Below are 55914 nucleotides of genomic sequence, written 5' to 3'. Positions count from 1 at the left end.
CACGCACATCATCGTCATGCCTTCCTGGGCCAGTTGCACCATCACGTCGAGCACTTCGTTGACCATTTCCGGGTCGAGCGCGGAGGTCGGTTCGTCGAACAGCATCACCACCGGGTCCATCGCCAGGGCGCGGGCAATCGCCACGCGCTGTTGCTGGCCGCCGGAGAGTTGACCCGGGTGCTTGTGGGCATGGGCCGACAGACCGACGCGATCAAGCAGTTGCAGGCCTTTTTTGGTCGCTTCTTCCTTGCTGCGGCCCAGTACCTTGATCTGTGCGATGGTCAGGTTTTCGGTAATGGTCAGGTGCGGGAACAGTTCGAAATGCTGGAACACCATGCCCACTCGCGAACGCAGCTTCGGCAGGTTGGTCTTCGGGTCGGCGATGGAGGTGCCGTCGACCACGATGTCGCCTTCCTGGAAGGGTTCCAGGGCGTTCACGCATTTGATCAGGGTGGACTTGCCCGAGCCCGAAGGACCGCAGACCACCACCACTTCACCCTTGCTGACCTCGGTGCTGCAATCGGTCAGCACCTGGAAGTCGCCATACCACTTGTTGATGTTCTTGATAGAGATCATACGGCAAACCTTTTTTGCAGACGCTTGACCAGCAGCGAGGCGGCAAAGCTGATTGTGAAGTAGACCAGACCGGCGAAGATCAGGAATTCGTTGGCGCGGCCGATGATGTCGCCGCTGGAGCGCGAGGCGTTGAGGAAGTCCACCAGGCCCACGGTGTAGACCAGCGAAGTGTCCTGGAACAGGATGATGCTCTGCTGCAATAGCAGCGGGGTCATCTTGCGGAACGCCTGGGGCAGGATGATCAGGCGCATGGTCTGGCCGTAGCCCATGCCCAGGGCCTGGGCGGCGCCCATCTGGCCTTTGGGGATCGACTGTACGCCGGCCCGGACGATTTCGCAGAAGTACGCCGCTTCGAACATCATGAAGGCCACGATGCAGGAGGTGAACGCACCGATCGGCGTGTCCTCGCCGGTGATCCAGCGCAGGACGAAGGGGACCGCCAGGTAGAACCAGGTGATCACCAGCAGCAGCGGGATCGAGCGGAAGTAGTTGACGTAGGCGCCGGCGATGTTGGACAGCAGCTTGTTCGAAGACAGGCGCATCAATGCCAGGAGGGTACCGATGACCAGGCCGCCGATAACGCCCAGCACCATCAGCTTCAAGGTCATCAGCATGCCATTCCACAGGCCGGGAATGGCCGGGACGATACCACTGAAATCGAATTCCATTATTTACCCCCCACGGAGATCAGGCCGGGCACCGAGACTTTCTTCTCTACCAGGCGCATCAGCAGCATCAGGCTCATGTTCAGGGTGAAGTAGATCAGCGTCGCCAGGGTGAAGGCTTCGAACAGGTTGGCGGAGAACTCGGCGGTCTGCTTGGTCTGCGCGAGCAGCTCCATCAGGCCGATCAGCGAGGCCACCGAGGAGTTCTTGAAGACGTTGAGGAATTCCGAGGTGAGCGGCGGAATGATGATCCGGTAGGCTTGCGGCAGCAGCACGTTCCAGTAGATCTGCGGCAGCTTGAAGCCCATGGCGCGGGCGGCCGACTCCTGGCCGCGCGGCAGCGCCTGGATACCGGTGCGCACCTGTTCGCAGACACGGGCGGCGGTGAACAGGCCCAGGCACACCACGACGCTCAGGTAGGCCGAGGTGGTCGGGTGCAGGTCCTGCTTGTACCAGTCCTGCAGGTTTTGCGGCAGCAGGTCGGGTACCAGGAAGTACCAGATGAACAGTTGCACCAGCAGCGGTACGTTGCGGAAGATCTCCACGTAGACGGTGGCAATGCCCGCGACCACACGGTTCGGTACGGTGCGCATCACGCCCAGTAGCGAGCCGAGGATCAGCGCCACGATCCAGGCCACGATGGCAATGGCGATGGTCCAGCCCAGCCCGGAGATGAACCAGTCGAGATAAGTCTCGCTGCCCACGCCGGTGGACTTGAAGAACACGCCCCAGTCCCAGTTGTAATTCATTCGGGTCTCCCCTCGGATCAATCAATGGTCACGCACGTGCTTCCCGGGACTCCGCCCCGCCTGACGCGTTCAGTCAGGCACACGCGTACCGCTCGCGGTCCGAGTGTCTTTCCCGTTTCAGTAGAGGAAGCCAGTACAGCAGGTCTCAACGGACTCCCGGGGTCGCATTCGCGCCACCGGGAGCCGGGTCAGCCGTGAATCAGATCTTTTTTTCCGGAGCCGGCTTGTCGTTCGGATTGGCCAGCAGCGCCTTGAGCTCGTCGCTCATCGGGAAGTTCAGGTTCAGGCCCTTGGGCGGGATCGGCTGGGTGAACCACTTGGCGTAGATCTTGTTGATCTCGCCGGACTGGTAGATCCCGACGATGGCGTCATCCACGGCTTTCTTGAACGCCGGGTCGTCCTTGCGGACCATGCAGCCATAGATTTCGTAGGATTGTGGCGTGCCGGTCACGGCCCAGTCATCGGGCTTCTTGGCCTTGGCCATTTCCCCGGCGAGCAGCGCGTCGTCCATCATGAAGGCCACGGCGCGACCGCTTTCGAGCATGTTGAAGGCTTCGCCATGGTCCTTGGCGGAGATGACGTTCATGCCCATCTGCTTGTCGGCGTTCATCGCCTTGATGATGCGCTCGGACGTGGTGCCGGCGGTGGTCACGACGTTCTTGCCCTTGAGGTCGGCAAAGTCCTTGTAGGTGGAGTCCTTCTTCGACAGCAGGCGCGTACCGATCTCGAAGATCCCCATCGAGAAGTCCACTTGCTGGGCGCGTTCGGTGTTGTTGGTGGTGGAACCGCACTCGACGTCGACGGTGCCGTTCTGGACCAGCGGGATACGGGTCTGGGAGGTGACCAGGTTGTACTTGACCTTGAGGTCCGGCAGGCCGAGGTCTTTCTTGATGCCGTCGACGATGGCCAGCTGGATGTCGTGGGAGTAGCCCACTGGCTTGCCGGATGCATCCGCGATGTAGGAGAACGGGATGGAGCTGTCGCGATGCCCGAGGGTGATGGTGCCGGACTCCTTGATCTTCTTCAGGGTGCCGGTCAGTTCAGCGGCGAAAACTGGAGTACTGATCAGAGCAACAGCGATAGCTGCGCCCAGAAGCTGGGGAACGATGCGCATCAGATGATTTCCTCGAGATTGTTTTTCTTATGGAGCCGGTCAGCCGACTCTCGGGTACTTCAAACCGCTCATACGACCCAGGGGACGGCCTGGGCATTCGGTACGGATGTGTAGAGCACGACTCGTGCCAGGCTTGGTGTCGCTGATTTAGTGATTGATTTTAAAGGGGTTTTTATTTCTTTCGAGACGTTTCGAGGTGTCTGGCGTCCGGTTCACCGAATGGTGGCCAAATGAGTGTTCGGAAAACCGAATGAGAGAGGGGCTGCGGGAAGAGGATTGCGTGCGAGGCTTTTGGTGATCTTGAACGTACGACAAAACCTGTAGGAGCCGGCTTGTTGGCGATAGCGTCCGAATGGGCGCCGCAAGGCTCAAGGGCCTCATCGCCGGCAAGCCGGCTCCTACAGGGGGAAAGCGTTCCAACCGTGAGAGGGGCCTGGAATCAGGCCGCTTCGATCTTGCCGCGGTGCTGCTCGACCTTGTCCAGGTAGTGCTGCAACTGCTGCTGTTCGGTCGCCGTGGTGAACAGGCCCAGCTTGCTGCGCCGCCACAGGATGTCCGCCGCCGCGCAGGCCCATTCCTCACTGCACAGGTAATCCACTTCACGGCTGTAGAGGCCGCCACCGAGGTGTTCGCCCAGGTCGCTCAGGCTCTGCACACCCTCCAGCAGGCGCCAGGTACGGCTGCCATAGGTGCTCGCCCAGCGCCGGGCAATCTCTTTGGGAATCCAGTCGAAACGGGTGCGGATCTCGTGGCTCAGGGCCTGCGGCGTGGTCATGTCTTCGCCACCGGGCAAGGTCGAGTGCGCGGTCCAGCTCGGCTTCAGGTTCTTGAAGAACGGCGCCAGTTGGGCCAGCGCCGACTCGGCGAGCTTGCGGTAGGTGGTCAGCTTGCCGCCGAACACCGACAGCAGCGGGGCTTCGCCATTTGCGCCAGACAGCGCCAGGGTGTAGTCGCGAGTGACGGCCGAGGGGTTGTCGGATTCGTCGTTGCACAGCGGGCGAACGCCGGAATAGCTGTGCAGGATATCGCTGCGGGCGAGCTGCTTCTTGAAGTGCGCATTGACTACCTTGAGCAGATAGTCGGTCTCGGCTTCGGTGATGCTGACCTTGGCCGGGTCGCCCTGGTATTCGCGGTCGGTGGTGCCGATCAGGGTGAAGCGGTCCAGGTACGGAATGGTGAAGACGATACGCTGGTCCTCGTTCTGCAGGATGTGCGCATGTTCGCCTTCGTACAGCTTGGGCACGATCAGGTGGCTGCCCTGGATCAGGCGGATGCCGTAGGGCGATTCCAGCTTCAGGTCATCCTTGATGAACTGGGCGACCCAGGGGCCGGCGGCATTGACCAGGGCCTTGGCCTGGATCGAGAACCGGGTACCGTTGCCGCGTTCCATCTCCAGGAGCCACAGGCCTTTGCCGCGGCGGGCGCTGACGCAGCGGGTACGGGTGTGCACGTGGGCACCGTTCTCCCGCGCCGCCATGGCATTGAGCACCACCAGGCGCGCGTCGTCGACCCAGCAATCGGAGTATTCGAAACCCTTGGTGATTTCAGCCTTGAGCGCACTGTCGGCGCCGAATTTCAGGCTCTTGGAACCGGCGAGCTTCTCCCGCTTGCCCAGGTGGTCATAGAGGAACAGGCCGGCGCGGATCATCCAGGCCGGACGCAGGTGCGGACGGTGGGGCAGGACGAAACGCATGGGCTTGACGATATGCGGGGCCTTGGCGAGCAGGACTTCACGTTCGGCCAGGGCTTCGCGCACCAGACGGAATTCGTAGTGCTCCAGGTAGCGCAGGCCGCCGTGGATCAGCTTGCTGCTTGCCGAAGAAGTGTGGCTGGCGAGGTCGTCCTTTTCGCAAAGGAACACCGAGAGGCCGCGACCGGCTGCGTCCGCGGCAATCCCGACACCATTGATACCACCGCCAATCACGGCGATGTCATAGAGCTCGGCAAGGGGTGGGGCAGGCAAGGTGCTGGGGTTCATCGGTGAGCCTCGCAGGGTCTTCTCTATATTTGAATTCGAACATTGATGTTCGCTTTCGAAAAGAATAACGGATAAGCGCGCCCACGACCAGTCAAGCCTGATTGAAAAAATCCATCAGAACGGCTGGAAAGGAAAATTATCGAACATTGTAGGGCGAGCGCTACGCGCGCCCTTGTAGGAGCGAGCTTGCTCGCGATGAACGTAAAGGCACCGCGATTATTCAGACACCCCGCGTCAGCGTTGACGACCATCGCGAGCAAGCTCGCTCCTACAAGGGAGGTGGGTCAGACCACTTCCAGGCGGATCTTGTGTTGGTGCAGCAGCTGGGCCAGTGCCGGCACGGGCGCCTGGTCGGTCACCAGGCAGTCGATCAGGGTGATCGGCCCGAGGCGCACCATGGCGTTGCGGCCGAACTTGCTGGAGTCCGCCGCCAATATCACCTGTCGGGCATTGGCGATGATCGCCTGGGAAACCCGCACTTCCTGGTAGTCGAAGTCCAGCAGGCTGCCGTCCTCATCGATGCCGCTGATGCCCACCAGGGCAAAGTCCACCTTGAACTGGTTGATGAAGTCGACGCTGGCCTGGCCGACCACACCGCCGTCGCGGCGCACGTTGCCGCCGGCCAACTGGACTTCGAAGTCGTCCTTGGCACTGAGGATCGAGGCGACATGCAGGTTGTTGGTGATGATCTTCAGGTGGTTGTGATTGAGCAGTGCCCGGGCGATGGACTCGGTGGTGGTGCCTATATTGATGAACAGCGAGGCGTGATCGGGAATCTGCGCGGCGATGGCCTCGGCGATGCGCTGCTTTTCATCGCGCATCTGGTCGGCCCGCATGGCGTAGGCGGTGTTCTCCACGCTGGAGTCGTAGGCCGCGCCGCCGTGGTAGCGACGTAGCAGATTGGAGTCCGCCAACTGGTTGATATCGCGGCGGATGGTTTGCGGGGTCACGACAAAAAGCTGGGCCATTTCCTCGATGCTGACATAACCGCGTTCGCGGACCAGTTCGAGGATTTGTTGCTGGCGGGGAGGCAGATTCATTGGGCGTCCTTTGGGCTGCCGTACAAATTTCTCCATCATGCCGCAGGAAGGACCTGTCTGCCACTTGCGGCGCCAATCAATCGTGGATGTGCGGTTGTCGCGTCGTAAACCGGGCGGGTGCTTGTCGGTTCGAGGGAATGGGGCAGTGGGCGTACCGGCCACCCTGTGGGAGCCGGCTTGCTGGCGATGGCGCCCGGATGGACGCCGCAAGGCTCAAGGACCTCATCGCCAGCAAGCTGGCTCCACATTAGAAGGGCGCGTTCGGCTTAGTTGCTGCCTTCGTGCGGTTCCCAGTCGCGGGTGCGGCTGACGGCTTTCTTCCAGCCGTCATAGAGTTTTTCCTTCTCGGCCTCGGCACGCAGCGGCGCGAACTCGCGTTCGATGACCGCCTTGCCCCGCAGCTCTTCCAGGCTGCCCCAGAAACCGCAGGCCAGGCCGGCCAGGTAGGCCGCGCCGAGTGCCGTGGTTTCGCGCATTTGCGGGCGCTCGACCTGGGTCCCCAGAATGTCGGCCTGGAACTGCATCAGGAAGTTGTTGGCGACCGCGCCACCGTCCACGCGCAGGGCCTTGAGGCGCTCACCCGAGTCCTGCTGCATGGCGTCCAGCACGTCGCGGGTCTGGTAGGCGATCGACTCCAGCGCGGCACGGATGATGTGATCGACTTTCACGCCGCGAGTCAGGCCGAACAGCGCGCCACGGGCATAGGGGTCCCAGTAGGGTGCGCCCAGGCCGGTGAAGGCCGGTACCAGGTACACGCCGTTGCTGTCCTTGACCTTGCCGGCGAAGTATTCGGTGTCGAAGGCGTCGTTGATGATCTTCAGTTCGTCACGCAGCCACTGGATGGTGGAGCCGCCGTTGAACACTGCGCCTTCCAGGGCATAGGCCACTTCGCCGCGCGGGCCACAGGCGATGGTGGTGAGCATGCCGTGCTTGGAACGTACCGCCTTGGTGCCGGTGTTCATCAGCAGGAAGCAGCCGGTGCCGTAGGTGTTCTTCGCCTGGCCCGGCTCCACGCACATCTGGCCGAACAGGGCGGCCTGCTGGTCGCCGGCGATACCGCCGATGGCGATGCCGCTCTTGGTGTGGCCGTAGATTTCGGAGGAAGACTTCACCTCCGGGAGCATTTCCCGGGGAATGTCGAGGATCTCCAGCATCTTCGAGTCCCACTCCAGGGTGTGGATGTTGAAGAGCAAGGTGCGCGAGGCGTTGGTGTAGTCGGTGACGTGGGTCTTGCCGCCGGTGAATTTCCAGATCAGCCAGCTGTCGATGGTGCCGAACAGCAACTCGCCGTTGCGCGCGCGTTCGCGGCTGCCTTCGACGTTGTCGAGGATCCATTTCAGCTTGGTGCCGGAGAAGTACGGGTCGGTGACCAGGCCGGTGGTCTCGCGGATGTACTCTTCGTGGCCGTCGCGCTTGAGCTGCTGGCAGATCTCGGTGCTGCGGCGGCATTGCCAGACGATGGCGTTGTAGATCGGACGGCCGCTGACCTTGTCCCAGACCACGGTGGTTTCACGCTGGTTGGTGATGCCCAGGGCCGCGACCTGGTCGTGGTGCAGGCCGGCTTGCGCCAGGGCTTCGACCATGACCGCGCTCTGGGTGGCGAAGATTTCCATCGGGTCGTGTTCGACCCAGCCGGCTTGTGGATAGTGTTGCTGGAATTCGCGCTGGGCGGTGCCGACCACGTTGGCGTCGCGGTCGAAGATGATCGCCCGGGAGCTGGTCGTACCCTGATCGAGGGCAATGATGTAGTTCTTATTCTGAGTGTCGGTCATTTTCGATTGCCTTGGTGAAATAGGGAAAAGTGCCGGGATGAGTGCCCTCAGGGAGAAGGGCGCTCACCAGGGGTGGTGCAGGGCAGGTGTTTCAGGAAGCCTGGACCTTTTTGGCAGCGGTCGCGAGTTCTTCCTGTGTAGCGGGTTCGGCGCTGGGCAGGTGACGGGCAATCATCCCGCGGTACAGCACGGCGCCGAGGCTGGCACCGACAATCGGTGCAAAGATCGGAACCAGGACATACGGAATCTCGCGTCCGCCGGTGAAGGCGATCTCGCCCCAGCCGAAGAGGAAGGTCATCAGCTTGGGGCCGAAATCCCGCGCGGGGTTCATGGCGAAGCCGGTCAGCGGACCCATCGCGCTGCCGATCACGGCGATCAGCAGGCCGATCAGCAGTGGCGCCAGCGGGCCGTTGGGCAGGCCGTTGTTGTCGTCGGTCAGGGACATGATCACGCCCATCAGGATCGCGGTGATCACCACTTCCACCAGGAATGCCTGGGCGGTGCTCAGGGCCGGGTTGGCGTAGGTGGAAAACACCGATGCCAGCTCCAGGCTGGCCTGGGAGCCGCGGACCATGTGGTGGGTTTGTTCGAAATCGAAGAACAGGTTGCTGTAAAGCGTGTAAACCAACGCGGAGGCACAGAAGGCCCCGGCGACCTGCGCGAGGATATAGAACGGCAGTTTGCGTTTTTCGAAGTCGGCGAACAGGCACAGCGCGATGCTGACGGCCGGGTTCAGGTGAGCACCGGAAACGCCGGCGGTCAGGTAGATCGCCATGCTCACGCCCATGCCCCAAATGATGCTGATTTCCCACAAGCCAAAGCTGGCGCCCGCGACCTTGAGCGCGGCAACGCAGCCAGTGCCGAAGAAGATCAACAGCGCGGTGCCGAGGAATTCGGCGATGCATTGGCCCGAGAGCGACGGTTGTTTCAAAGCGGTACTCATTGGACACCTCGATTTTTGTTGTTGTTAGACGCCCATCGGGATGATGGACGTGGACTTTCACCGATGCTCAGCAATCCCCCTCTCTGATTTCGGCTTACCGCTCGTTACGCCTGAGTGTAGGACTGTAATCTTCAGTTTCGAAAAAATATAGACAAGAAACACTGCTGTCAAAGGTCGAAAGTGAACGATAGTCCACTTTTTGACTATTGCCTGCGTGAATGGGGATGATTTGTATGTAGGATACGAGTGGTTTTTACGCGTTTATCGGCTGCCTTGAGGCTAGGAAAAACTTGAGGCTTGGCCTGTCATAGAGCCTTTTCGTTGCCAATAGCCTAAAATCCACGCTTGTCTTCCGAGCCGCCTGGAGCTGCCATGACCCCTGCATTGGACCTGCTGAAAAAAGTTCGTGCCGAACATCGCGTGCACAGTTACGAACATGATCCGAAGGCGGCTTCCTACGGCCTGGAGGCTGCGGAGAAATTGGGATTGGCGCCGGCGCAGGTGTTCAAGACGCTGCTGGCCAGCACGGAAAAGGCCGAGCTGCTGGTGGCGGTGGTGCCGGTGGTCGGAAGTCTGGACCTGAAGGCGTTGGCCCAGGCGGCGGGGGTCAAGAAGGTCGAGATGGCGGATCCCGCGGCGGCCCAGCGGGCCACCGGTTATCTGTTGGGGGGGATTAGCCCGCTCGGGCAGAAGAAGCGTCTGCGAACCTTTATCGACCAGAGCGCGCAGCCCTTCGCGAGTATTTTTGTCAGTGCCGGGCGTCGGGGCCTGGAGGTGGAGTTGGCGCCGGCGGTGTTGGCCGAGCATACCCAGGCGAAGTTTGCCGATATCGGCCGCGCCTGATCCCGCTCATGATTTACGTAGCCGGCTGAAGCAGCACCAGGATCGCACTGGTGCCGCGCTGCTTGAGGATATCCAGGTCATGCAGGTTCAGCCGCCGCGCATGACTCATGCAGGGCGATAGGCCGGCGCGACCAGGAATTCGAGCAAGGCCTTTTGTGCATGCAGGCGGTTTTCAGCCTGGTCCCAGGCGACCGAACGCGGGTCGTCCAGCAGGTCGAGGCTGATTTCTTCTCCGCGGTGGGCGGGCAGGCAGTGCATGAACAGCACGTCCGGCGCGGCCAGGTCGAGCAGTTCGCGGGTGACCTGCAGGGGGGCGAACAGGGCGAGGCGCTTGGCGGTTTCTTCTTCCTGGCCCATGGAGGTCCAGACATCGGTGCTCACCAGGTGCGCGCCGCGTACCGCTTCACGTGGATCGCGGACCAGTTGTACCTGTCCGCCGGCCCGGGCCAGCAGCGCCGGGTCCGGGTCATAGCCTTCGGGGCAACTGACGCGCAATTGGAAGTCGAACTGGATGGCGGCTTCGATATAGCTGTTGCACATGTTGTTGCCGTCGCCGATCCAGGTCACGGTCTTGCCCTGGATCGAGCCGCGATGTTCGAGGAACGTCTGCATGTCGGCGAGCAACTGGCAGGGGTGCAGGTCATCGGACAGGCCATTGATCACCGGTACGCGGGAGTTGGCGGCGAACTCGGTCAGGGTGCTGTGCTTGAACGTGCGGAGCATGACCACGTCGAGCATGCTCGACAGGACGATGGCGCTGTCGCCGATAGGCTCGCCCCGGCCCAACTGGGTGTCGCGCGGCGAGAGGAAGATCGCCTGGCCGCCCAGTTGGATCATGCCGGCTTCGAACGACACGCGGGTGCGTGTCGAGGACTTCTCGAAAATCATGCCGAGAATCCGACCCTTGAGTGGCTCGAACAGTACGCCGCGGTCACGCAGGTCCTTCAGCTCGATGCCTCGACGAATCACGCTGACCAGCTCTTCGGGCGTGCAATCCATCATGGAGAGAAAGTGCCTTGCGCTCATCATTGACTACCTTTTTGCAACAGACCGCAGATACTCAAAGCCGGGTTTTACGGAAAAACGGGCGAGACCTGCGGCGTAAGCCGCACGGGGCGACGAAATAGGGGGAGACGCGATCGTATAAGAAAATGTCGCGTGTTACCAATAGGAGGCTTGGTTTTCAGGCTGTTGGCGTTCGACAGGCTTGACGGCCATGACACTTTTCAAGCCGGCACCGACCTGTTTCAGGGTGGCGACAGGTCTTTGTACACCGTGCCCCGAAGCCTTGGCAATCGAGGGCGGCGGGCGTGGGCAGGGCCTGGTCGTGTTCCGACTGGCTGGACCGGGCAATGACCTGCCGAAGTGGAAACATTTCCTAAACTAATCTGCTAGGTTATAAAATGTGTCATTGCGGACACATGAGAGGCTTTGGAATGGAATCGAAAGAGCAACAGTTGATGGAGCTGCTGAAGCTGACGGCACAGGCACTGACCCATATGACTGCCTCCGTCACCTCGATGTCGTTTGAATTGTTGCGCAGCGAGGATGAAGTGACCCGCTCGGCTGGCCGCCGGATGATCGATCGCATGGCGACCATCAGTTCCGGTCTCGACGAGCATTGGCGTCTGATTGGCGAGCTGACCGGGGTCCACATGGGCCAGGAGCAGCTCGAAACCATTGAGGAAATCCAGTTGCAACCCGCCCCCAGGCTGCCCATGGCCTGATTTCCGTGCCCCATCGGCAGGCCTGATGTTCCCCGATTCACAAGACGAACGTCGCTGGCGTGCCATTCGGCCCGGGGCCATAGTTTTGTTCCCGCAACCGATTCGGGTTGCCTTGGACAAAACAGAGACTGGCCATGACCAAGACTCTCCATCACCGTGCCTGCCACCTGTGCGAAGCCATCTGCGGCCTGACCATCGAAACCACCACCACCGAGGCTACCGTGCAGATCACCTCGATCAAGGGCGATCCGCTGGATACCTTCAGCCGCGGGCATATCTGCCCCAAGGCGGTGGCGTTGCAGGATATCCAGAACGACCCGGATCGCCTGCGCCAGCCGATGCGCCGTGTCGGCGCTGAATGGCTGCCGATCGAGTGGGATGAGGCCTTTGCCCTGGTGGCCGAACGCCTGGCGGCGATCCAGGCCCGGCATGGCCAGAATGCCGTGGCGATCTACCAGGGCAATCCCAGCGTGCACAACTATGGGTTGATGACCCACAGCAACTACTTCCTGGGCCTGCTGAAAACCCGCAACCGCTTTTCCGCGACCTCGGTCGATCAATTGCCGCAGCACCTGAGCAGCCACCTGATGTATGGCCATGGCCTGCTGCTGCCGATCCCGGACATCGATCACACCGACTTCATGCTGATCCTGGGTGGCAATCCACTGGCTTCCAACGGCAGCATCATGACCGTGCCGGACGTTGAAAAGCGCCTGAAGGCGATCCAGGCCCGGGGCGGCAAGGTCGTGGTGGTCGATCCCCGGCGTAGCGAGACGGCGGCCATGGCCGACCTGCACCTGTTCGTGCGCCCGGGTGGCGATGCGGCCTTGTTGTTCGGCCTGCTCAACACTTTGTTCACGGAAGGGCTCACGCGCGACAGTCATTTGCCGGTCGACGGGCTTGATGAGGTGCGCCAGGCCGTGGCCGGCTTCAGTGCCGAAGCCATGAGCCCGCTCTGTGCGGTGCCCGCGTCGCAGATCCGCCAACTGGCACGGGACTTCGCCGCCGCCGACAAGGCGGTCTGCTATGGGCGGATGGGCGTCTCGACCCAGTCGTTCGGCACCTTGTGCCACTGGCTGGTGCAGCTGATCAACCTGGTGACCGGCAATCTGGACCGGGTCGGCGGTGCCTTGTGCACCGAACCGGCGGTGGACCTGGTGGCCTCGACGTCCGGCGGGCATTTCAATCGCTGGCAGAGTCGGGTGTCCGGGTTGCCGGAATATGGCGGTGAACTGCCGGTGTCGGCGCTGGCGGAGGAAATGCTCAGCGAAGGGGAAGGGCAGGTGCGGGCCCTGGTGACGATCGCCGGCAACCCGGTGCTGTCCACGCCCAATGGCCGGCAGCTGGAGCAGGCGCTGGACGGCCTGGAGTTCATGGTCAGTATCGACCTGTACATCAACGAGACCACCCGTTATGCCGACCTGATCCTGCCGTCGACCTCGGCCCTGGAAAACGATCACTACGACACCACGTTCAATATGTTCGCGGTACGCAACGTGAGCCGTTTCAATCGGGCGATCCTGGCCAAACCGGCGGGAGCGTTGCACGACTGGGAGATCTTTGTCGGCCTGGCCAAGGCGTTTTCCAGTTTGACCGGCCAGGCGCTCAAGTCGACCATGCCCCCGGCGCAGATGATCGACATGGGGCTGCGGATGGGGCCTTATGGCGATGCATCGCCGCAGCGGTTGTCGGTGAAGGCCCTGGAAGACTATCCCCATGGTGTCGATCTCGGCGCGCTCAAGCCCAATCTGGCGCCACGCCTCAAGACGCCCGGGCAGCGGGTCCAGGCGGCGCCGGCGGCGATTCTGGCCGATCTCGCCCGCTTCGCCACGCAGCAGGCGCCGCAAGTGGGGGAGTTGTTGATGATCGGCCGCCGTCATGTGCGCAGCAATAATTCGTGGATGCATAACTATCATCGGCTGGTGAAGGGTAAGCCGCGTCATCAGTTGCTGATGCACCCCGATGACCTGGCCAGTCGCAACCTCGAGGATGGGCAGCGGGTGCGGGTCAGCTCGCGGGTCGGCATGATCGAGGTGGAAGTGCTTGCCAGCCTGGAGATGATGCCGGGCGTGGTGAGCCTGCCCCATGGTTGGGGGCATGCGCGGCCCGGAGTGAAAATGGGCATCGCCAGCGGGCAGCCGGGTTCCAGCGCCAATGACCTGACCGATGAACGTTATCTGGATGTGCTGTCGGGCAACGCGGCGTTGAACGGCGTGCCTGTCACCGTGGCGGCAGCCTGACACGTACTGATGTGGGAGCCGGCTTGCTGCGGGCGGCGTTCCGGCGATGAGGCCCGTAAGGTTTGCATCGAGCTTGCGGACGCCATCGCCGGCAAGCCGGCTCCCACAGTTGCGTCAGCAGCGGCCATGGGGACGGATATCGGGCAGACCGAGCACCACGCCTGGCTTTCCGTTACAATGCCTCACCGTGCCGACAACTGCGTCGGAAAGTTCAGAAGAGGTGCCTTGTGGATATCATCGAAACGATTAAAGAGCAGATTGCCAACAACACCATTCTGCTTTACATGAAAGGCTCGCCGAATGCCCCGCAGTGCGGTTTTTCCGCCAAGGCTGCGCAGGCCGTGATGGGCTGCGGCGAGAAGTTCGCTTACGTGGACATCCTGCAGAACCCGGAAATCCGTGCCAACCTGCCGAAATACGCCAACTGGCCGACGTTCCCACAACTGTGGGTAGCTGGCGAACTGGTCGGCGGCAGCGACATCATGGCGGAAATGTTCGCCAACGGTGAGTTACAGACCCTGATCAAGGATGCGGCGACCAAGGCGGCAGCGGCCAAGACCGAAGCCTGATGGTCGAAGCCGGGTGCCTGCCAGGCACCCATAAAAAAGCCCCGCACTCTGAACAAGAGTGCGGGGCTTTTTAGTGGGCGCTGTTTATTCGCCCATCTGCGATTGCAGGTAGTTCTCCAGGCCTACTTTGTCGATCAGGCCCAGTTGGGTTTCCAGCCAGTCGATATGTTCTTCCTCGGACTCGAGGATATCTTCCAGCAGTTCGCGGCTGCCAAAGTCGCCAACAGCTTCACAGTGGGCAATGGCCGTCTTCAGGTCGGCATGGCCGGTGCGTTCGATGCGCAGGTCGCACTCGAGCATTTCCTTGGTGTGTTCACCGATGTGCAGCTTGCCCAGGTCCTGCACGTTCGGCAGGCCCTCGAGGAACAGGATGCGCTTGATCAGCTTGTCCGCGTGCTTCATCTCGTCGATGGACTCGTGGTACTCGTGCTTGCCCAGCTTGTTCAGGCCCCAGTCTTCATACATGCGTGCGTGCAGGAAGTATTGGTTGATCGCGACCAGCTCATTGGCAAGGATCTTGTTGAGATGCTGGATAACCGTGATATCGCCTTTCATGGTGGGGTCCTGTCCTGTATTAGCTGGCTATTAGGCGGAGTTTGATCCCGGCAACTTTGGGTGTCAAACCTAAGTTATTGAATCCTATATGAAAATTAATCGGAATAAGAATGTTTGTGTTCCGCGTCTTTGTCCTAAGCGATTGAATTACAGGCATAAAAAACCGGACACAGGGTCCGGTTGTTTAAAATGTTTCTATTTACGCGGCGGAAAATTCCACCGGGTAAGGGATCGCCGCGTGCTGGCTTTGCAGCTCGGTCAGGGTCTCGCGGACCACCTGCTTGGCCAGGCACGCACATTTGCCACATTGGCTGGCCACGCCGGTGGCTTGCCGCACTTCGCGGTAGCTGCAGCAACCGTCATAGATCGCTTCACGGATTTGTCCATCGGTGACGCCAGTGCAGAGGCAGACATACATAAGGTGAGAACCATCGCTGATTAAGGCTCGATTGCGCTGGATCTTAATGTTAACGAGAATGATTGTCAAAGTGCTTTGGGTAAAGCTTCTGTCAACGGCTGGCTTGCCTGACGAACGGTTTCGCTACGTCGGGGACAGGTTTGTAAAAAGCGTTGGGGACAGGTCAAAAACGCGGTGTATGATGGTCGGTCCTTAGGAAGGTAGGCCGCGTCACAGTCCTGTCGCCTGATCGTGGCAGGCTGGGCTGGCCTTAGTTCTTCACCGCATCAACACCAGGAGATATTCAATGAGCGTACTCGTAGGCAAACAAGCCCCCGACTTCACCGTCCCTGCCGTACTGGGCAATGGCGAAATCGTTGACAGCTTCACCCTGTCCTCGGCCATCAAAGGCAAATACGGCCTGGTGTTCTTCTACCCACTGGACTTCACCTTCGTCTGCCCGTCCGAGCTGATCGCCCTGGACCACCGCATGGACGATTTCAAGGCACGCAACGTTGAAGTCGTGGCCGTCTCCATCGACTCGCACTTCACCCACAACGCCTGGCGTAACACCGCCATCAACGACGGTGGCATCGGCAAGGTCAAGTACACCATGGCCGCCGACCTGAAGCACGAAATCGCCAAGGCCTACGACGTTGAGTCCGAAGGCGGCGTGGCTTTCCGTGGCGCGTTCCTGATCGACGACAAGGGTGTTGTTCGCTCGCAGATCGTCAACGACCTGCCGCTGGGCCGTAACATGGAAGAACTGATCCGTCTGGTCGATGCCCTGCAATTCCACGAAGAGCACGGCGAAGTCTGCCCGGCCAACTGGAAGAAAGGCGACAAGGGCATGGACGCTTCGCCAGAAGGCGTTGCCAAGTACCTGAGCGAGAACGCCGGCAAGCTGTAAGCGCCAGGCTTCACGTATGAAAAAACCGGTCTTGATGACCGGTTTTTTTATGTCATGCCGATATCCGCAGCGTATTTGGCGGATTGCCCAAACGCCTCATCACACCGATGTGCGCTGACGCGATGGTGTAGAGAGCGATGCCGGCCACGCCACTGGGAATGGCACACATTGAATGTCATGTGGCGCGAGTTGCTGATGATCGAGCGCGGCCCACGGGAGAGAATGCCTTCGCAAGTTGCTTGACCGCGCAGGTGAGTGGTCGACACTTCCCGTGAACCGGCAACCTCCGAGGGCAGAACCATGCTGAACATCGACAAGACCAGGCCCGTCCTGGTGACAGGCGCAACCGGCTATCTTGCCGGTTGGCTGGTGAAGCGGCTCCTGGAAGAGGGGCTCACCGTGCATGCCGCCGTGCGCGACCCTGGGGATGTCAGCAAGCGTGCCCATCTGGACCAGGCGGCTGCGGGGCTGTCGGGGACTCTGCGCTACTTCAAGGCCGACCTGCTTGACGAAGGCTCGTATACGCAAGCCATGCAAGGCTGCTCCATCGTCTTCCATACCGCTTCCCCGTTCAAACTCGACATCCGTGACCCCGAGCGGGAACTGGTCGCCCCGGCCAAACTGGGAACCCGCAATGTCCTGGAAACGGCCAACAGGACCGAATCCGTTCGGCGTGTCGTCCTGACCAGCAGTTGTGCGGCCATCTATGGCGACTGTGCGGACATCCAGAACACCCCGGGGCAAGTCCTGACCGAAGCGATCTGGAATACCAGCTCTTCGCTACGGCATGTCCCCTATTCCTATTCGAAGACCGTCGCCGAACGGGAAGCCTGGGATATCGCGGGGAAGCAGTCGCGTTGGGATCTGGTCGTCATCAACCCCAGCCTCATCCTGGGGCCGGGGCTGAATCCACGCGGGACCAGCGAAAGCTTCAATCTGGTCCGTCAATTGGGGAATGGGCGCATGAAGGCGGGTGTTCCCGACATCGGGTTCGGTGCCGTCGACGTACGTGATGTGGCCGAAGCCCATCTGCGTGCGGCCTATCTGCCTGATGCCAAGGGGCGTCACATCGTCTCCGGACACAATACGTCGCTTCCCGAGATTGCCAGCGGGCTCCTTCCGAAATATGCGGCCTATCCGATACCCCGTCGCATCCTGCCGAAATGGCTGGTCTGGTTGGTCGCTCCCCTTGCCGACAAGAGCACTACCCGCCCATTCATTGCCAGGAACGTCGGTTATGCCTGGCGGGCGGATAACGGCAAGAGCGTCCGGGAGCTGAAAATGTCCTATCGGCCCTTGCAGGTTACGATTCAGGAGATGTTCCAGCAGATGATCGACAGTGACCAGATTCCCAGGTGCTGAGTCGCGTTTACCGAGGAGGTCACGCATGACACGAGCAACGCACTTCTGCGTCCAGCCCGGCTGGCAGTTGCTGCTATGGGATATGGGCCTCAACCCTGATCATTTGCTACGTCTGGCGGGCCTCCCCGAAGATCTGTTTTCGCGCAAGCAAGCCAGTATCACCGCGCAACAGTATTTCAGGCTGTGGCAAGCCATTGAGGTCTCCGTGGGGAGCACGGCCCTGCCGCTTCGGGTGGGGCAGGCGATCTCGGTCGAAGCCTTCGATCCGCCGATCTTCGCGAGCTTGTGCAGCCCCAATCTCAATATCGCCATGCAGCGTCTGTCGGCATTCAAGAAGCTCATCGGGCCGATGACACTGAGTGTGGCGGTTGGCTCGACGAAGACTTCGATAACGCTCGAGTGCTACGCAAACGAGGGAAGCATCCCCCGGAACCTGGCAATGACGGAACTGGTCTTCCTCACGCAACTGGTCAGGCTCGGAACCCGCCATCGGGTGATTCCCCTGGAGGTGATGGTGCCTGAGCTCCCCGGCAGTCTTGGCGGGTATGTCGACTATTTCGGTGTTTCGCCAAAACAGGGTGCCGCGATTCGGGTATCGTTTTCGAGCCGGGATGCTGTCAGGCCGTTCCTGACCGCCAACGAATCGATGTGGGCGTATTTCGAGCCGGGTTTGCGCAAGCGACTGTCCTCCCTGGACTCGACGGCGAAGATGAGTGATCGCGTCAGGGCGGTACTCTTGGAGGGATTGCCCGCGGGCGAGTATTCGATCGTGTTCGTCGCCAGGCATCTTGCCGTCAGCAAGCGCACCTTGCAGAGGCAACTAGGCGACGAGTCCACGAGTTTTACCGACATTCTGAATGCTACGCGCCAGCAACTGGCGCAACATTACCTGAGCAGTCCCGCCATTTCCCAGGGGGAGATTGCCTATCTCCTTGGATTTCAGGAGGTCAACTCCTTTATCCGGGCATTCAAGGAGTGGACGGGCAATACCCCTGGAGCCTATCGGCACGAAACGGTGTCATCAAAGATGACTTGAGAGCGGGCATTTTCAGGCGCCCGGATCAGTCGTCGAGCGGATCAGTCGTTGTAGTCTTCCCAGCCGCCCATTTCCTTCCAGCGGTTGACGATGCCGCAGAACAGCTCGGCGGTCTTCTCCGTGTCGTAGCGGGCCGAGTGGGCCTCGCGTCCATCGAAGTCGATGTCGGCGGCCTGGCAGGCCTTGGCCAGCACGGTCTGGCCGTACGCCAGGCCGGCGAGACTGGCCGTGTCGAAGCTGGAGAACGGGTGGAACGGGTTGCGCTTCATGTCCAGGCGCGCCACCGCGGCGTTGAGGAAGCCCAGGTCGAAGCTGCTGTTGTGGCCGACCAGGATCGCGCGTTTGCAACCGTTGGCCTTCAGGGCCTTGCGCACGCCACGGAAAATGTCGGTCAGCGCGGTTTCTTCGCTGACCGCCATGCGTAGCGGGTGGTCGAGCTTGATCCCGGTGAACTCCAGGGCCGCCGCTTCGATATTGGCGCCTTCGAACGGCTCGACCCGGAAGAAGTAGGTGTGTTCCGGGAACACAAAGCCTTTTTCGTCCATGCCGATGGTGGTGGCGGCGATTTCCAGCAGGGCGTCGGTGGCGGCGTTGAAACCACCGGTCTCGACATCGACGACAACCGGCAGATAGCCGCGAAAGCGCGCGGCCATCGGATGCCGGGAGCCGGTACCGCCGCCGTTGCCTTCTAGTTCGTCGTCGTAATGCTCTTCACTCACAGGGTTTCCTCCAGCAGGCGCCAGCGCAGTTTTTCACCGGCGCGCAGCGGGATGACGGACAGCTCGCCGAAGGGCAGGCTGGTCGGGGCGGTCCATTCTTCACGAACCAGGGTGATGCTGTCGGTGTTCGCCGGCAGGCCGTAGAAGCGCGGGCCATACAGGCTGGCGAAGCCTTCGAGCTTGTCCAGCGCGTTGCGTTGTTCGAAGGCCTCGGCGTACAGCTCGATCGCGGCGTAGGCGGTGTAGCAGCCGGCGCAACCGCAGGCGGCTTCCTTGGCGTGCTGGGCGTGGGGCGCCGAGTCGGTGCCGAGGAAAAACTTCGGATTGCCGCTGGTCGCTGCGGTGAGCAGGGCTTCCTGGTGCGTGCCGCGCTTGAGGATCGGCAAGCAGTAGAAGTGCGGACGGATACCACCCACCAGCATGTGGTTGCGGTTGTACAGCAGGTGGTGCGCGGTAATGGTCGCGCCGACGTTGGCCGGGGCTTCGCTGACGAACTGCACCGCGTCCGCGGTGGTGATGTGTTCGAACACCACCTTGAGGGTCGGGAAGCGTTCGACGACGCGGCGCAAATGCTCGTCGATGAACAGTTTCTCGCGGTCGAACACGTCGACCTCGCCACGGGTGACCTCGCCATGGACCAACAACGGCATGCCGACTTCGGCCATGACCTCCAGGACCGGGAAAATCTTGTCGACGCTGGTCACGCCCGAATCCGAGTTGGTGGTCGCGCCGGCCGGGTAGAGCTTGGCGGCGTGGATGAAACCGCTGGCCTTGGCGGCGCGGATTTCCTCGGGCTGGGTCCGATCGGTGAGGTAGAGCACCATCAGCGGCTCGAAGCGGCTGCCGGCCGGTCGCGCAGCGAGAATGCGCTGGCGATAGGCATCGGCCTCCACGGCGTTGCGCACCGGTGGCAGCAGGTTGGGCATGATGATGGCGCGGCCAAAGGTGCGCGCAACATCCGCCACAGTGTGAGGTAAGGCGGCACCATCGCGAAGATGGATATGCCAGTCGTCGGGACGCAGCAGGGTCAGGCGGTCGGACATGGGGGATTCCAGGCGGGTCGAACTGAGGGAATGCTACCGGAAAAGACGGTTTCAGGCACTCGCTATCAAGTTTTGCCGCGAGCAACCGATACCACAGGAGTAGGGCGTGGAATCGGCATGCCTGTCTTGACGATGTAGATATCCAGTGGAGCCTCCCGTGCGCCAGCGTTATTTAGCCTTGCTCAGTATGTTCGCCAGCCTGCCCGCCATGGCGCTGACTTTCCAGACCCGTCTGGAGAGCATCGAGTGGAAGGTGGAAGGGGACAAATTCGAGTGTCGGTTGAGCCAGCCGATCACCGACTTCGGCACCGGCGAGTTCGTGCGCCGGGCCGGCGAGCAGGTGACCTTTCGCCTGAAAGCCTACAACCACGTGCTGGGTGGCGGTTCGGCGACCTTGCTGGCGGCGGCGGCGCCGTGGCAGCCGGGGCGTGGCGACATCAATCTGGGCTCGGTGCAGATGGGCAACGGCGATGTGCTGTTCAACAGCTCTCAGGGCCAGGCCGGACGCCTGGTCAGCGGTCTGCTGGAGGGCCGTAGCCCGCTGGTGCGTCACTACTCGCGAGACGGTGGCCTGTCGGAAATACGCCTGCTGCCGGTGAAGTTCAGCAAGGCCTACAGCGACTACCAGGAGTGCACCGCCAAACTGCTGCCGAAGAATTTCGAGCAGGTGAAACAGGCGCAGATCGGCTTTCCCGGCACCGGCGTCGACCTCGATGCCCAGGCCAAGGCCGAGTTGCAGGTGATGCTCGATTTCATCAAGGCCGACCCGAGCGTCAACCATATCGAACTCGACGGGCATTCCGACAATGCCGGTAATCGCCTGGCCAACCGCGACCTGTCGCGCCGCCGGGCGCTGTCGGTCATGGACTTCTTCAAGGCCAACGGTATCCCCGAATCGCAGATCGTCATGCGCTTTCACGGCGAACGTTATCCGTTGGTGCCGAACAACAGTGCGGCCAACCGGGCGAAGAATCGCCGGGTCAATATCCATCTGGAGCGTGTCCCGGTGGCCGAGAAATCCGCGCCCGCACCTGTCCCCACCGTCAGCGTGGGGAATGCCGCGAAGACCTCCTGAAGCGGCTGTTTTCGTCGCCGTCTCGACATTATCTGTCGCTTTGCCGTCCTAAGCTGTCGCGCCTCTGTAAATTCACCGGTTTGAGCGGTAGAATCGATGCCTTTCCGTACAACCCCGTGGAGTGATGGCATGGCCGACGTAAACAAGGTCGTTCTCGCGTATTCCGGCGGCCTGGACACTTCGGTGATCCTCAAGTGGCTGCAGGATACTTATAACTGTGAAGTGGTGACCTTCACCGCGGACCTGGGTCAGGGCGAAGAGGTCGAGCCGGCACGTGCCAAGGCGCAAGCCATGGGCGTGAAAGAGATCTATATCGATGACCTGCGCGAAGAGTTCGTGCGTGATTTCGTGTTCCCGATGTTCCGCGCCAACACCGTGTACGAAGGCGAGTACCTGCTGGGTACCTCCATCGCCCGTCCGCTGATCGCCAAGCGCCTGATCGAAATCGCCAACGAAACCGGCGCCGACGCCATTTCCCATGGTGCTACCGGCAAGGGCAACGACCAGGTGCGTTTCGAACTGGGCGCCTACGCCCTCAAGCCTGGCGTGAAAGTGATCGCTCCGTGGCGTGAATGGGACCTGCTGTCCCGTGAAAAGCTGATGGATTACGCTGAAAAGCACGGGATCCCGATCGAGCGTCATGGCAAGAAAAAGTCCCCGTACTCGATGGACGCCAACCTGCTGCACATTTCCTATGAAGGCGGCGTGCTGGAAGATACCTGGACCGAGCACGAAGAAGACATGTGGCGTTGGACCGTCTCCCCGGAGAACGCGCCTGACAAGCCACAGTACCTGGAACTGACCTACCGCAACGGCGATATCGTCGCACTGGACGGCGTCGAAATGACCCCGGCCACCGTGCTGGCGACCCTGAACCGTATCGGTGGCGAACACGGTATCGGGCGTCTGGATATCGTCGAGAACCGCTATGTGGGCATGAAGTCCCGCGGCTGCTACGAAACCCCTGGCGGCACCATCATGTTGCGCGCCCACCGGGCCATCGAGTCGATCACGCTGGACCGTGAAGTCGCTCACCTGAAAGACGAGCTGATGGCCAAGTACGCCAGCCTGATCTACACCGGCTACTGGTGGAGCCCTGAGCGTCTGATGCTGCAGCAGATGATCGATGCGTCCCAGGTTCATGTGAATGGCGTGGTTCGCCTGAAGCTGTACAAGGGCAACGTGATCGTCACTGGTCGCAAGTCCGACGAGTCGCTGTTCGATGCCAACATCGCCACCTTCGAAGAAGACGGCGGTGCCTACAACCAGGCTGACGCGGCCGGCTTCATCAAGCTCAATGCACTGCGCATGCGCATTGCGGCGAACAAGGGCCGTCGGTTGTTCTGATCGGTTGTCGCTCTGAAAAGCCCTGGCCGATGGCCGGGGCTTTTTTTTGCCGTCGGGACGACATCATTCATCCCGGTTGTCGGTGCGGTGATTGAGTTCGAAGCGGTAGTTCTTGCCCAGTTCGCAGACCTGACGGAGGGTCAAGTCGAGCTTTTGCGCGATCTCGATGGCGGTGTAGCCGAGCGCGCAATAGTGCATGGCATGTCCGGCAATGGCATCTTGCGCGAACTCCGCCGTGGCCGTTTGCGCTGCCCGATATTTGCGCGTGAGGTGCAGCGAACGGCTTTGGACGATCTTCAGACCGTTTTCCCGCGCCATGCGCTTTATCTCACTCTTGTTCATCTTGAGGGAGTACTGGAGTGCGGAGATGCCCGCGCCCTTGGTAATCAGCTCGCGCAGCAGTTCGGTCTTGCGTGTTCTTTCCTGTTCCTCTTCCTCCGGCGCAGTGAGGTGATTGCCAGTCTCCACAAGGGCCTGGGCGCAAACGGGTCCCTGTACGCGATCAATGGTGCCGCCGCGTTTGAGGAAGTCGTCGATGGCCAGATCCAAGTCAAGATCCAGGTTTCTCTGCGGGGTGAGATGCTTTTTGAATGTGTGGTCGTTCATTATATATGGCCTGCTCGTCCGAGTCGTAGGATAGACCTTTGCTAATGTCGTTCGGTTTGATGAGTTGTATAAGTGATTGGTGTTGTTCGAAAGTATTGAAGCGGATCAGCAAGTAGCGAGTTTGCAGCCTGGAAAGAAAGGATCAAGAGAGAGGGTTTTGCTTTCGGGCTGTCATCTTGGAGTTGAAGGTAAGTGTTCTGGGCGGGGCGTAGTCCGTTTCCTGTTATTTTTATCGATCATGGATTGGAGTCTTTAAAGGGAGAGGGGGTGGCGATGGCGTTGACGGCCAGGGTTTATGGAAACTGCACAACTCAAGGTGAACCGTGTATTGATGGGCAGAGGGCGCGTATGAGTTGTCAAACGTTTCCGGCGACCCGGTATTAGAGTAAACGTCTTTTTGATAATGCCGTCCTTACTTATGTGTATGCCGGGAGGTTTTATGAAAATTTTCTCGACCGATCTCCGGCGCGGCGGCGTTGCATTCGGCTGCCAGCGCCGCTACGCCGGGCGTGACGGCGCACGGGCATGCCACGTGTCGAGAGGTGGCTTTGCAAGGGGTGGTCTCATTATTTCTTGTTGCAGAAATCCATTAGACACGCATCACCTTGCGTTCTAATGTTTGAATCTGCAAGGCGAGCCAAGATGATGTCGTTTTGCAGGAAGCCTTGATGAAATTCCCCGGGGATGGGGCGTTTATCCTGGGATGTATGTCTCTTGGAGTGCAGATTATCCTGATGGGAGTCGTACTTTTTATGAGGGTGCTTTTTTGTAGGGCAAATCTCTGTTGTTTGTAGGGAATGTCTTTGGCTGGTACTGCCCGGTGAAGGCGCTATGCCCAGGAGGGTATGACTAGGCTATTGTGCTGACTCTGAAAATTCGAACAGCGAAAATTGGACTTGCCCATGAATAAAGTGCTGATCGTGGATGATCATCCCGTCATTCGTCTTGCTGTACGTATGCTGATGGAACGTCATGGCTACGAAGTCATTGCGGAGACGGATAACGGTGTAGATGCTTTACAGTTGGCGCGGGAACATGCGCCGGACATTGTTATACTCGATATCGGGATCCCCAAGCTGGATGGGCTTGAAGTCATTGCCCGTCTAACGTCGATGGGGCTTTCTTTCAAAGTTCTGGTGCTGACCTCGCAGGCCCCCGGGCATTTCTCCATGCGCTGCATGCAGGCAGGCGCCGCCGGTTATGTGTGCAAGCAGCAGGACCTGACTGAAATGCTCAGTGCTATCAAGGCTGTGCTGTCCGGCTACAGCTATTTCCCCAATCAGGCGTTGCACACGGTGCGCTCCAGCCTGGGGAATGCCAGTGAAGCCGATATGGTCAACCGTCTCTCCGGTCGCGAGATGATGGTGTTGCAGCAGTTGGCGAGAGGCAAGAGCAACAAGGAAATTGCCGATGGTATGTTTTTGAGCAACAAGACTGTCAGTACCTACAAAACGCGCTTGCTGCTCAAGCTCAATGCCCGCTCACTGGTTGATTTGATCGAGTTGGCGCAACGCAACGGCTTGGTTTAACCACAGAGGCTTGGCAACAGAGGTCGGCAACGGAGAAGAAGGGGAGGAAGGAAGCAGGGAAGATGAGGAAAGCCCCTGGCATGTAGCCGGCAGGAGGGGGCCTGCGGTGTTGTATCGATGATGTTGCGCGTGACAACGACACCTCTAGAAACCGAAAAGCCTCCGCAAAGGAGGCTTTTGAGTGGGCGCGTGTTAATTACAAGTCAAAATCATAATCCGCCAATTGCTTCTGCAGGCGACGCTCTTCCAGCAGGTTGTCGATGGTGCGGCGCTTGCTGAGGTTGGTTTTTGCGACCTCAACCACGGGCTCGCTGTCCTCTGTTTCAGCGGCGATGAAGTCGTCCTCTACGTCCAATTGCTCTTTGTCGGTGCTCATAACATAACTCCGGGCTAAGACTGCCGTTGGCGCTCCTTATATCGATAATTGCCGGCCCGGTAAAAAAGATTTTTTCAATCGCCTGATCAATAAAGGTAATAGCGGCTCAATCGTCCGAAGTCTTGTCCTTGTAATCGCACAGGTCTTCGATCCGGCAACTGCCGCAACGCGGTTTCCGCGCCTGACAGACGTAACGCCCATGCAGGATCAGCCAATGGTGGGCGTCGAGCAGGTAGGGTTTGGGCACGAACTTCAGCAGTTGTTTCTCGACCTCCACCACGTCCTTGCCTGGCGCCAGGCCGGTACGGTTGCTGACCCGGAAAATATGCGTGTCGACGGCCATGGTCAGTTGCCGGAACGCGGTGTTGAGCACCACGTTGGCGGTCTTGCGACCGACTCCGGGCAGGGCTTCCAGTTCTTCGCGGGTTTGCGGTACCTCGCCCCCATGTTTTTCCACCAGCAGCCGGCAGGTCTCGATCACGTTCCTGGCCTTGCTGTTGAACAGGCCGATGGTCTTGATGTACTCCGACAATCCTTCGACCCCGAGGGCATGGATGGCTTGGGGAGTGTTAGCCACTGGAAAGAGCTTGGCGGTCGCCTTGTTCACGCCCACGTCGGTGGCCTGGGCCGAGAGAATCACCGCGATCAACAGCTCAAAGGGCGTTGAATAGGCCAGTTCGGTCTTGGGATCCGGATTGTCTTCGTGGAATCTGCGAAAGATCTCCAGGCGTTTGGCGGCGTTCATGGGGCGGTGGATTCCTTTAAGGTTGTACACGGCACCTGTAGGAGCATGGTTTGCCATTTCCAGCGAAGGCGTCCTCAAGGCCGCCAAAAGCTTCGCTGGCAAGCCATGCTCCTACAGGTTTAATTATGGGCCCAAGGGCGAATTCGGTTTGGCTGACCGGTGATGGCGCAAGGCCTGTCTGGCGGCCAGCAGCAGCCCCAGGAGAATGAACGCACCCGGTGTCAGGGTGGCCAGGCGCAATCCGTCTTGTGCGGCCCACAGGCGTGGCAGCTCGCTCACGGTCGGGACCAGCCAGCGCAGCTGACCCAGCAGCGTGCCGTTGCCCAGCAGTTCCCGTAGCGCCCCCATGAGCAGCAGTCCCGCCCCCAGGCTGGCGAGCAGCGCGGCGCTGTTGGCCAGGTTGCGACGCTCGAACGCCCCGAGGCGTTCCAGGAGCAGACATTGCAGGCTGAGCAGGGCCGGGTAGATACCCAGGGCCTGGTGCAGTTCCCAGGCCCGGGCCTGGAGGCCGAGCGAAAGGCAGCTGACCAGTGTGGCGGCCAGCAGGATACTGGCCAGCCCTCCCAGGTCCGGGTGAATCCAGGGCTTGAGTGTTCGGCTCGACAGGCCGTAGGCGCCGATCACGATCAGGCTCAGCAGCCACATCGAAAGCGCCTTGACCAGCGAGTCGCTGGCGCCGAGCAGCGGCGCCAGGACCAGTGTCCCCTGGAGCATCGCGGGTTTATTCATGGGCGGTCTTTCCGGTGAGCTGTGCCTGGTGTTCATCGAAGTAGCGCAGGGCGTCATGAATGGCATGGGTGGCAGCACGGGAGGTGATCGTCGCCCCGGCGATCTGGTCGAATTGGCCACCGTCTTTTTTCAGATTCCAGTCGGCATCGGGCGTATCCGCGCGGGACTTGCCCAGAAAGTGCTGCAACCAGGGGCTGCCCTGGTCGGCGATTTTCGCCCCCAGTCCGGGTGTCTCCGAGTGCGACAGGGTCTTGATGCCGAGCAGCCTGCCGTTCATGCCAATCCCGATCATCAGCTCCAGCGGGCCGCCGTAGCCCTGGGTTCGACTCTGCAGGACCACCGCGGTCGGTTGCCCGCCCTGGAGCATCAGGGTGCCGCCGAGCAGCAGGCTGTCGGGTTGCTGCGCCGCCTCCAACAGCAAGGGGCGGCTCTCGTATTGTCCCGGCGGCAGGACGTCGAGCAGCCTGCGGTTTTCGATCGCTGCCCTTTGTTCCTCGACGAGCGGCAGCGCCTGTTGCTGCGCCAGCCAGGTCAGGCCGATCCCGAGCCCGGCCACGGCCAGCAGGATGATTGCCGAGGCGGTTCTGTTCACGCGGTCGGTTCCTCCACGCGGCGGGCTGCCAGGCGTTCCAGGGACGGTACGGCCAGGTTCATCAACAGCACCGCGAAGGCCACGCCATCGGGGTAGCCGCCCCAGGTTCGGATCATGTAGGTCAGGCTGCCGGCCCCGATGCCGAACAGCAGGCGCGCCCTGGGGCTTCTGGCGCCGGAGACCGGTTCGGTGACGATGAAAAACGCACCGAGCATGGTGGCGCCGCTCAGCAGGTGAAACAGCGGCGAGCCGTGGGAGTCCGACCCGGACCCATTCCAGCACAGCAGGCTGAGGACAAACAGGCTGCCGAGCATGCCCAGCGGTGCGTGCCAACTGAACACTTTTTGCCTGAGCAGGAAGGCGCCACCGGCGAGAAACGCCAGATTGAGCCATTCGCTGCCCTTGCCGCCGAAATGTCCGAAGGCGGGGTTGCTGGTGAAGAGTTCGTCGAGGGTCAGGCTCTTGTTGATGCGCAGGGCGTCCAGCGCCGTGGCCGTGGCCCAGGCGTCCGGTTGCCCGGCGAGATGAATACCGAACACGGACTGCAGGCCGCCGAGCAGGTCCATGCCATGGTTGATCGACCAATGGGTCATGGGGCCGGGGAAGGTGACGAGGACCAGGGCATAACCGAGCATGGCTGGGTTGAACGGATTTTTCCCCAGGCCGCCGTACAAGTGTTTGCCGAACAGCAAGGCGCTGGCCGAGGCCGTGACGGTCAGCCACCAGGGGCAGTAGGGTGGCAGGGCAATGGCCAGCAGGGTGGCGCTGACCAGGGCGCTGCCGTCCATCAGCGCGGGGGCTACCGGGCGACGACGCAAACCCAGGGCCAGCGCTTCGGCCGCCAGCGCAGTGCCGCCGGCCAGCAGCAGGTTGATCAGGATGGCCCAGCCCTGGAGCCAGAGCAGCACCGCGATCCCCGGCAAGGTGGCGAGCAACACCCATTGCATGGCCTGGCGGGTGCGCTCATCGGGTCTTTCAGGTGGACGCATGGGCCTCCTCGGCGGCGCGCAGGGCCTGCTCCGCCGCCTCGAATTGCTGTTGCAGCTGCACCAGTTGCGCGGCCTGTTCGGCGATCGGCGGATGGCCGAAGGCTTTCAGCGATTTGTTCAGTTGCGCCCGGCTCATGGCCAGATCGATCTTGGCTTTTTTCAACGCGGCATCGGCGGCCGCGGCCTTCTGCGCCTTGATCCGCGCAATGGCGTCCTGCACCGGGTTGCTGGCGGCGACCGGCTCGGGTTGCGCTGCGCGTTGCGTACGGGCCAGGCGTTCAGCCTGCTTGCGCTGCTCTTCGGCGTGCAGCCGTGCGTTACGGCTTTCGAAGCGCCGGCGGGCATGATTGCGTTTCTCCGTGCGGGCCCTGAGTTCTTCGGCGCTGTGGGCCAGGCCGCCGACCACCGCTACGACCTGGGCCATGGGCAACGGATGCATCTCGATGCAATCCACCGGGCAGGGGGCGACGCACAGGTCGCAGCCGGTGCACTCGTCGATGATCACGCTGTGCATCCACTTGGCGGCTCCGACTATGGCATCCACCGGACAGGCCTGGATGCACTTGGTGCAGCCGATGCACTCGGCCTCGCGGATAAATGCGACCTGGGCCGGTGCGCTGCCGCGCTCGGGGTCCAGCGCCAGTACCGGCACCTGCAGCAGCTCGGCCAGGGCGGCAATGGTTTCGCCACCGCCCGGCGGGCACTTGTTGATCGCTTCGCCCCGGGCGATGCCTTCGGCGTAGGGCTTGCAGCCCGGGTGCCCGCATTTGCCGCATTGGGTCTGCGGCAGCAGGGCATCGATACGTTGAATCAGGCTCATGGTTTGACCAATGCAGTAAAACCGAGGAAGGCCAGGCCGATCAGGCCGGCACCGATCAGGTCGATCGGCAGGCCGCGAAAGGGCAGGGGGATATCCTCGTGGAGGGTGCGTTGTCGCAGGTCGCTGAACAGGCTCAGGACCAGCCAGAAACCCAGCCCGGCGCCCAGGCTCGTGGCGACTGCCCGGGCCAGCCCCTTGTCGTCGGCGGCGTTGAGCAGGGTCAGGCCGAGGATGCCGGCGTTGCCCAGCAGCAGGGGCGCGAGTCCGGCAAAGGGCAGGCGTGGCAGGCCGCGAGCAAGCACGCTCAGGACCGGGCCGACCAGCAAGACGCTGGTGGGCAGGAAGACGAACAGTTTCAAGGCCTCCAGGCCCTGGGGCACCAGCACGTAGTGGTAGAGCGTGTGACTGATCAGTGTGGCGACCAGCATCAGTGCGCTGGTGGCAATGCCCAGCGCATGGAGTGCAAGACGATCCCCGGACGTGGGTCGGGCTTGCAGCAACGGATCGACGCCCAGCGCCCAGTGCAACACGAAGTTGTTGAGCAGCGCAGCACTGACGAGGGGGGCAACAAGATCGATCATGGGTATGCCGGATTAGCGAACAAGGCTGATTATCCGGCAAGGAAGGACTGCGTACCAGTTTTGCAGCGTCGCGGACCACGATTGCACATGGCCCGCGAGCGGAGGGCGGTGCTTACTTGATCCGCTGGCCTGGCTTGGCGCCGCTGTCCGGGCTCAGCAGGTAGATTTCCTCACCGCCGGGGCCCGCCGCCATCACCATGCCCTCGGAGATGCCAAAGCGCATTTTCCGTGGCTTGAGGTTGGCGATCATCATGGTCAGGCGACCTTCCAGCTCGGCCGGGTTCGGGTAGGCGCTCTTGATCCCGGAGAACACGTTGCGTTGTTCGTCGCCGATATCCAGGGTCAGGCGCAGCAGCTTGTCCGCACCGTCCACGGCCTCGGCCTTGAGAATCAGCGCGACGCGCAGGTCGACGGAGGCGAAGGTGTCGAAGTCGATTTCGGCCGACAGCGGATCCTTGGCCAGTTCGCCATTGCCCTGGGACGCGGCGGAGCCGGTGTCGGTCTGGCTGGCGGCGAGGTCTTCCTTCGATGCGTCGGTCATGGCCTGGACCTTGGCCGGATCGATACGGGTCATCAGCGGCTTGAACTCGTTCAGTTGATGATCGGCGAGCAAGGTGGCGTGATCGTTCCAGGTCAGCGGCGCGACATTGAGGAACGCCTCGGCATCGGCGGCCAGCAGCGGCAGTACCGGCTTGAGGAAGATGATCAACTGGCGGAACAGGTTGATGCCCACGGCGCAGACGGCCTGGACTTCGTCCTGCTTGCCTTCCTGCTTGGCCAGGGACCAGGGCGCCTTGTCGGCGATCCAGGCGTTGGCGCGGTCGGCCAGCGCCATGATTTCACGCATGGCCCGGGCGAAATCCCGCGCCTCGTAGGCCTCGGCGATGCTCGGGGTGGCGGCCAGGAAGGCGTCGGTCAGTTCCGGCGCGGCGTTGCCGGCCACCAGCACACCGGCATTGCCCTTGTGGATGAAACCGGCGCAACGGCTGGCGATGTTGACCACCTTGCCCACCAGGTCCGAGTTGACCTTCTGCACGAAGTCTTCCAGGTTCAGGTCCAGGTCGTCGACGCCCTTGCCCAGCTTGGCCGCGTAGTAGTAGCGCAGGTATTCCGGGGACAGGTGGTCCAGGTAGGTGCGGGCCTTGATGAAGGTGCCGCGCGACTTGGACATCTTCTGGCCGTTGACGGTCAGGTAGCCGTGCACGTTGATGCCGGTCGGCTTGCGGTAGCCGGCACCTTCGAGCATCGCCGGCCAGAACAGGGCGTGGAAGTTGACGATGTCCTTGCCGATGAAGTGGTACAGCTCGGCCGTGGAGTCCTTGCCCCAGAACGCGTCGAAGTCCAGTTCCGGACGACGTGCGCAGAGGTTCTTGAAGCTGGCCATGTAGCCGATCGGCGCGTCCAGCCAGACGTAGAAGTACTTGCCCGGCTCATCCGGGATCTCGAAGCCGAAATACGGCGCATCGCGGGAGATGTCCCACTCCTGCAGGCCGGAGTCCAGCCATTCGGCGATCTTGTTCGCCACGGCGTCCTGCAGGGTGCCGCTGCGGGTCCAGCCTTGCAGCATGGCCTGGAAGTCCGGCAGCTTGAAGAAGAAGTGCTGGGAGTCCTTGAGCACCGGCGTTGCCCCGGAAATCGCCGATTTCGGGTCTTTCAGGTCGGTCGGGGCGTAGGTGGCGCCGCATTTCTCGCAGTTGTCGCCGTACTGGTCCTCGGTGCCGCATTTCGGGCAGGTGCCCTTGATGAAGCGGTCGGCCAGGAACATCTGCTTTTCCGGGTCGAAATACTGGGTGATCGAGCGCGTGGCGATATGCCCGGCGTCGCGCAGGCGGCGGTAGATCAGGCTCGACAGCTCGCGGTTTTCCTCGGCGTGGGTCGAGTGGAAGTTGTCGAACTCCACCAGGAAGTCGGCGAAGTCGCCGCTGTGCTCGACCTGGACGTTGGCGATCAACTGTTCCGGGGTGATGCCCTCCTTCTCGGCGCGCAGCATGATGGCCGAGCCGTGGGCGTCGTCAGCGCAGACGTAGATACATTGGTTGCCGCGGTGCTTCTGGAAGCGCACCCACATGTCCGTCTGGACATACTCGACCATGTGGCCAAGGTGAATGGAACCATTGGCATAGGGCAGGGCGCTGGTGACGAGGATCTGGCGTGGCTCGGACATGGGGCTCGGCTACTTGAAGTGAAACGGAGATCGGCCACTATAAAGCGCCGGGCGATTTATTTCACCTGCAAGGCGCCCGCGCCTCAGAACGGTTACGATAGCTGTCTGTTTTACTCAGTCTTTTTTCGGGAGTTGCCCATGAGCGCAGTCAATCGCGCAGCGGTGGAGGCCGTCCTTCGCCAGTACACCGACCCTTATCTGAACCAGGACCCGGTCAGCGCCGGCTGTGTGCGGGCCATCGACATCCAGGGCGATCGCGTCACGGTCCGGCTGGAGCTGGGTTATGCCGCCGGCCTGTTCAAGAGCGGCTGGGCGCAGATGTTGCAGATGGCCGTCGAAGGCCTGGACGGCGTGGCCTCGGCCAAGGTCGAGATCGATTGCGTGATTGCCGCCCACAAGGCCCAGGCGCAGATTCCGGGCCTGGCCAACGTGAAGAACGTGGTGGCGGTGGCGTCCGGCAAGGGCGGGGTGGGCAAGTCCACCACGGCGGCCAACCTGGCGCTGGCGCTGGCTCGTGAAGGAGCCCGGGTCGGCATTCTCGACGCCGATATCTACGGACCGAGCCAGGGCATCATGTTCGGCATCGCCGAAGGCACGCGGCCGAAGATCAAGGAACAGAAGTGGTTCGTACCCATCGAGTCCCATGGCGTGGAAGTGATGTCCATGGCCTTCCTGACCGATGACAACACACCGATGGTCTGGCGCGGTCCGATGGTCTCCGGCGCCCTGCTGCAACTGGTGACCCAGACCGACTGGGGCAACCTGGACTACCTGGTGATCGACATGCCGCCGGGCACCGGCGATATCCAGCTGACCCTGGCGCAGAAGGTCCCGGTGGCCGGCGCGGTGATCGTCACCACCCCGCAGGACCTGGCACTGCTGGATGCCCGCAAGGGCGTGGAGATGTTCCGCAAGGTGAATATTCCGGTGCTGGGTGTCGTGGAGAACATGGCGGTGCACATCTGCTCCAACTGTGGCCATGCCGAGCATCTGTTCGGTGAGGGCGGCGGTGAGAAGCTGGCGAGCCAGTATGGCGTCGAATTGCTGGCCTCGTTGCCGCTGTCGATGCTCATCCGCGAACAGGCCGACGGCGGCAAGCCGACGGTGATCGCCGAGCCGGACAGCCAGATCGCCATGGTCTATCAGGAGCTGGCACGGCACGTGGGGGCGCGGATCGTGTTGCAGGAAGCGGTCAGCCAGGCGATGCCGAATATCACCGTCAGCGACGATTGATACGAGAGGTTTGGGCGCCCCGCTGAATCAATGCAGGGCGCGGATCGTGTAGGAGCTGGCTTGCCGGCGATGGCGTTTTATCTGGCGATGGATATGTCGGCTGTTATATCGCTATCGCCGGCAAGCCGGCTCCCACAGGTTTTGTGTCGTATGGCTGATTGGCGTACGCCCCGATATCTCGCACACGGCGGCAAAAACACCCGGGCACAAAAAAGCCCCGCTGTTGAGGGCGGGGCTTTTTTACTGGATCAGTACAAGTTAGATAACTTGAACTTCTTCAGCTTGCATGCCTTTCTGACCGCGGGTAGCGATGAAAGAGACCTGCTGGCCTTCTTTCAGGCTTTTGAAGCCGTCGGATTGGATGGCTTTGAAGTGTACGAACAGATCGTCACCGGATTGTGGAGTGATGAAGCCGAAGCCTTTTTCATCGTTGAACCACTTAACGGTACCGGTTTGGCGATTAGACATTTGATGTCTCCTTGGACAAAGTTAACTGCGACTCAGGAAAAGCCCTGGCCGAGACTGAGTGCAAAGAGCAGGAAAAATTCTTGGAGATGGTTGGATCGAAATTCAACATCGTGTAGAGATTCTCAGTGACACAAGCAGCACAGTGGCGCCACCATACCCCACTTTCCGAGACGTGCCAATGGTCTTCACCCAGGTTTCGCCTATTTCATGACTGACGGCGGTACGCCGGGCTGTTGGCCCGGCTCAAAGGGCCGATTTGTCGGGCCTGTGCACGTTGTTACCGCGAGAAAAGACCGCGACGCTTTGAACCCGACGACGCGCCCCGGTAAGATGCCGGACAGAATTTCTCCACCTCGCTATTTCAGGACACCCGCCATGAGCATCAAATCGGACAAGTGGATTCGCCGCATGGCGCTAGAGCACGGCATGATCGAGCCCTTCGTCGAGCGCCAGGTGCGTGGCGAAGGCGCCGACCGGGTGATCTCCTTCGGGGTGTCGAGCTATGGCTACGATGTGCGTTGCGCCGATGAGTTCAAGGTGTTCACCAACATCAATTCGGCGACCGTCGATCCGAAAAACTTCGACGCGGGCAGCTTCGTCGATATCAAGAGCGACGTCTGCATCATTCCGCCCAACTCCTTCGCCCTGGCCCGCACCGTCGAGTACTTCCGTATTCCGCGCAACGTGCTGACCATCTGCCTGGGCAAGAGCACCTATGCCCGCTGCGGCATCATCGTCAACGTCACGCCGCTGGAGCCGGAATGGGAAGGCCACGTGACCCTGGAGTTCTCCAACACCACCACGCTGCCGGCGAAGATCTACGCCAACGAAGGCGTGGCGCAGATGTTGTTCCTGGAGTCCGATGAAGAGTGCGAAGTCTCCTATAAGGACCGTGGCGGCAAGTATCAGGGCCAACGTGGCGTGACCCTGCCGCGCACCTGACGAAGGGCGCTGAAAGAGGGCATTCCCGGGCGTACGGACACTCTATTATTAAAGAGACCGTCCCGGTTCGTGCAAGGCGAGCCGGGCTTCAACGCCCAGGAGAGCCCCATGAAGAACGATCCGCGCATCAGCGACTCACTGGCGAAACTTCGACCCAATCACGTGGGGCTGCTGGCCTGGTCGTTGCTGCCGCATCCGCATGCCCCGGTTGGCGGTATTCCGGGTATCCCCGGGCAGCCTGACCCCGATACGCCACAACCCGACGAACAGCCCCACCCGTACGAGCCCAACAAGCCATACGTTCCCGATGAGACGCCATCACCCGAGGACTGATGCCGATTGTGTCGCTACAAATGCGTACCTTTGTAGGAGCAGCCGGTCGACGCTTGATTGCTCCGGGCGGCGTTCCGACGATGGTCGTTAACGATGACGCTTGGTCCCTGATACTCCGCAGTGTCTGGTACTCCATCGCGAGCAAGCTCGCTCCTACAGAGGCTAGCGGTTAATCTGGAGCGGATGGATCCAGACCAGAAAGGACCGCTCATGACGTTCGCCATTCCCGTGTATTTTTCCCGTGCCCTGTTCGCCGGGCTGTTGCTGGCCGGCAGCGCCGTTGCCGCGCCGGAACCACTGGCGGGGAGCGCAGCCCCCCGGCAGGAGGCCACCAGCAGCCGACTCGACCGGATTGTCCAGCAAGGCGTGCTGCGCGTCGGCACCACCGGTGACTACAAACCGTTCAGCTACCGGAACGCGGACGGTTTTATCGGGCTGGATATCGAACTGGCCCAAGGGCTCGCGGCATCCCTGGGGGTGAAGCTGGAGCTGGTGCCGACCAGCTGGCCGACGCTGATGGGCGATCTGCAGGCCGACAGATTCGACCTGGGTATCAGCGGGATCTCGGTGAACATGGAGCGCCAGAAGTCGGCGTTTTTCTCGCAACCCTACCAGCGTGATGGCAAGACGCCGATCACCCTCTGTGCAAGACAGCAGGAATTCCAGACCCTGACCCAGATCGACCGTCCGGGTGTCACGGCCATCGTCAATCCCGGCGGGACCAATGAGAAGTTCGCCCGTGCCAACCTCAAGCAGGCGCAGATCCTGGTGCATCCGGACAACGTGACGATCTTTCAGCAGATCGTCGATGGCAAGGCCGACCTGATGATGACCGACGCGGTGGAAACCCGGGTGCAGCAGAAACTGCATCCCGAGCTGTGCGCGGTGCACCCGGACCAGCCTTTCGACTTCTCCGAGAAGGCCGTGCTGCTGCCCCGTGACATCGTGCTCAAGCAGTATGTCGACCAGTGGCTGCACCAGGATATGGAAAGTGGCCGCTTTGCCAAGCGCCTGGAGACATGGTTGGCCTATCCGTGGCCGGCGGCGCACGGCTGAGCGTGCGCCAGGGGAGGATTACTTCAGGTTGCCGCTGAGGAACTGACGTAGCCGCTCGCTCTGCGGATTGCCCAGCACGTCTTCCGGCGCGCCCTGTTCTTCCACCAGGCCCTGGTGCAGGAACAGCACCTGGCTCGAGACCTTGCGGGCGAAGCTCATTTCGTGGGTCACCATGATCATGGTCCGGCCTTCTTCCGCCAGCCCCTGGATCACCTTGAGCACCTCACCCACCAGTTCCGGGTCGAGGGCCGAGGTCGGTTCGTCGAACAGCATCACTTCCGGTTCCATCGCCAGCGCCCGGGCAATCGCCACGCGCTGTTGCTGGCCACCGGAGAGAAACGCCGGGTACTGACTGGCTACCCGGGCCGGCAGGCCGACCTTTTCCAGGTAGCGGTGCGCACGCTCCTCGGCCTCTTTCTTGCTCACCCCCAGCACCCGGCGCGGAGCCATGGTGATGTTTTCCAGCACGCTCATGTGGCTCCACAGGTTGAAGTGCTGGAACACCATGGCCAGGCGGGTGCGCAGGCGCTGCAACTCGGCGTCGTCGGCCACGCGCATGCCCTGCTTTTCGCTGACCATGCGGATCGGCTGGCCGTCGAGGCTCATGGCGCCGTCATTGGGCGTTTCCAGGAAGTTGATGCAGCGCAGGAAGGTACTCTTGCCCGAGCCGCTGGCGCCGATCAGGCTGATCACGTCGCCGGTCTTGGCTTTCAGTGAAACGCCCTTGAGCACCTGGTGTTCGCCATAGCTCTTGTGCAGGCCTTCAATGGTCAATTTGTACATGGGTACCTCAAGGAGAAAGTAGATAGCCGCTGCGATAGGCTTCGCGGCCGGCGACATGGGCAATCACCATGCCGGCGGTGGCCATGCGGCGCAGCGAGCGGGCGTAGAGCAGGCCCGCGCTGCTGCAATGAATCGGGGTGACGCTGTCGTTCAGCGGGTCGATGATTTCGGCGATCAGTTGCCCGGCTTCCAGGTATTGCCCAGGCAGGGCGCAGAACACCAGCAGGCCGCCCACCGGAGTGGCCACCGGCTCGACACCGGCCAGCGGCGTTGCCGGGTAAGGCAGCGCCGGCAAGGGCGCGGGCGAGCCCGCGATGGCGCCGAAGTGGGTCAGGTAGTCGAGGATCGCCTGGCAGTCGAGGCGCGCCTGGGGGTGATTCACATCGCCCTGGCCGCGCAGTTCCACGGTCACCGAGAAGCTGCCCTGGGGAATCTCGAAACGCTCGCCAAAGCGCTGTCGCAGGTCCCACCAGAGCAGGGTGAAGCATTCGTCGAACGACTGGCCGCCGGAGTCGGTCGCCAGGAGGTTGGCTTGCGAGCCGATGTAGCGGGCCAGCGGTTCAACCTGCGGCCAGGCTTCGGGCGTGGTGTACAGATGGGCCACGGCTTCGAAGTCGCAGTGCAGGTCCAGGACCATGTCTGCATCGCAGGCCAGCCGTTGCAGGGTCAGGCGCAGGGACTGCAACTGGGTCGCCGGCACCTCCGCCGCCAGGGCGGCCTTGAGCTGGCTGCGGATCAGTTGCAGGTTGTGCGCCGGATCGTCGTTGAGCTGCGCTTCGATGCGGTTGCCGATCTCATCGCTGAGATCGACGAACCAGCGGTTGAAGTTCTGCCCGCTTTCCAGCTCGTAGCGACCCAGCGGCACGTCCATCAGCACCTGTTCCAGGCCGACGGGGTTGGCCACCGGTACCAGCACGATTTCGCTGCGCAGGGCGCCGGCCTGTTCCAGCTCGGCCAGGCGCTGCTTGAGGTGCCAGGCCACCAGCATGCCAGGCAGTTCGTCGGCGTGCAGGGACGACTGGATGTAGATCTTGCCTGTGGCCTGCTCCGGCCCGAAATGAAAGCTGTGGATCTGCCGGGCGGTGCCCGGCAGGGGAGCCAGCAGCTCGTGAGTCAGATGACGCATGCTCAAGGGTCCTAGTGGGCCGGGCCGAGAAACGCCAGCCAGCGACGCTCGGCCAGACGGAACAGGCCGACCAGGGTGAAGGTGATCGCCAGGTAGATCAAGGCGGCGATACCGAACGACTGGAAGGTCATGTAGGTCGCCGAGTTGGCGTCCCGGGCGATTTTCAGGATGTCCGGGATGGTCGCGGTAAACGCCACGGTGGTCGAGTGCAGCATCAGGATCACTTCGTTGCTGTAGTAGGGCAACGAGCGGCGCAGGGCCGACGGCATGATCACGTAGGCGTAGAGCTTCCAGCCCGTCAGACCGTAGGCCTTCGCGGCTTCGACTTCGCCGTGGTTCATGCTGCGAATCGCCCCGGCGAAGATCTCCGTGGTGTAGGCGCAGGTGTTCAGTGCGAAGGCCAGGATGGTGCAGTTCATCGCATCGCGGAAGAACGCATCCAGCAGTGGCTGGCTGCGGACCGCTTCCAGGCTGTAGATCCCGGTGTAGCAGATCAGCAACTGGATATACAGCGGCGTGCCGCGAAACAGGTAGGTGTAGAGCTCCACCGGCCAGCGGATGCGGCGCTTGGGCGAGACCCGGGCGATGGACAGCGGGATCGACACCAGGAAGCCGATGAAGATCGAGGCGCTGAGCAGCCACAAGGTCATGGCCAGGCCGGTGATGTGCTGGCCGTCGCTGTAGAGGAACGGACGCCAGTATTGCTGCAGGAGCTCGATCATCGCACGGCCTCCCGGGCGCCCGCGGCATAGCGGCGTTCGAGCCAGCGCAGGACGTAGTTCGAGGCACTGGTAATGAGCAGGTAGATCAAGGCGGCGAGTACCAGGAAGTAGAACAGTTGATAGGTGCTCTTGCCGGCATCCTGGGCAGCCTTGACCAGGTCGGCCAGGCCGATGATCGAGACCAGCGCGGTGGCCTTGAGGATCACCATCCAGTTATTGCCGATCCCTGGCAGGGCGAAGCGCATCATTTGCGGGAAGATCACGAAGCGGAAACGCTGGGCGCGGGTCAGGCCATAGGCTGTGGCGGCTTCGAGCTGTCCGCGCGGCACGGCGAGAATCGCGCCACGAAAGGTTTCGGTGAAATAGGCGCCGTAGATGAAGCCCAGGGTGATGACCCCGGCGGCAAACGGGTCGATTTCGATGTAGTCCCAGTCCATGGCGTCGGTCAGGGTCGAGAGCCAGGTTTGCAGACTGTAGAAAATCAGCAGCATCAGCACCAGGTCGGGTACCCCACGAATCAGCGTGGTGTAGAGCTGGGCCGGAATGCGGAACAAGGTGATGCTGGACAGTTTTGCACTGGCGCCGATCAGGCCCAGCAGCACGCTCACCAGCAGCGACAGGATGGAGAGCTGGACGGTCATCCAGGTGCCTTCCAGCAGGATCGGACCAAAGCCTTTCAGGCTGAAGGCCGAAAGACCGAGGATTTGCAGGAGGTTGTCAAACATGAAAAATCAGACCTTTGGACATCGAAAAGGCGCCCCTCGGGCAAGGGGCGCCAAGGGATCACTTCCCGCTGTACAGGTTCAGATCGCCAAAGTGTTTTTTCTGGATTTCCGCGTACTTGCCATCTTTGTGTAACGCTTCGATACCTTTATCCAACAGGGCTTTCAGCTCTTTGTTACCTTTTTTGATACCGACGGCGGTCTTGGCCGGCAGCAGCGGATCATTGATCGGCTTGCTGACTTCGTAGCCGGCGCCTTGTGGCGACTTCAGGAAGCCCAGTTCGGCTTGCAGCATATCCTGCACCGAGGCGTCGAGGCGGCCGGAGATCAGGTCCGCATACACCTGGTCCTGGTTGGCGTAGGCCTTGGTGGTCACACCGGCCTTGTCCAGGATGGCCTTGGCGTAGGCTTCCTGGATGGTGCCTTGCTCGTAGCCCACAGTCTTGCCCTTGAGGGACTCAGGCGTGGAGTAGTTTGCACCTTTTTTGAACACCAGGGACGTCGGGCCGGAGAACAGCTCGCTGGAGAAGTCGATGGCTTTCTCGCGGGCTTCGGTCACGGTCATCGACGAAATCACACCGTCGAACTTGTTGGCGTTGAGGCCTGGGATCATGCCGTCGAAGTCACTTTCGACCCATTTGCACTTGACCTTCAGTTCGGCGCAGACAGCGTTGCCCAGGTCGATGTCGAAGCCGACCAGGCTGCCGTCCGCGGCCTTGGATTCGAATGGCGCGTAGGACGGATCGACGCCGAAGCGCAGTTCCTTGTATTCCTTGGCCAGAGCGGAACCGGCGGCCATGCAGAGAGCCAGTGCAGAAAGGGTCAGCAATGCTTTTTTCATTATTTATTCCCTAAAAACCAATATGAGCGCTTGTGGCGCACGGAGTACTGTTACTGGAACGCGTATGACCCGATAAAGGTAGCAATTTCCGAACCAGAGTCACGAACAAGTGTTTTAAAAGGCAGGAATATAGCTACGGGCCAGCTAATAATGCCCGAAATTGGGCATCAATAAATAAATGCTCGAAATTGGTGCATTAGTAGGTGAGAAAAGGGTGCAGTTACGTGCGGGCGCGGTAACGCATGTAACTGAACCTGTGGGAGCCGGCTTGCTGGCGATCGCGATCTGACAGTCGACATCCCTGTTGTCGATGAATCGCTATCGTCGGAACGCCGCCCGCAGCAAGCCGGCTCCTACAAGTGGGCGTGTTACTTGCCGGGCACCAGGGTCAGGCGCGTGGTGCCGTAGGCCCTGTCGAAGTTCTGCGGCTGCATCGGGAAGCTGACGTACTGGGCCTTCAACCAGCCATCGATGCCGCTGGCGTAGCTCGGGCTGGCCGGGTTGCCGGATTGCCCGGGGCTCTGCTGGCCGGTCATCGGTTCGACCTGGCCGAAGTCGACGATCAGGCGCACCCCCGGAACCTGGATAGCGTCGAGGTTCTCGCCGTCCCAGGCGTAGGCCGAAGTGTTCAGCGTGGTGTGGTCGCCGCCGGCCGGGATCGCTCCGCGGATGGCCTGGCCAGCGCTGTTTTTCCAGACATAGTGGTGCAGCGTGCCCCATTGCCAGGCCTTGTGATCGCTGCCCAGCTGGCGGTCGCCGGCGCTGATCGCCGCCGCCAGGCTGCGTGCCAGGATCGCCGGCTTGTCTTCTTTCTGTGGCGTGCGGCTGTCGTCCCAGAACGGGCTGTCCTCGCGCCCCAGCAGGTGATCGGCCTGGGCCGAGTAGGACAGCTTGCCGTTGGCGACAAAGGCCTGCCACACCGGGCCGTTTTCCGGACCCAGCTTGTCGAGGAAGATCTGTTTCATGCTTTCCTGCAGGAACAGCTCGTACAGCGCGGCGTCGGCCGAGGTTGGGCTGAGCTTGCCGTCGAACGCCAGCAACCGGCCCAAGGCCTCGCGCGCCTTGCCGCGCTCTGCGTCCGGCAGGGCGTCGATGGCCTGCTTGAGGGGGCCGGCCATGCCTGGGGCCTCGAACATTTTCTTCAGCTTGCTGGCGAATGTGGTGCTCTGGTCGTACTGCATGGCGATCGTGCTGCGGCTGTCCTGTTTGCCGGCCGCGGCCAGTTCCGCCAGGCGTTCGCCACGTTCCGGGTAGTACCAGGCGTTGGACAGTTGCATGCCGTAGCCGCGCGCCGCTGTGCGCTGGTTGGCGGTGCCCAGCCAGCCCTGGGTCGGGTCCTGGTCGTAGGGGTGCAGCATCGCGTCGGCGTAGCCGTCCCAGTCGAAGCGGCTGTCCCAGCCCGGCGACGGCAACAGGCCTTCGCCTTCGCGGCGGTTGGGGAAGCGCCCGGTGACCTGCCAGCCAATATGGCTGGCGTCGGCGAAGACCATGTTCAACGCGATGGCGCGGATTTCCCGGCTGGCATCGGACGCTCTCTCGGCGCTCTGGGCCCGGGACAGGTCGAAGTAGGCATCCAGGCTCTTGTCGTCCTTGAACGATGAGGTCTGCAGGGCCAGGCCGTAACCGGCGGTCAATGCGGTATTGTCCAGCGCGCTGTTGAGCAGCGGGCCGTGGCGGGTTTCGTACACCGTCTCGCGGATCGAGCGCTGGCCCTTGATGAAGTAGGTCTCGTTGCGCACGATCGCCGGCAGCCATTTGCCGTCGGCCTCGTAATAGAGCGCGTTGCCCTGGCGCTTGAGTTTTTCCAGGAACAGGTCCTGGTTGTCCCCTGGAACGGCGGCCATGCTCCAGGCCACCTTGCCGTTGAACCCGGACAGTACCATCGGCAGGCCGGCGATCGAGGTCCCGGCGGCCTGGTACTTCGGTGCGTGGATCTGCACGTAGTTCCAGGCGGCGGGGGCGCTGGTCGGCTGTTGCAGGTCGGCGGCCAGCAGGCTCTTGCCGCTGCGGCTGCGCTGCGGGCCGATGGCCCAGTTGGTCGAGGTGCCGGCGCCGAGGATGTTCAGCGCGGCCACTTGCTCGGCGGCCTTGTTCAGTGCGCCCAGGCCCGAGACCTGGCTGAGGGCGATACCCTTGAGTTTTTCGGCTTCGGCCAGCGGCAGCGGTTCGTCCGCAGCGGCCGGGATCAACCAGGCCAGCTTGTCGACGCCGACCTTCTGCGCCAGGACCAGGCTGGAAATCTCTTGTTGCAGGTTGGCCGACAGGTTGAAGTTGAGCAGGCAGAAGATCAGCGCCGAGTCTTCCGGTTTCCAGTATTCGGGGCTGTAGCCGCTACGGGCGAGGTCCGCCGGCAGCTTGTCGCGGTAGCGGAACAGGTAGGCGTTGACGCCGCGCGCGTAGACTTCGAAGAAGCGCTTGAGCCGTGGCGACGAGGCGTTGTACAGCTCGCCGGCACTTTTCTTCAGGTTGACGGCGCGCATGAAGCGGTCGGTATCCAGGGCGTCCGGGCCGTCCATTTCGGCGAGCCGGCCCTCGGCGAGCAGGCGCAGGGTGACCATCTGGGTGAGGCGATCGCTGGCGTGGACGTACCCGAGGGTGAACAGTGCGTCGTGAAAGGTATTGCTTTCGATCAGCGGCATGCCGAGGCTGTTGCGGCGCACCGAGACGTTCTGCGCGAGACCCTTGAGCGGTTGCACGCCGGAGGTCGGCGGCAGGCTGTCCTGGGTGTTCCAGGCCTGGCAGCCCGTCAGGCCGAGCAGGCCCGCCATGGCGGCGGCAACGCCACATTGCTGAAGAGAGAGGGAAAAGGCTGGCGAGGCCATGGCAAGGCTCCTGCGGGGGTAGCGTCAGTAAAGGCGCTACGTTAGTGAGCAGGAGGAAGGCGCGCAAGACGGCGGACCGGCTTATTTCGGGTTTTGAGCGATAAATCGGATTTGCTGGGGCCGGTGATCGAGGGCAATCTTGCCAGCGAGCAAACTCGGCTCCTGCAGTGGGTCATCACATACGGATCATCAGGGATAACAGGGAAAGGAATGAATATGCACGTCCAGGCAAACGCAGCGCTGATTCTGATCGACCAGCAACAAGGCATCCTGCATCCCCGGTTGGGGCCGCGCAACAATCCCGAGGCCGAGGCGCGCATGCTCGAGCTGTTGCAGCACTGGCGCCGGACCGCGCGCCCGGTGGCGCATGTCCAGCATCTGTCGCATTCGCCGGAGTCGGTGTTCTGGCCCGGGCAGTCGGGGGTCGAGTTCCAGCAGCGCTTCCTACCGGGGGAGGGGGAGCGGCTGGTGCAGAAGCGGGTGCCGGATGCGTTTTCTGCCACCGGGCTGGAGGACTGGTTGCGCCAGGCCGGTATCGAACAGTTGGTGATTGTCGGCGTGGCAACCCACAACTCCGTGGAGGCGACGGCGCGTACGGCCGGCAACCTCGGGTTTGACACCTGGGTGGTGGAGGATGCGTGCTACACCTTCGACAAGGCCGACTATTTCGGTGTGCCGCATAGCGCCCAGGAGGTCCATGCCATGTCCCTGGGCAATCTGCATGGCGAGTACGCGACGGTGGTGTCCAGCGGTGTGGTGCTTGGGGCGTGACCCCTCAGGCCAGATGCAGATGGTTGTCCCACAGCCCGGCCGGTAGCTCCAGCGGCTGGGCGGTCAGTTCCTTCTGGCGGCAATCGTAGAAACGGCAGCGGCCCTGGCCGGAGGTGACGACGAAGCCGTCCGCTACCGCACCGACGCCCGCGCAGTCCGGTAACGGCGCATCCAGGCGCACGGCGCCGCTGTCCAGGTCCCAGATAAAGAAGCGGTTGCCCCGTGGCGCGGTCAAGGCCACCAGTCGCAACTCGCTGTGCACCGCGACACTGGCGGTGTAGTGCGCCATGGCCTGCAACTGCTGCTCGGCCACCGGGAAGGCGACGAAGGGCTGGCCGGGACGCTTGATCGCCAGCAACTCGGACGACTCGTGGGACGGGCCCATGAACTGCTGGCCGGCGACGATGGTGCCGTCGCTGGCCACGCCCAGGTGGCGCACGCTGTTCATTTGCTGGGGTAGGGTTTCCTTGCTCAGCAGCGTGCCGTCGCGCTGCATCAGCACCAGGCTCGGTTCCATTGCGTCGAGGTTCATCTCCACCCGGCTTTCGGCTTCGGTGCGAATCCCTCCGTTGGCAACGATCAGGGTCTCGCCGTCGGGCATCCATGACACCTGGTGCGGGCCGATGCCGTGGGTGGAAATTTCGCCACTGTGGACCAGGCGTTCGTCTTCGAAGCGATACACGCCGAGCAGGCCACGGCCCGGGTCGGTGGTGTCGTTCAGGGTGGCGTAGAGCCAATCGCCGCTCTTGTGGATCACCGCGTGTCCATAGAAATGCCGGTTCGGTTGCGAGGTGACGGTCTGTAGGAGCCGGCCGTCTCGCAGGTCGATCAGGTAGCTCGCGGTGCCGGGGCGCCGCGCAACGAACAGCGCCAACGCTTGGGTCGGGTGGTTGATGATGTCGTGGCAACGCTGGCCGACCTGGGTGGCGAAGACCTGGGTGCCGTCCAGGCGATAGCCCACGGCGTAGTGCCTGCCGTCGCCGTCGTCACGGGCGGAGAGCAGCAGCGGGCTTTGGCCTTTTTGCCGGAACAGGTTCCAGCCGCCCAGCGTCAATGCGCTGAGCAGCAGGCTGCCGAGGGTCAGGGCCTGGCGTCGGAGCATCATCAGTCACCGTCGTTGGCATTGAAGCCCAGTTGGATACCCAGCGCCTTGGCCAGTTCGCTTTCGTGCAGGCGGTGAACAACGTTGAGGCTGTCGTAGAGGTCGTCGAGCTGCTGGCGTCCGGCATCGTCGCCGAGCAGTTCGGTCAGCGAACGCTGGGTGCTGTCGAACAGCTTCAGGGACGCTGCGTAGGCGGCGTCGATCTTCTCGGCCAGCGGCTTCTGCTGCGCCGGCAGCAGGTTGCGCAGGCCCTGGTTGTCGACGCCGACCCAGACGGTCCGGGCGGCGGCCAGGCTGGCGCGCATGCCTTGCAGCGACGACTGGCTGCGCCAGGCGTCGGCCTGGAAGGGTTGCGCGATGCCCTTGGCCTGACGGCCCATGGGCGTGCCGAGCTTTTTCTTCAGGGTGTCGAGGGCGGTGACCTGGACCCGCAGCAGATCGGCAATGGCTTCGTGGGAGTCGGCGTAGCGCGGGTTGGGGAACTTGCTCATCTGCGCAAGCATACCGTCGTTGGTTTCCCAGCGTGACAGGATCTCTTCGGCCAGCATTTGCTGGCGCTTGCCGATGGCGCTCAACAGCGGGCAATAGCGGGCTTTCTGCGCGCTGTCGGCCAGGTCGATCCTGCTGTCGTAGAGGATGTATTCGTAGGCCGAGAGCCCCTGCACCACGACGCTGGACTTGGCCAGCGCGTCGGCATCGATCTGCGGCTGGGCGCTGACCAGTTGCTCGACCTGACGACCCACCAGGTTTTTCTTGTCCGGCCAGAACTGCACCTGCCAGGAGCGATTGCCTTCGGCCAACGGTCCGATCAGCAGCGGTTGCAGTTCGGCCCAGGCTTTCTGGGCGTGGAGGAAGTCGGCGCGGGCGGTTGAAAGGCTGGCCTTGCCTTCGCAGAAGGCCAGGGCGCTGATCGCCAACTGGCGGTCGGCCTCGACCCAGCGGCTGTAGGTCGGCAGGATCACCTGCTTGGCGATGGCTGCGGAGGTCACCGCCTGCGGGTCCTGGGGCGAGCAGGCCCCGAGGGCGAGCGCCGCCAGGCTGGTGAACAACAGTTTGGGGCGGAACATGTCCACGTCCTTTATTTAGAGAAGTTTTATAACGAGTTCAGGAATGCCAGCAACGCGTCACGTTGTTCGGCATTGAAAGACAGCACCCGCTGCTGCGCCGCCTGGGCTTCGCCACCGTGCCAGAGCACGGCTTCGAGCAGGTTGCGGGCGCGGCCGTCATGCAGGAACTGGGTGTGGCCGCTGACGCTCTGCGTCAGGCCGATGCCCCACAGCGGCGGGGTGCGCCAGTCATTGCCGTCGGCCTGGAACTCGCTGCGCTGGTCGGCAAGGCCGGGGCCCATGTCATGCAGCAGCAGGTCGCTGTAGGGGCGGATCACCTGGTTGGCCAGTTCGGGCTCGCTGGCCGTGGCCGAGGTGGTGAATTGCGGGGTATGGCAAGCCTGGCAGCCGGCCTGGTAGAACAGGTTCTTGCCGGCCAGTACTTGCGCCGCGCCGACTTCTCGCCGCGCCGGTACCGCGAGGTTGCGGGCGTAGAAAGTCACCAGGCGCAGGATGTTGTCGCTGACTTCCGGCTCGCCGTCCGGGCCGCCGCCATGGGGGGCTTGCAGGCAATCGGTCTGGGTCGGGGTGCAGTCGTCGAAGGGGCGCAGGCGGGTGGTCAGGCCCATGTCGCTGGAAAACGCATGGACGTTCTGTTGATTGATATTCGGTTGCCCGGCCTTCCAGCCAAAGCGGCCGAGCACGGTCTTGCGTTGGGCGTCGTCCCAGACCCGGTTGGGGCGTCCGTTGACCCCTAGTCGTTGCTGCTGCCGGGCGTTGGCCAGGATAGCTTCCTCGGGAATCGCTTCGAGCAGGCCGAGGCCGATCATCGGCGGAGCGATGCGCGCGGAAAACAGCGTTTGCGGGTGCATCGGGCCATAGCCCAGGTGGGTGATGCGCAGCGTCGGCCGGCGCAGTTCGACTTGCGTGCCGTCCTTGAAACGCACCGGCACGGCTTCGTAGTCGACCCGCACCTTGCCCTCCGGGGCGACGCCGGGGATGGCCATGTCCTGCAACTGTCCGCCGTAGACCGGTTCCGGCACCACGCCCTGGCGTTCGATCAGGTTGGCGTAGATCGGGCTATTGGGAATCGACAGGCGTACCAGCATCGATACCGCGTTATCCGCGCCCGGTGCCGGCGGATGGCCGCGACCGTCCCTGATATGGCAGCTCTGGCAGGCGCTGGCATTGAACAGCGGGCCGAGGCCGTCGCGGGCGGTGGTGCTGGCGGGGGCGATCACCCAGGGACTGCGGAAGAAATTGTTGCCGACACTGAAGTCCAGGCGCCGCTCTGGCGAGAGGTTGGCCGAGGGTTGCGAGAAAGCGCTGCGATCGCTTTTGCCCACCGTGGCGGTGCCGCCGGATCGAGCTTCGCCGGGTTCTGGCTTGGTAAAGCGCGGAGCGTCGTCGCAGGCGCTCAGGCCAAGGGCCAGGAGCAGCGTCGACAGGCGAAGGGGCAACGAGGGCATCGGTGTCCTGGGCGTAAGGAAGATCGGGCGAGAGTGTATCAGGCTGGATACATTTGAATAGGAGGGATTAGCATTTGCCTGATTTGTGGCAAGGCTCGGCTTTGCGGCGAACGGGCAAGCCCGCTCGCCACAAGTCTCGGCCAGGCCGGAGACCGTGTTGCCGATCAGAAGTCGTGATCGGCGTTATCCGGGTTCAGGTCGCTGATGCCCAGCTTGGCCGCCGACTGCTCGATGGAGCCGGTCTGCTTGACCAGCGCCGAGATGGCGTCACGCACGATCTTGTTGCCGGTTTCGTTGCCGGCCGCGATCAACTGGTCGTAATGCTCGCCCTTGTTGGCATGGTCGACCATGATCTGGATCTTGGCTTCGGTGGCTTGCAAGTCGTTCTTCAGCGCCGCGTCGGTCGCCGGGTCAACCTTGGCCACCAGGGAAGACAGGCTCGGGCCGGTCATCCGGGTACCGTCGACACGGGTGTATTCGCCCAGGTAGACGTTGCGAATACCCTTGGCATCGTAGAAGTGCGAGTTGTGGGTGTTGTCGCTGAAGCAGTCCTGCTCGTCTTCCGGCGAGTTGGCCTCCAGCGAAACCTTCATCCGCTCGCCGGCCAGTTCGCCGAGGGACAGGCTGCCCATGCCGAAGAGCATTTTGCGCAGGCCACTTTCAGCCGGTTCGGCTTCCAGGCTGGCGCGATAGTTATCGGCCACATCCGGTTTCCAGTTGCCGACCATTTCCTCCAGGTCGTTGACCAGCAGTTGGGTCACGGCCTTGAGGTAGGCACGCCGACGATCGTTATGACCGCCGGTGGCGCCAGGACCTTCCAGGTAGTCCGAGGCGGGACGGTTGCCGGCGCCAGGGCCGCTGCCGTTCAGGTCCTGGCCCCAGAGCAGGAATTCGATGGCGTGGTAGCCGGTGGCGACGTTGGCTTCGGAACCGCCCAGCTCGTTCAGGCTGGCGAGTTTTTCCGGGGTGATCTCGCTGACATCGACCTTGTCTTCGCCGACCTGGATCTGCGGGTTGGCGATGATATTGGCGGTCGCGGCCGGGTTGCCCAGGGCGTGCTCGTAGGAAGCGTCGACGTAGTCGATCAGGCCTTCATCCAGCGGCCAGGCGTTCACCTGACCTTCCCAGTCGTCGATGATGGTATTGCCGAAGCGGAAGACTTCGCTTTGCAGGTACGGCACGCGCGCGGCGATCCAGGCTACGCGGGCGGCCTTGAGGGTCTCTTCGTTCGGCTTGGCGAGGAAGGCGTCGACCGCGGCCTGCAGGTTCTTCGCGGTGGATTCGGCGTCGCTGAACACGGCAAAGACGATCTCGGTGTAGTGGGCGACCACGGCCTTGGCGGCGGCTTCATCGATTTTCGCCGTGGCATCGCCGGCGGACGCCTGGGCCGCGGCAGGGGCCTGGGCGGCCGCTACGGATTTTTCCTTGTCCTTGTCGCCACAACCGGCGAGGGCGATGGCGATAGCCAACAGACTGGCGGTGGCCAGAGGCTTGCGAATCATGACGAACATCCTGCTTCGAGAGAGGGGATGGGGGCACGGGGCCCCACAAAACCGGCACATAATGCGAAGGATTTGCATTCGGTGTAAAGAGCTTAGCGCCTGAAATATTTGGTATTAAAACAAGGGTTGATCCCACCGGATCCTATAGGGGCGAGCTTGTTGGCGCCGGGCCTTACAAGATCGCTGCATTGCTGCGCTGTGCCTGCTTGAGATACATCCCCAACTCCCGGGCCGACAACGGTTTGCTGTAGTGGTAGCCCTGGCCTTCGTGGCAGCCTTCGGAAATGATGTAGGCCTCCTGCTCGAGGGTTTCCACGCCTTCGGCGATCACCTGCATGCCCAGGCTCTTGCCCAGCTGGATGATCGCCCGCACGATGGTCGCATCGTCGTCGTCGTCGAGCAGGTCCTGGACGAAGCTCTTGTCGATCTTGATCTTGTCCAGCGGCAGGCTCTTGAGATAGCTCAGCGACGAGTAGCCGGTGCCGAAGTCGTCGATGGCGATCAGCGCTCCAGAGCGGCGCAGGCTCAACAAGTGCTGGGCGGCGGTGCTGATGTCTTCCATCAGGCCGGTCTCGGTGACTTCCAGCTCCAGGCTGCGCGGCGGCAGGCGGTACATCTGCAGAAGGTTGTTGACCACCCGCGGCAGCTCGGCGTGGTGCAGTTGCACCGTGGACAGGTTGACCGCCATGCGCAGGTCGCTGAAGCCCTGGTCGTGCCATTCGCGCAACTGGCGGCAGGCGTGGTCCAGCACCCACTCGCCGATGGCGATGATGGTGCCGTTCTGCTCGGCCAGGGGAATGAACAGGTCCGGCGGCACCAGGCCGTGTTCCGGGTGCTGCCAGCGGATCAGCGCCTCGACGCCCACCACCCGATGGTCGCGGTAGCTGATCTGCGGCTGGTAGACCAGGTAGAACTGATTGCGGTTGAGGGCCTCGCGCAGGTCTTTTTCCAGTTCGCGACGACGGCGCATTTCACTGTCGACGCTGGCGATATAGAACTGGTAGCGGTTGCGCGAACGGGTCTTGGCCAGGGTCATGGTCTGTTCGGCTTTCTGCAGCAGCTTTTCGGTGCTGTCGCCGTCTTCCGGGAACAGGGTAATGCCGATGGTGGCGCGCAGGCGGATCTCCTGGTGATCGAGGGCAAACGCCGCTTCCAGGTCGTCGAGGACGCTCTGTGCCAGCTCGGCCGCCTCATAGGGTTGTTCGATATCGGCCTGGACCAGGGCGAACTGATCGCCGCCCAGGCGGGCCAGGGCACCGAGACGTCCGCTGTGGGCGCGCAGGCGGTCGGCCAGGGCCAGCAGCAATTGGTCGCCGACCTGGTAGGTGAACTGTTCGTTGATGCCCTTGAAGTCATCCAGGCCGACGCAGAGTACCGCCACCCGGCGTTGCAGGCGACCGGCGTCGACCAGGATCTTGTCCAGTTGCTGCTGCAACTGCTGGCGATTGGGCAGGCCGGTGAGGAAGTCGTACTGGGCCATGCGCAGCAGGCTGTTTTCTGCTTCGTGACGCAGGTGGGTATTACGCTCGATGGACGCCAGCAACTGGTTGGCGGTGTTGACCCAGATGCCCAGTTCGTTCGTTTCATGGCCCTTGAGCTGGGGCAACTGGTGTTCGCTGGGGCGATCCGGGTTGACGTTGCTCAGGTGCTCGATGATCCGCGACAGCGGTTTGGTCAGCAGCCAGTGATAGACCAGATACAGCACCATGCCCAGGAACAGCGCCCGCAGCACGCCGGAGATGAAGATGATCACCGAGTTGATCAGGAAGCCCTGGCCGTAGGTGGCGGTGTCGAGGGTGATGCTCAGGTCACCGTAATACTCGCTGTAGGGGCCGCGCCCGACCAGTTGCGTGCTGAAGGTGCTTTCCTGGCCGAGGATCGGATCGGTCAGCCAACGGCTGGCGGATTTTTGCAGATCGCGGGATTTTTCCGCGAGCATGGGTTCGTTGGGATGGCCGATGGAGGCCAGGCGCACGGCGTCGTCCTGGAACAGGCCCTCGATGACTTGCATGCCCATCTCCCGGTCGAGGCTGTAGACGGCCTGGGTCGAGGGGTCGCGGAACATGTCGAGAATGCGCTGGGCATCGCTGGCCACCGCCTGTCGAGTCTTGTAGGCATCAAAGACAATCTGCGCACAGCTCAGTACAACGCCGACGATCAGCGCCGACAGCAGCACGACCCGGAGCAACTTCACCGACAAGCTGTTCTTGAATTCCAGCTTCAAAGGGCTATTCCTTGTTCCGTGCGGATGGCATCAAGTTGCCATGAGTATTGGCAATCCGGCCCGGTCAGTCAAAGGGACAATGCGAGCGACGAGAACCGCTGCTCATGCTTGGCCGAATAGACTATGCCCAGGCCGTTCCTGGCCATTGATACTGTGTCGGTCGCCAAGGCCTTCTACTTGAGGGTGCGGCGGCGCATTTTCCCGGATTATTCAGGTTAGTTCCTGCCAGCGCGGGAGGCATAAAAAAACCCGGCAATGCCGGGTTTTTTTGTGAAACGGATTCAATCTCAAGCGGTGAAGGTTTTGCCTTCGAACTGCTCGGCGACGAATTTCCAGTTCACCAGGTTCCAGAACGCCTCGACATACTTCGGACGCAGGTTGCGGTAGTCGATGTAGTAGGCGTGTTCCCAGACGTCGCAGGTCAGCAGCGGGGTGTCGCCGCTGGTCAGCGGGTTGCCGGCGCCGATGGTGCTGGCCAGGGCCAGGGAACCGTCGGCTTTCTTCACCAGCCAGCCCCAGCCGGAACCGAAGGTGCCGACGGAAGTCTTGGTGAACTCTTCCTTGAACTTGTCGAAGGAACCGAATGCGGCGTTGATGGCTTCAGCCAGCTTGCCGGTCGGTTGGCCGCCGGCGTTTGGCGCCAGGCAGTTCCAGTAGAAGGTGTGGTTCCAGACCTGAGCGGCGTTGTTGAAGATGCCGCCGGAGGAAGACTTGACGATTTCTTCCAGGGTCTTGCCTTCGAACTCGGTGCCTGGCACCAGGTTGTTCAGGTTCACGACATAGGTGTTGTGGTGCTTGTCGTGGTGGTACTCCAGGGTTTCCTTGGAGATGTGCGGCTGCAGGGCGTCATGTGCATAAGGCAGCGGAGGCAATTCGAAAGCCATGGTGATTCTCCTAATCAGGTCAGTTGCGGTGAGCGCAAGGCCGATCACGGCGGCCATACAGACGTGCGCCGGGGAGTTTGTACTCTTTGCGGCGCAAGTCTCGAATCATAGCACCGGGGTGGCCGCTTAACCACGCAACAACTGTGTGGAATAGAGGCTCCAGAGCCTTTGGAGTCAGTCAGCCGGCACTGATCAGTTGGGCGGCGACGCTGAACATCATGACCGCCACCAGCAGGTCGAGCAGGCGCCAGGTGCCCGGGCGCGCCAGCCAGGGGGCCAGCCACGCCGCGCCCAGGGCGAGGCTGAAGAACCAGAGCAAGGACGCGCTGGCCGCGCCCATCACGTAGGCGCCGGGCTCGGCCTGCTGGGCACCGAGGGAGCCGATCAGCAGCACGGTGTCGAGGTACACGTGGGGGTTGAGCAGGGTCACCGCCAGGGCACTGAGCAGCACGGCGCGCAGGGAACGCACCGTCTGGCCGTCGCCTTGCTGCAGGCTCTGGCGCGAGCAGGCCCGGCGCAGCGCCAGGCTGCCATACCAGAGCAGAAAGGCCGCGCCGCCCCAGCGGGCGAGTGCCAGCAACGTCGGGTTGTGCGCCAGGACGGTGGCCAGGCCGAAAACCCCCGCCGCTACCAGGATTGCATCGCACAGCACGCACAGGGCCGCCACCGGCAGGTGATGTTCGCGGCGCAGGCTCTGGGCCAGGACAAAGGCGTTCTGGGTGCCGATCGCCATGATCAATCCGGCGGCCACCAGCATTCCGTTCATATAGCTCTGCCACATGCCGGTTACTCCCCGTGTTCGGCCAGTTGCCGCAGGACGTGCATGGCGCGCCCGGCGTCGTCGCGACCGACGAACAGGTGGTCGTGGTAATAGCCAGCGATCACATTGCAGCTGATGCCGGCCTTGCCCAGGGCGCCGGCGAAGGCGGCGGTCAGGCCGACTGCTTCCAGGGCCGAGTGCACGTTGAGGGTGATCCAGGCCGCCAGGTAGTCGAACGGCAGGCCCAGGGCCTGGGCGTCTTCGCGCCGCAGGATCACGGTCAGGCCTTCGCGTTCGCGAAAGCTGCCGATGGGCTCGCGGCCCTTGAGCAGGTTCGCGTCGGTCAGGGAGCAGAAGACGTAGTCGCCCTCGTTGAGCTCGGGGCTCATGCTGCGTAGCAGCACGCTCAGGGAAGTTTCGCCGGCCATGTCGGTGTCCTCGGATAAGCAGTGAATGGGGGCATTTTGCGGGGTGATGCTGTATAAGAAAAACCAATAGTGCTGATCGCCCATTAGGAAAACTGATGTTCGACTACAAATTGCTCTCCGCGCTGGCGGCCGTGGTCGAGCAGGCCGGCTTCGAGCGGGCGGCCCAGGTGCTGGGGTTGTCGCAATCGGCGATTTCCCAGCGGATCAAGTTGCTCGAGGCCCGCGTCGGCCAGCCGGTGCTGGTGCGGGCCACGCCGCCGAGTCCGACCGAGATCGGCCGGCGCCTGCTCAACCATGTGCAGCAGGTGCGTTTGCTCGAGCGCGACTTGCAGAGCCAGGTACCAGCGCTGGATGAGGACGGTCTGCCGGAGCGCTTGCGCGTCGCCCTCAATGCCGACAGCCTGGCGACCTGGTGGGGCGAGGCGGTGGGGGATTTCTGTGCCCGCCAGCACGTGCTGCTGGACCTGGTGGTGGAGGACCAGACCGTGGGCCTCAAGCGCATGCGCGCCGGTGAGGTCGCCGCTTGCGTGTGTGCCAGTGAGCGCCCGGTGGCCGGCGCACGCAGCATCCTGCTGGGGGCCATGCGCTACCGGGCGCTGGCCAGCCCGGCGTTTATCGCCCGGCACTTTCCCCGGGGGATCGACGCGCAGACGCTGGCCCGGACGCCGGCACTGGTGTTCGGCCCGGACGACTTCCTGCAACACCGTTACCTCGCGGCACTGGGCGTGGAGGGTGGTTTCGAACATCATTTGTGCCCATCGTCGGAAGGCTTCATACGCCTGACCGAGGCCGGCCTGGGCTGGGGGCTGGTGCCCGAGTTGCAGGTGCGCGAGCAACTGGCCCGGGGCACGCTGGTGGAATTGATCGCGGATAAAACCATCGATGTGCCGTTGTACTGGCATCATTGGCGCAACGGCGGGCAATTGCTCGGGCAGTTGACCGAGCATCTGGCGCGTTCGGCGGCGCGGTGGTTGGTGCCTTTGGCATGATGGGCGGCGTTCAAGTAGCAGGCAGGACGAATCAAGGTATGTGGAGCAAACGATGAAAATTCTGGTCACCGGCGCAAGCGGCTTCATTGGCGGGCGCTTTGCGCGTTGCGCCCTGGAGCAGGGCCATGAGGTGCGGGTCAATGGACGCCGGGCCGAGAGCGTCGAACATCTGGTACGGCGTGGCGCCGAGTTCGTCCAGGGCGACCTGACGGACCCGCAGTTGGTGCGCGAGCTGTGCCGCGATGTCGAGGCCGTGGTGCATTGTGCCGGCGCGGTGGGGTTGTGGGGACGCTATCAGGATTTCCACCAGGGCAATGTGCTGGTCACCGAGAATGTGGTCGAGGCCTGCCTCAAGCAGCAGGTCCGGCGCCTGGTGCACCTGTCGTCGCCGTCGATCTACTTCGACGGTCGCTCGCACCTGGGGTTGACCGAGGAGCAGGTGCCCAAGCGTTTCAAGCACCCTTACGCGGCGACCAAGTACCTGGCCGAACAGAAGGTCTTCGGGGCCCAGGAGTTCGGGCTTGAAGTGCTGGCGCTACGCCCGCGCTTCGTCACCGGCGCCGGCGACATGAGCATCTTCCCGCGGCTGCTGAAGATGCAGCGCAAGGGGCGCCTGTCGATTGTCGGCAACGGCCTGAACAAAGTCGATTTCACCAGCGTGCACAATCTCAATGAAGCCTTGCTGAGCAGCCTGCAGGTCGGCGAGCCGGCCCTGGGCAAGGCCTACAATATCAGCAACGGCAGCCCCATTCCGTTGTGGGATGTGGTGAACTACGTGATGCGCCAGATGCAGGTGCCACAAGTGACCCGCTACCGTTCCTACGGCCTGGCTTATAGCGTCGCCGCCTTGAATGAAAGTGCCTGCGCCCTCTGGCCGGGGCGCCCGGAGCCGACCCTGTCGCGTCTGGGCATGCAGGTGATGAACAAGGATTTCACCCTGGACATCAGCCGGGCACGGCATTATCTGGGTTACGACCCCAAGGTCAGCCTGTGGGCGGCCCTCGACGAGTTCTGTGCCTGGTGGAAAGCCCAGGAGCCGGCGGCGGGTTGAATATTCGGTTACCACGACTGAACCCGGTTCCGGGTTCAGGGTCGATCAGAGTGGCGAGTCAGGGGGTTATACTCGCCGTACTTCGCTATCACCGCGGTTCAGAAAGGTTCCTTCATGCGTAACGATGCCAACGACGATTTCGATGATGTGCCCAGCCTGCGTGCCGACGTGGACGACCATGACGATCATGTGGGCGCCGCGCCCGCGCACGAGCGCAGCCGTAACCAGGTTGCCGCCACGCCACGGCTCAAGGTCAAGGTGCCGAGCACCGGGCCATTGTGGGCGTTGGTCGGGGCCTTGTTCATTGCCTTCGCCGGCCTTGCCTGGTGGAGTTTCCAGCAGATTTCCCTGATGGAGCAGCAACTGGTGGCGACCCAGGAAAGCTTCGCGCGCATCAGCGAGGAAGCGGCGGGGCGCTTGCAGGCGATTTCCGGGAAGGTGGTCGCCAGCGAGTCGAGCGTCAACAGCGACAGCGAAGCGCTGAAGTTGCAGATCCGCCAGCTCGAAGGCAAGTTGCTCGAGCAGGGCCGCCAGCAGCAGGGCGTTGCCGGGCAGGCGACGGGCCTGGAGCAACGGTTGCAGCAGATGAGCGCGCAGACGGCGGAGCAGCAGACCGCCAACACCCAGTTGCAGGCGCAGGTCAAAAGCCTGGCGGCGGAGCTGGCCAGCCTGAAAGGCGCTGATGGCGACGCCGGCAAGATCGACGCGCAATTGAAGAGCAATGCCGCCGAGATTGCCGCCTTGAAAAAACAGGGTAATTCCAGCGCGGCGCTCGAGCGCATCGAGCAGGAGCTGATCGTGCTCAAGAGCCAGCAGGACAACCGGCAGGCCGCGGGCGGACAGGCTGGC

General features: G+C 62.3%; 54 protein-coding genes and 1 pseudogene (2 of these 55 cut by a window edge). 18 read left to right on the top strand and 37 right to left on the bottom strand.

Annotated features, from left to right (window positions below):
* The 8 genes from UCMB321_RS21055 to UCMB321_RS21020 all read right to left on the bottom strand — a co-directional run.
* Nucleotides 1–576, bottom strand: partial view of an amino acid ABC transporter ATP-binding protein gene (locus tag UCMB321_RS21055; protein ID WP_040070367.1) — the 5' portion only. 159 nt of this gene lie to the left of the window's left edge; the window shows 576 of its 735 coding nt (coding positions 1–576); its start codon is at nt 574–576; its stop codon lies off the left edge, out of view.
* Nucleotides 573–1244, bottom strand: a complete 672-nt coding sequence (locus UCMB321_RS21050) for an amino acid ABC transporter permease (protein WP_040070366.1) — start codon at nt 1242–1244, stop codon at nt 573–575. Before UCMB321_RS21050 ends, UCMB321_RS21055 begins: the two co-directional genes overlap by 4 nt.
* On the bottom strand, nt 1244–1990 hold the full coding sequence (locus UCMB321_RS21045; RefSeq protein WP_040070364.1) for an amino acid ABC transporter permease: 747 nt from the start codon (nt 1988–1990) through the stop codon (nt 1244–1246). The genes UCMB321_RS21050 and UCMB321_RS21045 overlap by 1 nt, the downstream gene beginning before the upstream one ends.
* Nucleotides 1991–2189: 199 nt before the next feature.
* Nucleotides 2190–3104 carry a glutamate/aspartate ABC transporter substrate-binding protein gene (locus UCMB321_RS21040; protein WP_040070363.1) on the bottom strand — a complete coding sequence of 305 codons (915 nt, stop codon included), beginning with the start codon at nt 3102–3104 and terminating at the stop codon, nt 2190–2192.
* A gap of 439 nt (nt 3105–3543) precedes the next feature.
* Nucleotides 3544–5082: a glycerol-3-phosphate dehydrogenase gene (glpD, locus tag UCMB321_RS21035; RefSeq protein WP_040070362.1), complete on the bottom strand. Its 1539-nt coding sequence runs from the start codon at nt 5080–5082 to the stop codon at nt 3544–3546.
* A gap of 284 nt (nt 5083–5366) precedes the next feature.
* Nucleotides 5367–6122, bottom strand: a complete 756-nt coding sequence (locus UCMB321_RS21030) for a DeoR/GlpR family transcriptional regulator (protein WP_040070360.1) — start codon at nt 6120–6122, stop codon at nt 5367–5369.
* A 266-nt stretch (nt 6123–6388) separates the two neighbouring features.
* Nucleotides 6389–7894, bottom strand: coding sequence for a glycerol kinase GlpK (gene glpK / locus UCMB321_RS21025; RefSeq protein WP_040070358.1), 1506 nt, complete (start codon nt 7892–7894; stop codon nt 6389–6391).
* A gap of 91 nt (nt 7895–7985) precedes the next feature.
* Nucleotides 7986–8837, bottom strand: coding sequence for an MIP/aquaporin family protein (locus UCMB321_RS21020; protein ID WP_040070356.1), 852 nt, complete (start codon nt 8835–8837; stop codon nt 7986–7988).
* A 372-nt stretch (nt 8838–9209) separates the two neighbouring features.
* Between UCMB321_RS21020 and ybaK the strand changes: the two genes are divergently transcribed.
* The gene (gene ybaK, locus UCMB321_RS21015; RefSeq protein WP_040070355.1) at nt 9210–9680 is read left to right on the top strand and encodes a Cys-tRNA(Pro) deacylase; all 471 of its coding nucleotides are present in this window, start codon (nt 9210–9212) and stop codon (nt 9678–9680) included.
* 105 nt (nt 9681–9785) lie between these two features.
* Here the strand turns inward: ybaK and argF are convergent, their stop codons facing one another.
* The gene (argF, locus tag UCMB321_RS21010) at nt 9786–10706 is read right to left on the bottom strand and encodes an ornithine carbamoyltransferase (protein WP_040070354.1); all 921 of its coding nucleotides are present in this window, start codon (nt 10704–10706) and stop codon (nt 9786–9788) included.
* Between the two features lie 410 nt (nt 10707–11116).
* Between argF and UCMB321_RS21005 the strand changes: the two genes are divergently transcribed.
* From UCMB321_RS21005 to grxD, 3 genes are all read left to right on the top strand, one after another.
* The gene (locus UCMB321_RS21005; RefSeq protein ID WP_040070353.1) at nt 11117–11407 is read left to right on the top strand and encodes a hypothetical protein; all 291 of its coding nucleotides are present in this window, start codon (nt 11117–11119) and stop codon (nt 11405–11407) included.
* A gap of 134 nt (nt 11408–11541) precedes the next feature.
* Complete coding sequence (locus tag UCMB321_RS21000) at nt 11542–13647, top strand: molybdopterin oxidoreductase family protein (protein WP_040070352.1); 2106 nt, start codon at nt 11542–11544, stop codon at nt 13645–13647.
* 227 nt (nt 13648–13874) lie between these two features.
* A complete protein-coding gene (grxD, locus tag UCMB321_RS20995; RefSeq protein ID WP_040070351.1) occupies nt 13875–14216 on the top strand; it encodes a Grx4 family monothiol glutaredoxin in 342 nt (113 codons plus the stop codon).
* 84 nt (nt 14217–14300) lie between these two features.
* On the opposite strand, the gene bfr is transcribed toward grxD, so the two are convergent.
* Together bfr and UCMB321_RS20985 are read right to left on the bottom strand one after the other, a co-directional pair.
* A complete protein-coding gene (gene bfr, locus UCMB321_RS20990; protein ID WP_040070350.1) occupies nt 14301–14771 on the bottom strand; it encodes a bacterioferritin in 471 nt (156 codons plus the stop codon).
* 199 nt (nt 14772–14970) lie between these two features.
* Nucleotides 14971–15189 (bottom strand): bacterioferritin-associated ferredoxin, encoded by a 219-nt coding sequence (locus tag UCMB321_RS20985; protein WP_040070349.1) that lies wholly within the window; start codon nt 15187–15189, stop codon nt 14971–14973.
* Nucleotides 15190–15475: 286 nt separating this feature from the next.
* Here UCMB321_RS20985 and UCMB321_RS20980 point away from each other — a divergent pair, with 286 nt between their 5' ends.
* The 3 genes from UCMB321_RS20980 to UCMB321_RS20970 all read left to right on the top strand — a co-directional run bounded on the left by UCMB321_RS20980 (nt 15476) and on the right by UCMB321_RS20970 (nt 18476).
* Nucleotides 15476–16078 (top strand): peroxiredoxin, encoded by a 603-nt coding sequence (locus UCMB321_RS20980; protein WP_040070348.1) that lies wholly within the window; start codon nt 15476–15478, stop codon nt 16076–16078.
* Between the two features lie 300 nt (nt 16079–16378).
* On the top strand, nt 16379–17440 hold the full coding sequence (locus tag UCMB321_RS20975) for an NAD-dependent epimerase/dehydratase family protein (protein ID WP_040070347.1): 1062 nt from the start codon (nt 16379–16381) through the stop codon (nt 17438–17440).
* A 25-nt stretch (nt 17441–17465) separates the two neighbouring features.
* Nucleotides 17466–18476 carry an AraC family transcriptional regulator gene (locus tag UCMB321_RS20970; protein WP_040070346.1) on the top strand — a complete coding sequence of 337 codons (1011 nt, stop codon included), beginning with the start codon at nt 17466–17468 and terminating at the stop codon, nt 18474–18476.
* Between the two features lie 41 nt (nt 18477–18517).
* On the opposite strand, the gene rnt is transcribed toward UCMB321_RS20970, so the two are convergent.
* Nucleotides 18518–19195, bottom strand: coding sequence for a ribonuclease T (gene rnt, locus UCMB321_RS20965; protein ID WP_040070345.1), 678 nt, complete (start codon nt 19193–19195; stop codon nt 18518–18520).
* Nucleotides 19192–20238 carry a dihydroorotase gene (gene pyrC / locus UCMB321_RS20960; protein ID WP_040070344.1) on the bottom strand — a complete coding sequence of 349 codons (1047 nt, stop codon included), beginning with the start codon at nt 20236–20238 and terminating at the stop codon, nt 19192–19194. The genes rnt and pyrC overlap by 4 nt, the downstream gene beginning before the upstream one ends.
* Before the next feature lie 157 nt (nt 20239–20395).
* Here pyrC and UCMB321_RS20955 point away from each other — a divergent pair, with 157 nt between their 5' ends.
* Both UCMB321_RS20955 and UCMB321_RS20950 read left to right on the top strand, forming a co-directional pair.
* On the top strand, nt 20396–21313 hold the full coding sequence (locus UCMB321_RS20955) for a flagellar protein MotY (protein WP_040070343.1): 918 nt from the start codon (nt 20396–20398) through the stop codon (nt 21311–21313).
* 129 nt (nt 21314–21442) lie between these two features.
* Nucleotides 21443–22660 carry an argininosuccinate synthase gene (locus UCMB321_RS20950; protein WP_040070342.1) on the top strand — a complete coding sequence of 406 codons (1218 nt, stop codon included), beginning with the start codon at nt 21443–21445 and terminating at the stop codon, nt 22658–22660.
* A 63-nt stretch (nt 22661–22723) separates the two neighbouring features.
* Here UCMB321_RS20950 and UCMB321_RS20945 read toward each other — a convergent pair whose 3' ends face one another.
* Complete coding sequence (locus tag UCMB321_RS20945; RefSeq protein ID WP_040070341.1) at nt 22724–23266, bottom strand: hypothetical protein; 543 nt, start codon at nt 23264–23266, stop codon at nt 22724–22726.
* 902 nt (nt 23267–24168) lie between these two features.
* On the opposite strand from UCMB321_RS20945, the gene UCMB321_RS20940 reads away from it, so the two are divergent.
* The gene (locus tag UCMB321_RS20940; protein ID WP_040070340.1) at nt 24169–24795 is read left to right on the top strand and encodes a response regulator transcription factor; all 627 of its coding nucleotides are present in this window, start codon (nt 24169–24171) and stop codon (nt 24793–24795) included.
* Nucleotides 24796–24991: 196 nt separating this feature from the next.
* On the opposite strand, the gene UCMB321_RS20935 is transcribed toward UCMB321_RS20940, so the two are convergent.
* The 8 genes and pseudogenes from UCMB321_RS20935 to metG form a co-directional block, all read right to left on the bottom strand.
* A complete protein-coding gene (locus tag UCMB321_RS20935; protein WP_040070339.1) occupies nt 24992–25171 on the bottom strand; it encodes a PA3496 family putative envelope integrity protein in 180 nt (59 codons plus the stop codon).
* A 106-nt stretch (nt 25172–25277) separates the two neighbouring features.
* Nucleotides 25278–25916, bottom strand: coding sequence for an endonuclease III (gene nth, locus UCMB321_RS20930; protein ID WP_040070338.1), 639 nt, complete (start codon nt 25914–25916; stop codon nt 25278–25280).
* A 123-nt stretch (nt 25917–26039) separates the two neighbouring features.
* Nucleotides 26040–26645 (bottom strand): Rnf-Nqr domain containing protein, encoded by a 606-nt coding sequence (locus UCMB321_RS20925; RefSeq protein ID WP_040070337.1) that lies wholly within the window; start codon nt 26643–26645, stop codon nt 26040–26042.
* The gene (locus tag UCMB321_RS20920; protein WP_040070336.1) at nt 26638–27237 is read right to left on the bottom strand and encodes an RnfABCDGE type electron transport complex subunit G; all 600 of its coding nucleotides are present in this window, start codon (nt 27235–27237) and stop codon (nt 26638–26640) included. Before UCMB321_RS20920 ends, UCMB321_RS20925 begins: the two co-directional genes overlap by 8 nt.
* Nucleotides 27234–28226 carry an RnfABCDGE type electron transport complex subunit D gene (locus tag UCMB321_RS20915; RefSeq protein WP_040070335.1) on the bottom strand — a complete coding sequence of 331 codons (993 nt, stop codon included), beginning with the start codon at nt 28224–28226 and terminating at the stop codon, nt 27234–27236. The genes UCMB321_RS20920 and UCMB321_RS20915 overlap by 4 nt, the downstream gene beginning before the upstream one ends.
* A gap of 1 nt (nt 28227) precedes the next feature.
* A pseudogene (gene rsxB, locus UCMB321_RS20910) lies at nt 28228–29046 on the bottom strand (electron transport complex subunit RsxB); the annotation flags it as partial.
* Nucleotides 29043–29627: an Rnf-Nqr domain containing protein gene (locus UCMB321_RS20905; protein ID WP_040070334.1), complete on the bottom strand. Its 585-nt coding sequence runs from the start codon at nt 29625–29627 to the stop codon at nt 29043–29045. The pseudogene rsxB and the gene UCMB321_RS20905, both read right to left, overlap by 4 nt.
* 112 nt (nt 29628–29739) lie before the next feature.
* Nucleotides 29740–31791: a methionine--tRNA ligase gene (metG, locus tag UCMB321_RS20900; RefSeq protein WP_040070333.1), complete on the bottom strand. Its 2052-nt coding sequence runs from the start codon at nt 31789–31791 to the stop codon at nt 29740–29742.
* A gap of 138 nt (nt 31792–31929) precedes the next feature.
* On the opposite strand from metG, the gene apbC reads away from it, so the two are divergent.
* Nucleotides 31930–33024, top strand: coding sequence for an iron-sulfur cluster carrier protein ApbC (gene apbC, locus UCMB321_RS20895; RefSeq protein ID WP_040070332.1), 1095 nt, complete (start codon nt 31930–31932; stop codon nt 33022–33024).
* A 258-nt stretch (nt 33025–33282) separates the two neighbouring features.
* Here the strand turns inward: apbC and UCMB321_RS20890 are convergent, their stop codons facing one another.
* Nucleotides 33283–33492 (bottom strand): cold-shock protein, encoded by a 210-nt coding sequence (locus tag UCMB321_RS20890; protein WP_002554837.1) that lies wholly within the window; start codon nt 33490–33492, stop codon nt 33283–33285.
* 375 nt (nt 33493–33867) lie between these two features.
* Between UCMB321_RS20890 and dcd the strand changes: the two genes are divergently transcribed.
* The 3 genes from dcd (at nt 33868) to UCMB321_RS20875 (ending at nt 35823) form a co-directional block, all read left to right on the top strand.
* On the top strand, nt 33868–34434 hold the full coding sequence (gene dcd / locus UCMB321_RS20885) for a dCTP deaminase (RefSeq protein WP_040070331.1): 567 nt from the start codon (nt 33868–33870) through the stop codon (nt 34432–34434).
* A gap of 108 nt (nt 34435–34542) precedes the next feature.
* Nucleotides 34543–34767: a hypothetical protein gene (locus UCMB321_RS20880; protein WP_040070329.1), complete on the top strand. Its 225-nt coding sequence runs from the start codon at nt 34543–34545 to the stop codon at nt 34765–34767.
* A 210-nt stretch (nt 34768–34977) separates the two neighbouring features.
* Nucleotides 34978–35823: a transporter substrate-binding domain-containing protein gene (locus UCMB321_RS20875; RefSeq protein ID WP_040070328.1), complete on the top strand. Its 846-nt coding sequence runs from the start codon at nt 34978–34980 to the stop codon at nt 35821–35823.
* 18 nt (nt 35824–35841) lie between these two features.
* On the opposite strand, the gene UCMB321_RS20870 is transcribed toward UCMB321_RS20875, so the two are convergent.
* The 6 genes from UCMB321_RS20870 to UCMB321_RS20845 form a co-directional block, all read right to left on the bottom strand.
* Nucleotides 35842–36606, bottom strand: a complete 765-nt coding sequence (locus UCMB321_RS20870; protein WP_040070327.1) for an ABC transporter ATP-binding protein — start codon at nt 36604–36606, stop codon at nt 35842–35844.
* 7 nt (nt 36607–36613) lie between these two features.
* The gene (locus tag UCMB321_RS20865; protein ID WP_040070326.1) at nt 36614–37732 is read right to left on the bottom strand and encodes a succinylglutamate desuccinylase/aspartoacylase family protein; all 1119 of its coding nucleotides are present in this window, start codon (nt 37730–37732) and stop codon (nt 36614–36616) included.
* Between the two features lie 11 nt (nt 37733–37743).
* Nucleotides 37744–38454, bottom strand: coding sequence for an ABC transporter permease (locus tag UCMB321_RS20860; protein WP_040070325.1), 711 nt, complete (start codon nt 38452–38454; stop codon nt 37744–37746).
* Nucleotides 38451–39179: an ABC transporter permease gene (locus UCMB321_RS20855; protein WP_040070324.1), complete on the bottom strand. Its 729-nt coding sequence runs from the start codon at nt 39177–39179 to the stop codon at nt 38451–38453. The genes UCMB321_RS20860 and UCMB321_RS20855 overlap by 4 nt, the downstream gene beginning before the upstream one ends.
* 58 nt (nt 39180–39237) lie before the next feature.
* Nucleotides 39238–40017, bottom strand: a complete 780-nt coding sequence (locus UCMB321_RS20850; protein ID WP_040070322.1) for a transporter substrate-binding domain-containing protein — start codon at nt 40015–40017, stop codon at nt 39238–39240.
* A gap of 368 nt (nt 40018–40385) precedes the next feature.
* The gene (locus UCMB321_RS20845; protein ID WP_040070321.1) at nt 40386–42839 is read right to left on the bottom strand and encodes a penicillin acylase family protein; all 2454 of its coding nucleotides are present in this window, start codon (nt 42837–42839) and stop codon (nt 40386–40388) included.
* A gap of 216 nt (nt 42840–43055) precedes the next feature.
* Between UCMB321_RS20845 and UCMB321_RS20840 the strand changes: the two genes are divergently transcribed.
* A complete protein-coding gene (locus UCMB321_RS20840; RefSeq protein WP_040070320.1) occupies nt 43056–43610 on the top strand; it encodes a cysteine hydrolase family protein in 555 nt (184 codons plus the stop codon).
* A gap of 4 nt (nt 43611–43614) precedes the next feature.
* Here the strand turns inward: UCMB321_RS20840 and UCMB321_RS20835 are convergent, their stop codons facing one another.
* The 8 genes from UCMB321_RS20835 to UCMB321_RS20800 form a co-directional block, all read right to left on the bottom strand.
* Nucleotides 43615–44712 (bottom strand): DUF1513 domain-containing protein, encoded by a 1098-nt coding sequence (locus UCMB321_RS20835; protein WP_040070379.1) that lies wholly within the window; start codon nt 44710–44712, stop codon nt 43615–43617.
* 2 nt (nt 44713–44714) lie between these two features.
* Nucleotides 44715–45779 (bottom strand): imelysin family protein, encoded by a 1065-nt coding sequence (locus UCMB321_RS20830; protein ID WP_040070319.1) that lies wholly within the window; start codon nt 45777–45779, stop codon nt 44715–44717.
* A gap of 26 nt (nt 45780–45805) precedes the next feature.
* Nucleotides 45806–47227, bottom strand: coding sequence for a di-heme oxidoreductase family protein (locus tag UCMB321_RS20825; RefSeq protein WP_040070318.1), 1422 nt, complete (start codon nt 47225–47227; stop codon nt 45806–45808).
* A gap of 164 nt (nt 47228–47391) precedes the next feature.
* The gene (locus tag UCMB321_RS20820; protein WP_040070317.1) at nt 47392–48729 is read right to left on the bottom strand and encodes an imelysin family protein; all 1338 of its coding nucleotides are present in this window, start codon (nt 48727–48729) and stop codon (nt 47392–47394) included.
* Between the two features lie 172 nt (nt 48730–48901).
* Complete coding sequence (locus tag UCMB321_RS20815; RefSeq protein ID WP_040070316.1) at nt 48902–50953, bottom strand: putative bifunctional diguanylate cyclase/phosphodiesterase; 2052 nt, start codon at nt 50951–50953, stop codon at nt 48902–48904.
* Between the two features lie 287 nt (nt 50954–51240).
* The gene (locus tag UCMB321_RS20810; RefSeq protein WP_040070315.1) at nt 51241–51837 is read right to left on the bottom strand and encodes a superoxide dismutase; all 597 of its coding nucleotides are present in this window, start codon (nt 51835–51837) and stop codon (nt 51241–51243) included.
* Nucleotides 51838–52015: 178 nt separating this feature from the next.
* Nucleotides 52016–52618 (bottom strand): LysE/ArgO family amino acid transporter, encoded by a 603-nt coding sequence (locus tag UCMB321_RS20805; protein ID WP_040070314.1) that lies wholly within the window; start codon nt 52616–52618, stop codon nt 52016–52018.
* 5 nt (nt 52619–52623) lie between these two features.
* A complete protein-coding gene (locus UCMB321_RS20800) occupies nt 52624–53025 on the bottom strand; it encodes an ACT domain-containing protein (RefSeq protein WP_040070377.1) in 402 nt (133 codons plus the stop codon).
* Between the two features lie 95 nt (nt 53026–53120).
* Between UCMB321_RS20800 and UCMB321_RS20795 the strand changes: the two genes are divergently transcribed.
* The 3 genes from UCMB321_RS20795 to UCMB321_RS20785 form a co-directional block, all read left to right on the top strand.
* Nucleotides 53121–54014, top strand: a complete 894-nt coding sequence (locus UCMB321_RS20795; RefSeq protein WP_040070313.1) for a LysR family transcriptional regulator ArgP — start codon at nt 53121–53123, stop codon at nt 54012–54014.
* Nucleotides 54015–54066: 52 nt separating this feature from the next.
* The gene (locus UCMB321_RS20790) at nt 54067–55065 is read left to right on the top strand and encodes an NAD-dependent epimerase/dehydratase family protein (protein WP_040070312.1); all 999 of its coding nucleotides are present in this window, start codon (nt 54067–54069) and stop codon (nt 55063–55065) included.
* 114 nt (nt 55066–55179) lie between these two features.
* Nucleotides 55180–55914 carry the 5' portion of a hypothetical protein gene (locus UCMB321_RS20785; RefSeq protein ID WP_040070311.1) on the top strand. 108 nt of this gene lie beyond the right edge of the window, so 735 of the gene's 843 nt are visible here — the first part of the coding sequence; it begins with the start codon at nt 55180–55182; its stop codon lies beyond the right edge, outside the window.

It is taken from the genome of Pseudomonas batumici (assembly GCF_000820515.1).
Classification (GTDB): Bacteria; Pseudomonadota; Gammaproteobacteria; order Pseudomonadales; family Pseudomonadaceae; genus Aquipseudomonas; species Aquipseudomonas batumici.
This window is presented reverse-complemented; position numbering and strand designations above follow the sequence as displayed.

Excerpts from the sequence above, each read along its gene's own strand:
- UCMB321_RS20830 (WP_040070319.1), bottom strand. The coding sequence starts at position 45,779 with ATGTTCCGCCCCAAACTGTTGTTCACCAGCCTGGCGGCGCTCGCCCTC.
- UCMB321_RS20850 (WP_040070322.1), bottom strand. The coding sequence starts at position 40,017 with ATGAAAAAAGCATTGCTGACCCTTTCTGCACTGGCTCTCTGCATGGCC.
- UCMB321_RS20790 (WP_040070312.1), top strand. The coding sequence starts at position 54,067 with ATGAAAATTCTGGTCACCGGCGCAAGCGGCTTCATTGGCGGGCGCTTT.
- UCMB321_RS21045 (WP_040070364.1), bottom strand. The coding sequence starts at position 1,990 with ATGAATTACAACTGGGACTGGGGCGTGTTCTTCAAGTCCACCGGCGTG.
- UCMB321_RS20985 (WP_040070349.1), bottom strand. The coding sequence starts at position 15,189 with ATGTATGTCTGCCTCTGCACTGGCGTCACCGATGGACAAATCCGTGAA.
- UCMB321_RS20880 (WP_040070329.1), top strand. The coding sequence starts at position 34,543 with ATGAAGAACGATCCGCGCATCAGCGACTCACTGGCGAAACTTCGACCC.
- UCMB321_RS20875 (WP_040070328.1), top strand. The coding sequence starts at position 34,978 with ATGACGTTCGCCATTCCCGTGTATTTTTCCCGTGCCCTGTTCGCCGGG.
- UCMB321_RS20825 (WP_040070318.1), bottom strand. The coding sequence starts at position 47,227 with ATGCCCTCGTTGCCCCTTCGCCTGTCGACGCTGCTCCTGGCCCTTGGC.
- UCMB321_RS20810 (WP_040070315.1), bottom strand. The coding sequence starts at position 51,837 with ATGGCTTTCGAATTGCCTCCGCTGCCTTATGCACATGACGCCCTGCAG.
- UCMB321_RS20970 (WP_040070346.1), top strand. The coding sequence starts at position 17,466 with ATGACACGAGCAACGCACTTCTGCGTCCAGCCCGGCTGGCAGTTGCTG.
- UCMB321_RS20805 (WP_040070314.1), bottom strand. The coding sequence starts at position 52,618 with ATGTGGCAGAGCTATATGAACGGAATGCTGGTGGCCGCCGGATTGATC.
- ybaK (WP_040070355.1), top strand. The coding sequence starts at position 9,210 with ATGACCCCTGCATTGGACCTGCTGAAAAAAGTTCGTGCCGAACATCGC.
- UCMB321_RS20800 (WP_040070377.1), bottom strand. The coding sequence starts at position 53,025 with ATGGCCGGCGAAACTTCCCTGAGCGTGCTGCTACGCAGCATGAGCCCC.
- UCMB321_RS21040 (WP_040070363.1), bottom strand. The coding sequence starts at position 3,104 with ATGCGCATCGTTCCCCAGCTTCTGGGCGCAGCTATCGCTGTTGCTCTG.
- UCMB321_RS20860 (WP_040070325.1), bottom strand. The coding sequence starts at position 38,454 with ATGATCGAGCTCCTGCAGCAATACTGGCGTCCGTTCCTCTACAGCGAC.
- UCMB321_RS21050 (WP_040070366.1), bottom strand. The coding sequence starts at position 1,244 with ATGGAATTCGATTTCAGTGGTATCGTCCCGGCCATTCCCGGCCTGTGG.
- pyrC (WP_040070344.1), bottom strand. The coding sequence starts at position 20,238 with ATGTCCGACCGCCTGACCCTGCTGCGTCCCGACGACTGGCATATCCAT.
- UCMB321_RS21020 (WP_040070356.1), bottom strand. The coding sequence starts at position 8,837 with ATGAGTACCGCTTTGAAACAACCGTCGCTCTCGGGCCAATGCATCGCC.
- UCMB321_RS20890 (WP_002554837.1), bottom strand. The coding sequence starts at position 33,492 with ATGTCTAATCGCCAAACCGGTACCGTTAAGTGGTTCAACGATGAAAAA.
- UCMB321_RS20795 (WP_040070313.1), top strand. The coding sequence starts at position 53,121 with ATGTTCGACTACAAATTGCTCTCCGCGCTGGCGGCCGTGGTCGAGCAG.
- UCMB321_RS20915 (WP_040070335.1), bottom strand. The coding sequence starts at position 28,226 with ATGCGTCCACCTGAAAGACCCGATGAGCGCACCCGCCAGGCCATGCAA.
- UCMB321_RS20980 (WP_040070348.1), top strand. The coding sequence starts at position 15,476 with ATGAGCGTACTCGTAGGCAAACAAGCCCCCGACTTCACCGTCCCTGCC.
- UCMB321_RS20855 (WP_040070324.1), bottom strand. The coding sequence starts at position 39,179 with ATGTTTGACAACCTCCTGCAAATCCTCGGTCTTTCGGCCTTCAGCCTG.
- UCMB321_RS21030 (WP_040070360.1), bottom strand. The coding sequence starts at position 6,122 with ATGAATCTGCCTCCCCGCCAGCAACAAATCCTCGAACTGGTCCGCGAA.
- UCMB321_RS21000 (WP_040070352.1), top strand. The coding sequence starts at position 11,542 with ATGACCAAGACTCTCCATCACCGTGCCTGCCACCTGTGCGAAGCCATC.
- UCMB321_RS20950 (WP_040070342.1), top strand. The coding sequence starts at position 21,443 with ATGGCCGACGTAAACAAGGTCGTTCTCGCGTATTCCGGCGGCCTGGAC.
- UCMB321_RS20935 (WP_040070339.1), bottom strand. The coding sequence starts at position 25,171 with ATGAGCACCGACAAAGAGCAATTGGACGTAGAGGACGACTTCATCGCC.
- nth (WP_040070338.1), bottom strand. The coding sequence starts at position 25,916 with ATGAACGCCGCCAAACGCCTGGAGATCTTTCGCAGATTCCACGAAGAC.
- UCMB321_RS20945 (WP_040070341.1), bottom strand. The coding sequence starts at position 23,266 with ATGAACGACCACACATTCAAAAAGCATCTCACCCCGCAGAGAAACCTG.
- UCMB321_RS20870 (WP_040070327.1), bottom strand. The coding sequence starts at position 36,606 with ATGTACAAATTGACCATTGAAGGCCTGCACAAGAGCTATGGCGAACAC.
- glpK (WP_040070358.1), bottom strand. The coding sequence starts at position 7,894 with ATGACCGACACTCAGAATAAGAACTACATCATTGCCCTCGATCAGGGT.
- UCMB321_RS20925 (WP_040070337.1), bottom strand. The coding sequence starts at position 26,645 with ATGAATAAACCCGCGATGCTCCAGGGGACACTGGTCCTGGCGCCGCTG.
- UCMB321_RS20940 (WP_040070340.1), top strand. The coding sequence starts at position 24,169 with ATGAATAAAGTGCTGATCGTGGATGATCATCCCGTCATTCGTCTTGCT.
- dcd (WP_040070331.1), top strand. The coding sequence starts at position 33,868 with ATGAGCATCAAATCGGACAAGTGGATTCGCCGCATGGCGCTAGAGCAC.
- UCMB321_RS20835 (WP_040070379.1), bottom strand. The coding sequence starts at position 44,712 with ATGCTCCGACGCCAGGCCCTGACCCTCGGCAGCCTGCTGCTCAGCGCA.
- glpD (WP_040070362.1), bottom strand. The coding sequence starts at position 5,082 with ATGAACCCCAGCACCTTGCCTGCCCCACCCCTTGCCGAGCTCTATGAC.
- UCMB321_RS20820 (WP_040070317.1), bottom strand. The coding sequence starts at position 48,729 with ATGATTCGCAAGCCTCTGGCCACCGCCAGTCTGTTGGCTATCGCCATC.
- metG (WP_040070333.1), bottom strand. The coding sequence starts at position 31,791 with ATGTCCGAGCCACGCCAGATCCTCGTCACCAGCGCCCTGCCCTATGCC.
- UCMB321_RS21005 (WP_040070353.1), top strand. The coding sequence starts at position 11,117 with ATGGAATCGAAAGAGCAACAGTTGATGGAGCTGCTGAAGCTGACGGCA.
- UCMB321_RS20865 (WP_040070326.1), bottom strand. The coding sequence starts at position 37,732 with ATGCGTCATCTGACTCACGAGCTGCTGGCTCCCCTGCCGGGCACCGCC.
- UCMB321_RS20905 (WP_040070334.1), bottom strand. The coding sequence starts at position 29,627 with ATGATCGATCTTGTTGCCCCCCTCGTCAGTGCTGCGCTGCTCAACAAC.
- argF (WP_040070354.1), bottom strand. The coding sequence starts at position 10,706 with ATGAGCGCAAGGCACTTTCTCTCCATGATGGATTGCACGCCCGAAGAG.
- UCMB321_RS20975 (WP_040070347.1), top strand. The coding sequence starts at position 16,379 with ATGCTGAACATCGACAAGACCAGGCCCGTCCTGGTGACAGGCGCAACC.
- UCMB321_RS20840 (WP_040070320.1), top strand. The coding sequence starts at position 43,056 with ATGCACGTCCAGGCAAACGCAGCGCTGATTCTGATCGACCAGCAACAA.
- UCMB321_RS20845 (WP_040070321.1), bottom strand. The coding sequence starts at position 42,839 with ATGGCCTCGCCAGCCTTTTCCCTCTCTCTTCAGCAATGTGGCGTTGCC.
- apbC (WP_040070332.1), top strand. The coding sequence starts at position 31,930 with ATGAGCGCAGTCAATCGCGCAGCGGTGGAGGCCGTCCTTCGCCAGTAC.
- bfr (WP_040070350.1), bottom strand. The coding sequence starts at position 14,771 with ATGAAAGGCGATATCACGGTTATCCAGCATCTCAACAAGATCCTTGCC.